The sequence below is a fragment of the Bacillus cereus group sp. MYBK222-1 genome, assembly GCF_051916425.1.
Taxonomy (GTDB): Bacteria; Bacillota; Bacilli; order Bacillales; family Bacillaceae_G; genus Bacillus_A; species Bacillus_A paranthracis.
The window spans coordinates 1,384,117-1,441,787 of sequence record NZ_JBQAGP010000001.1 but is presented as its reverse complement, the minus strand read 5'-3'; the positions used below and the strand labels follow the sequence as shown (position 1 = coordinate 1,441,787).

Sequence of the window (57,671 nt, the reverse complement as noted above, 5' to 3'; positions counted from 1 at the left end):
TTTTATATTTTGGTTCCATTTATATTACAAATTTGTATTTTATTTCAAATTTAATTGTGTCGTAAACTATAATTGAATATATTGTGAAAAAGAATAGGAAGCGGGAACAGCAATAGAAAAGGCTATCTTTTCAAATTTTGTAATGAAATCAAAGGAAGGATAAATATGTATAAACAAGTAGTAGAACTGTTAGAAGAAGCGGCTATATCGTATACACAATATACACATGAGCCAATATTAGATTATGAAACAGATAGAAAAATTAGAGAAAGGTTTAAATTAGAAGGTGTACCCAGTAAAAGTTTATTTTTAAAAGATAAATCAAATAACTATTACATATTTGTAACTGTTGAAGGAGAAAAATTAGATTCAAAACTTATGAAAGATTTGGTTGGAAAAAAGATTTCTATTTGTTCAGCCGAGGAGTTAATAGAAAAAACTTCTTGTGTTCCAGGGTGTGTATCTCCATTTGGCTATTCAGATGAAATCACACTTATTATAGATCGAAAAATTTATAACTATAATAAATTTTTGTTATCTCCCGGTATACCTGAGATAACAATTGAAATACCTACAAAAAGTATAAATAAAATCTTAAATATTGTTGAGAATAATATTTTAATATATGAGAAAAGATCATAAATATATTAGGGGGGATTTTAGTAATGCCAACTACAAAAATGTATTTATACGATCAAAAGAGAATAATTGAAGAACAAAATAAAGGGATTTTAGATGAGTGGAAAACTATATCTTTCAATAATTTTCACGATAGCATTTTAGATCAATCTAAACCATTTCCGTGTTATTTTGCAGTAGATTCTGAGAAACATGGTTGGTCTAGATATATATTTTCTGAATCGGCTTATGATGAAAATGAATTGTTCAAACTAAGAGATGGGATTTATGAATATATTAAAACATATCAACAAATTGCAAAGAGAACTACTTTAGTAATATTTTTTAAACCATCTAATAAACAATTACTGGCTGAAGAATACAAAAAACAATTTTGGAATGTATTACAATTTTTAATGAGAAATGATCCGGAGCCATGGAATGCAGAAATACCAATAGATCCTTATAACGCTAAATGGGAATTTTGTTTTGGTGGTGAACCTATATTTGTCGTTTGTAGGGCTCCAATATATTCTGAGAGAAAAAGTAGATATACAGGAACCGGCCTTGAAATTACGTTACAACCTCGAGGTACTCTAGATGATATTACAGGTGATACAAAACAAGGGAAACAAGTACGGAAAGTGATTAGAAAACGTTTGTTAGCATATGATGATATTCCAATGCATCCAGATATAGGGGATTACGGAATAAAAGAAACCTTTGAATGGAAACAATATATGTTACCAGAAACAAATGAAGAAAGTGTAATGAGATGTCCTATTACGGGGTTGAAGAAAAATGATTAGCATGATATTCAGTTATATATTATTAGGGATTTCATTGTCTGCACCAGTCGGTCCGATTAATGTTGCTCAAATAAATAAAGGAATAAAAAATGGTTTTTTGAGTGCATGGTTAGTAGGAGTTGGAGCAATGTCAGCAGATGTTGTAATGATGTTTTTAATTTACTTTGGTATTTCGACTTATTTAACAACTCCAGTTGCCCAGCTCTGCATTTGGATTTTTGGTTTTGTAACGATGATTTATTTAGGCTATGAAAGCATGAAAGAAGCTACTAAACAAGTTCAATATATTTCATCAGGTGAAAAAGAACATCCTTTAAAATCTTTTCTATCGGGGTTTGCTATCGCAATTTCTAATCCATTAAATATTATTTTTTGGATAGGGATATACGGATCAGTTCTAACTAGTGCTATGAATACTATTGGAAAAGAACAAGCTTTATGGTATAGTGCAGCCATTTTTGCTGGGATTATGCTTTGGGATATATTTATGGCTACATCTATTCATTTTGGTAGAAGATTTATTAATCATACAGTAATGAAATGGATTTCTATAGTAGCAGGAATTGTTTTAATTATGTTTGGAATATATTTTGGCTATGAGGCAGTAAGAGGGGTTGATAGACTATTATGAAATGATTGATAATTAGAGTCGATAGTTATTTTTTAGAACTTTATTCATAGCGAACCTTTTGGTTTTTGAATTTGTTAATTGATAAGTATAGGTTAATTCCTTATAGTAAAAGACTTATAGAATCATTCTATAAGTCTTTTTATTGCTGTATAGAAAAATATATAGGCACATTCTCTTCTCACAAAGAGAAATAAAATTCTTAACAAGAACGATAAAATAAATATATAAGCAGTAAAGCAAATTTCAATAAAAGTAGCTTGTTTGCATTTGAAAAATCTAGAATGTTTTTAATTGCTATGAATTACTTTCACAACTTTTGTGGGCACTCCTGCAACGACAATGTTTGCAGGTGCATCCTTTGTAACAACTGCCCCTGTAGCAATAACTGAATTGTTTCCAAGTGTCACACCAGGAAGTATGGTTGCACTAGACCCGATCCATACATTTTCACCAATTGTAACAGGGGAGGCGTATGTCGTGTTTCTTGTTTCTAAAGTTAGCCCGTGATTAAGTGTGGCAATTGTAGCATTCATACCGATTATACAATTGTCTCCTATTTGAATCCCATCTCTATCTTGAAAAGAACATCCATTGTTAAAAAATACGTTTTTGCCCTTACAAAATATTCATTATTCTTTCAAAGGTTCCAGTAAAACAACTTCACAGAAATGTTCATGTTCAAATGAGGAAGAAGTGAACAATAAAACGATTTATATTCCGAAAATTGTAATTTTTATGATTGTTAAATATAATAGTGATATATATTGAGTGGACTTAAATAGAAAATAGTTTAGTTAATTAATTATTTTTCGTCTTAACTAATATGGCATTGGAGTGAAATACATTGGGACAAAATCAGTTCAGATGGAGTAACGAGCAATTACGAGAACATGTTGAAATAATAGACGGTACAAGAAGTCCTCATAAATTATTAAAGAACGCAACATACTTAAATTCCTATATACGTGAATGGATGGAAGCAAATATTTGGATCTATGATGACAGAATTATATATGTAGGAGAAAAACTACCAGAGCAACTACATGAATGTGAAGTTATTGATTGTGATGGAAAGTATGTCGTTCCTAGTTACATAGAACCGCATGCACATCCATATCAATTATATAATCCAGAGACGTTAGCGAATCATGCGATGCAATTTGGGACAACAACTTTTATTAATGATAATTTAACTCTATTTTTCACATTAAAGCGTGAGGAATCATTTCATTTATTAGATAAATTTAAAAAGCTTCCAGCTAGTATGTATTGGTGGTGCCGTTTTGATGGACAAACTGAATTGCAAAATGGGCAATCTTTATTTAATAGTGAAGAAATAATAGAATGGCTACAGCATGAAGCAGTTCTTCAAGGAGGGGAGCTAACAGCATGGCCAAAATTATTACATGGCGATGATGAAATGCTAACTTGGGTGCAGGAAACAAAGCGATTACAGAAAAAAGTAGAAGGACATTTCCCAGGAGCATCTGAAGCAACGTTAGTAAAATTAAAACTGTTAGGTACAGACTGTGATCATGAAGCAATGACGGGGCAAGAAGTGTTAACTCGTCTTATGCAAGGTTACACTGTTTCTCTTCGAAACTCTTCCATCCGACCAGATTTAGAAGTTTTATTAAAAGAACTACTGGAATTAGGTGTGAAGCAATTTGATAGATTCTTTTTCACAACAGATGGTTCTCATCCGTCCTTTTATGAAAACGGAATGACGAATGTAATGATTACTACTGCTATAAAGCAAGGTGTTCCAGTAATAGATGCATATCATATGGCAAGTTATAATATTGCTCGTTATTATAATATGGAGCATATACATGGTTCGATTGGGACAGGGAGAATTGCAAATATCAATATTTTAGAAAGTAAAGAAAACCCAGTACCAGCGAGCGTTATTGCAAAGGGGAAATGGGTGAAGCGTGACGGTGTAAATACGCATGAAGCATTACATATAGACTGGGGTAAATGTAAAGTAACTCCATTATCATTAGATTGGTCCATAGAAAAAGAGGATATGATTTTCTCTAATAAAACGGGTATACACTTATTAAATAACGTTATTACAAAACCATATACTAGTAAAATCAACATAGAATGTAATGAATTGTCCACAGATCATGATGAATGTTTCCTTATGATGATTGCTCGTGATGGCAGTTGGCGAGTGAATACAGTTGTGAAAGGTTTTGCGAAAGAACTAGGTGGGCTTGCTAGCTCTTATTCTGGTACAGGTGACATCATTCTTATCGGAAAAAGAAAAGAAGATATGCTTATAGCTTTTCATAGAGTAAAAGAGCTTGGCGGGGGAATGGTAATAGCTGAGAAGAATGAAGTATTACATGAAATCGCATTACCATTGCTCGGAATTATGTCTAATTTAAAAATGAGTGAATTAATACAGGAAGAGAAACAGATGGTGAAATTACTACAAGAGCGTGGCTACGCGTATGATGATCCAGCATTTACAATTTTATTCTTTTCTGCGACGCACTTGCCTTTTATACGGGTAACGCCTATAGGGCTATATGATGTGAAAAGTGGAAAGGTAGTTGCTTCGCCGGTGAATTTGATAAAGTAATATTAGAAAGAACTCCTCCGCTACAGTAGTTATGTAAAGTGGGGGAGTTTTATATTTTAGATGTATTGTTATAAATAGGGTTACATATAAATAATCTCAAAAATAACCTTAAACGAGAACAAATAGATAAATTAGGAAAATATATTTTTAAAACATACTTGACGCATAGGAATTAATGGATTAATATGTGGATATTACTTATTTTACCACTCATTATTTTAATGCTAAAACAAATTGAATAGCTGATTGGATAACCAAAGGCACGTATACATTTCATAATTTTGAAATGTGTTCGTGCCTTTTTGTATTATTCATAGAGCAAGGAGCGGAGGAGATATGAATAAAACGATGCCAACATTAATCGAAGAAACAGATTGGTTGTTTCGTAAAATGGTCCGTAAGTTTGTAAAGGAACGTGACAAAATTAAGATTGAAGGTATTATGTTGCCGGGCATCTTAATATTAAACAAAATTATTCGAGATGGTGAGCAGCGTCTAACTGATTTAGCAGAAGAACTGGATTTTACATCAGGAGCGATTACGGCATTATGCGATAAGTTAGAAGAAAGAGGCTTGGCTATTCGGAAACGTCATCAGGAAGATAGACGAATCACTTTACTTGATATTACTGAAGATGGCCTGAAATTTATAAAGCGAAATAATAAAATAAGAACAAGTTTTATGTCTGTTTTATTCGATGGATTTTCAACAGAAGAATTACAAGTGCAGACCGAAGTTTTTAAACGCTTAGCCCATAATTTAGAACACCTTTCGGATACAATTATGAAACTAAGCAATGAGAATACAGAGGAATAACAAAGAATACTATTACTCTAGTTATTTGGGTCTGAAAATTCAAACTGTTAAAAGGTGACTTATTAATAATATGAATAGGAGTGGAAAGAATGGGACATCCAACAATTTATCCAACAGGGGCAACAGTATATAATCCCGGGAAAGCTTGGAGTGGTTATACAATTTATCAAGCTGCAGATCATGGTGCGTTATTAATTGATATGAATGGAAAGGAAGTACACTTATGGAAAGGACTGCGTGGATTTCCAAATAAGTTATTACCAGGCGGATATGTTTTTGGTCATACAGCACAAAGAGATCCTGAGTACGGTTTTCAAGATGAAGTAGATTTAGTTCAAGTAGATTGGGAAGGAAACATAGTCTGGAGATTTAACCGTCTGGAACACATTGAAGACCCAGGCCATGATCCGCAGTGGATGGCTAGAGCTCATCATGATTATCAGCGTGAGGGAAATCCCGTGGGTTACTATGCACCAGAATTAGAACCGAAAACAGATGGTGGAAATACGTTAATTTTAGCACACAAAAATGTACATAATCCGAATATATCCGATAAGCCGTTATTAGATGATGTCATTATTGAGGTAGATTGGGAAGGGAATATTATATGGGAGTGGGCTGTCAGTGATCATTTTGAAGAACTTGGATTTGATGAAAGTGCTAAAAATGTACTATTCTGTAATCCTAATATTAGATCCTTTGGTGGTAATTCGGATGGAGATTGGATGCATATAAATTCTATGTCTACAATTGGTCCGAATAAGTTTTATGACCAAGGAGATGAACGTTTTCATCCTGAAAATATTATTTGGGATGCTAGGGAGTCAAATATAATTGCCATTATTGACAAGAAGACAGGAAATATAGTTTGGAAACTCGGTCCTGATTATTCTAGCCCAGATGTTAAGCATTTAGGATGGATCATTGGACAACATCATGCACATATCATTCCGAAAGGATTGCCTGGAGAAGGGAATTTACTTGTATTTGATAATGGTGGTTGGGCAGGATACGGTCTTCCAAACCCTGCATCTCCATACGGTTCCAAAAATGCTGTTCGTGATCACTCGAGGATTCTAGAAATTAATCCAGTAACTTTAGAAATTGAGTGGCAATATACGCCAACTGAAGCTGGATATCAAGCTCCTTTAGATTCGTATCGATTTTACAGTCCATATATTAGTTCTGCCCAAAGGCTACCAAACGGAAATACATTGATTACAGAAGGAGCAGATGGTCGGATTTTTGAAGTTACTCGTGAGCATGAGCTTGTATGGGAATATATTTCACCTTATAAAAATAACAGAAACTCCAATATGGTTTACCGTGCGTATCGTGTACCGTATGAGTGGGTACCTCAACTAGAAAAACCAGAGGAGAAAGAAATTACTCCTCTTGATATAGCAGCATTTAGAGTCCCGAATGCTGCAGAAGCTGGTACGGAATCTGTTGTGACAGTCGAAGGAACAATATCTTACGGCACCGGAGATTTCTGTGTAGCGACATTGGAAGAAATAAATAAAATACGAGATTAACGTTAGTAATTTAAAGTGTGGGGAGAGTCATTTCCCCCACTTATTAAAATGAACTTGATAGGTTTGTTATATGACAAAACGTTTCCATTTCTTTATTTGTAATAATTTAACGTAATATTTCGGTTAAACAAATCTTACTTCAAGCTTGAACAAATTGTTATGGAGGAATGATAAATGGTGAAACTAAAGCCTTTATTTTTAAGTTTATCAATGGTTACTAGTTTAGCTGTAGCAGGATGCTCAAACTTTTCAAAAGAAAGTGCGGGAACGACAAAAAGTAATGGGAAAGAAACGGCCGCGGTGAAAATGGCTATAGATACAGCTGCTGGCGGATCTTTTCAGTTTAGAGCTGCCGAGAAACAAGGCTATTTTGAGAAAAATAGTATTAAAGCTCAACTATCGAATTTTGCTTATGGAATTGATACAGTTAATGCGGTATTAACGGAACAAGCTGATACAGGTCTTGCTGCTGATTATGCGCTTTTAAATTCGTTAGGAAAAGGAGATATGGTCGTAATTTCAACACTTACGCGAGGAAATGAAAAATCATCAAAAGACAATGAGCTTCTAGTTAGAGAGGGGATTAAAACAGAAAATGATTTAAAAGGTAAAAAGTTAGGCGTATCTAAAGGGACTGTAACGGAGTATGTTTGGGCGAAATATTTGGCAGCGAAACATATTAATGAAAAGGATATTACCTTCGTTCCATATAGTACACCAGACGAAGCTATTGTAGGAATGAAAAATGGTGATATAGATGCTGTTTGGAGTTCTGGTGCATTAAAGGATAAATTTAAAAATATAAAAGGTGTAACAAAATTAGGTGATTTAGAAAGTGCAGGCGTTACAATTGACAGCTATTTACTAGCAAAAAGATCATTCGTCGAGAAGAATCCAAAAGCTGTTGAAAACACACTTAAGGCTTTATCTGAAGGTATTAAATATGTAGATAACAATAAAAAAGAAACCGCTAAGCTTGCTTTTGAGCAATTGAAACTACCAGAGAAAGATGCGTTAAAAGATATTGAAAGACAAAACTATGTTCTTGGATTTACAGAGGAGGACGCAAAACATTTAGAAGATATGAAAGTATGGTTAGAAGAGAAAGGGAAACTGAAAGATAAATATGAATTGAAAGATAAAATTAATCTTGAAGCACTTAAAAAAGCTTTCCCTGAATCTGTTACTTATAAATAGAATAGGAGTGAAGTATGGTGAGTACAGTAAGTGAAAAAGAAGTATTGAAACCTCCTGTGGCCATTTCTATTTCTGGGTTATCTAAATCATTTAATAACGAACAATTTGTTTTAGAAGATGTAAATTTAACAATTGGGAATGGTGAATTTTTTATATTACTTGGCCCAAGCGGATGTGGAAAATCTACGTTATTAAGTATGGTTGCTGGATTTGTTGAAAAGACATCAGGGAAACTAATAGTCAATAATGAAGAGGTAATTAAGCCTGATAGAAATCGTGGCGTCGTATTTCAACAAGCAGACGCAGCGCTTTTTCCGTGGCTAACAATTAAAGAAAATATTGAATTTGGTTTAAAAATGAAAAAAATGATAAAGCAGACCCGAAATGATATATCCTCTCACTATATAAAACTTGTTGGACTAGATGGGCATGAAGGAAAATATCCAAGAGAACTTTCTGGAGGAATGAAACAAAGAGTTCAATTAGCACGTGTGTTAGCCAATGACTCGCAATTTTTATTAATGGATGAACCATTTGGAGCACTCGATGCAATGACTAGAAGAACAATGCAAATAGAGTTAATTCGAATTTGGAAAGAAACAAACAAAACGATTATTTTTGTCACTCATGATATTCAAGAAGCTCTATTACTTGGGCAAAGAATAGGGGTAATGTCTAAAGGACCTTCTTCAAAAATTGAAAAGATTTACGATATTCCACTACCGTATCCGAGAACATTTACAGATAAAGAATTTAATTACTATTATCAAATGATTCAATCACACTTTGATTGAAAGGAGGTCCAAATATGAGCGTGTTGAAAGATGAGATTGCAAGAAAAGAGACTATTTATGAAACAAATAATTTCAAGATTGGTTTACAAAAGAAGCTATTACAAAGTGGAATTATCGCTTGGATACTTATCCTTACGATATGGAGTGTTGTAGCGAAATTTTCTGATCCGCAATTTTTGCCAAGTCCGATAGCAGTTTTGTATGGAGCAATTGAACTGAGTCAAAATGGTTCCTTATTTATATATATAGGAGTTAGTTTTTTAAGAGTAATAGCTGGATGGATTTTAGGGAATCTTGTAGCCATTCCGGTGGGATTATTAATTGGCCGAATCCCATGGTTAAGAGCGCTATTTGATCCAGTTATCAATTTTATTCGCTTTATTCCACCTCTTGCCTTTATAACATTATTTATGCTTTGGTTTGGTATTGGAGAGCAATCTAAAATTTTTCTCATTATGTATGCAACTTTCTTTATTGTGACGATTAACACAATTACCGGTGTGCAAGCTGTTGAAGAAGATAAAATTCGCTCAGCGAGAAGTATGGGAGCATCAGAATGGCAAATTATGTTCCATGTCATCATACCAGCAGCACTTCCTTATATTTATACGGGTGCAAAGCTTGCAATGGGATCCTCATTTATGGCTATTGTTGGAGCTGAAATGGTTGCAGCTAATGAAGGAATTGGTTATATGATTTGGAATGCAAGGTTATATTTCAAAACAGATTGGATTTTTGTCGGTCTTGTTATTCTTGGATTGATGGGCTTCTTGATGGATCGGATATTTAATAAATTCGGAAGTGTAGTTCTGAAAAGATATAATGTGGTGAAAAAATAAAAAAGAGCCATTTAGCTGACTAAAAAAGGTTAGATAAATGGCTCTTTTTTATGAAAAAAGTCGATGCGTTCTTACTTCTTATTATTTTTCTATCTTGGTTTCAATCCTCTTCACCAAATCAGCTGACACGCTATGAAAATACTCTAACACTATCTTTCTAATATCATCAGATATAACTTTCAAATCACCAGCTAAGTTTTCTGCAAGATGTTCTTTTTCTATCGGTTTTAACTTCGTATAAAATTCACCAGCCTGCGTAAAGTCATCTTGTTTCGTTATTGAAGTTCTTTCAATTTTACCTTCAACGTATCTTCCGTCACCGCTCGTTATTTGATTAGCAGGTGTCCAATTTTGCTGTTGGTTAATCGTTAATTTCCGAAATTCGGGACCAATTCTTCTTCTTTGAGAATCACTATAAATGTTAGCTCGCCCTTGCAACATTTTATCATCTGATAATTCAGCACCGTCAAGTAAATTAGAAGGGGAGAAAGCGACTTTTTCTACTTGTTCCATATAATTTTCAGGGTTTTTATTTAATACCATTTTGCCGACTGGTATAAGAGGATACGCTTTTTCATCCCATATCTTTGTATCATCTAAAGGATCGTAAGAAAGATGCGCTTCATCTTTCGGGTCCATGAGCTGGACATATAAACCATATTCCACTGGTTTACCGTTTGCAATTGCATCATATAAATCTTTGCCGCTATAATCAGGGTTTTCGGCAGCCAGTTTATTTGCTTCCTCGCTAGTAATGAATTGTACACCTTCAAATGGGTACCAATGATACTTTACATACTTTCGATTGCCTTCTGCATTTCTCCAAACATATGTATTTACACTATGTCCTGGGATGTGGCGAAGGCTTTTGGCCGTACCATTATCAGAGTACAAACGGACAACGAAATGTATGGATTCAGGTGCTCTAGCGACAAAGCTCCAAAATCTATTAGGGTCTAATAAGTTATTTTTAGGTGAAGGTGACAACGCTTGAATGGTTTCAGGGAAACGCATCGGATCGCGTACAGAAAAGACAGGAATGTGATTACATAATAGATCGAAAATACCTTCTTTTGTATAAAATTTTGTAGAAAAACCGCGTACATTTCTAGAAGTATCAGGTGTTCCTTTCGTGCTAACAGCTAATGAAAATCGCACCATAACGGGAACTTTCTCATTAGCATTTTGTAGGAAATTTAGTTTAGTATGTTCGGGCATTGGATAGATTGTTTGAAAATAACCGAACGCACCAAATCCTTTTACATGAACAGGTCTTTCTAAAATTTTTTCGTGAATAAATTGTTGTAACGCCTCGTGAAGCACACTATCTTGCTCTAGAACAGGTCCACGTGAACCAACTGTTTGAGAGTGAAGGATTGCTTGTTCATTACGTTCTCCATTATCATTAAAGTCTTTCTTTAGTAAAGATTGTCTCTGTTTATCATAGTGTTCATTCATCAATATAGCCTCCAAATCTTTTTCGTCCATTTTTACTAAATATGATTTTATAGCCTTGATTATGTATAACACGCTAAGTTCAAACTAGTTACAGACCGCTAGATGAGAAAAACGCGTATGTAGTGGACCTGTTGAAATAGAAGAAATTATGGAAAAATGAATATCGGGAAGAACATTACTATTAAAATTTCAATCTTAAAAATGAATTTATACATGACTTTATAGAAAATGAACATAAATAAAACAGGGAAAATAACTAGGAGGAATGTAACATGTCGGATTGGTTTCAATTAGATAAAGAGTATATGATGTCAACGTACTGTCGTACAAAGCTTGCGATAGAAAGAGGAGCAGGGTGTAAACTGTATGATGTGGATGGTAAAGAGTATATAGACTTATTTTCTGGTGTCGGAGTAAATGTATTAGGATACAATCACCCGAAAATCGTACAAACAACAATGGATCAAGTTACGAAGTCGTTGCATTTACCGTTTCATTTTTTAAATCCAGTTGCGATTGAATATGCAAAGAAATTAGTTGATTGCTCTTTAAAAAACGGAAAGGTCTTTTTTACAAACTCAGGTACGGAAGCGACAGAAACGACGTTGAAATTAATTGATAAATATAGAGCTATTATGCATGAAGAACGTGAAGGAATTGTAGTGTTGAAGAATAGTTTCCACGGGCGTACGTTGGGGGCACTTCATTTTACAAGACAAGAAAGTGTATATCAAAATTTCCCGAAAACATCGATCCCAGTATATGAAGTTGAGCGCGAGAATATAGAGCAATTAGAAGAGACAATAATTCATGAAAATCCAATTGCAATTATGTTAGAACCTGTATTAGGAAGCGGGGGAATTTATCCATTATCGGGTGAATATTTACATGGTGTTCAAAATTTATGTGAGAAATATAATGTACTACTTATCGTTGATGAAGTTCAAAGTGGTATGGGGAGAACGGGAAAACTATTTGCTTATCAAAATTTCAATATTACACCACATATTATTCAAATTGGTAAAGGAGCAGGAGGTGGGATACCACTTGGCGGAATTATTGTAGGTGAAAAGTTATGTGATGTATTTGCGCCAGGAGATCACGGCACCACATTTGCTCATTCATCAATAGGAACGGCTTTAGGTTTAACTGTATTAAATACATTACTTGACGATGGTTTAATGCAAGAAGCATATGAAACGTCACTATATTTGAATGACAAACTGCAAGACATTCAGAAAGAAAATTCTTATTATATTCAGGAAGTGCGTCATGCGGGGATGATGTTTGGGATAAGTGTGAATGACACGAATGAAAATGTGAAGAAATTACAGATTGAGTTAATGAATAAAGGAATGTTGGTCGATGTAACACAAGGGAATATTATTCGATTACTTCCGCCGTATATTATTACGAAAGAGGAAATTGACGCATTCATTTATGAGTTTATTTCTTGTGTTCATAACATAGCTGCTACAGCAAGTATTTAAAAAAATATAAAAAAATATAAAAAGCTGAAGAAGTCGCTATTTTAGCGGCTTCTTCAGCTTTTTAAAATAGTAAATTACTTAACCTAGAGAGCATCTCATTGGACAAATAATTAATTATGTGAAACAATAATAACAGATAAGGAGACGTTAATTTTCCTTAAGTGCTTCGAATTAATTTTATTCAATAAGAGAAGGTGTGCTTAAAGAAGTTAAATTAAATAAGGAGCTGTTTTATTATATGCAACAAAATAATGATTTGAATTTTGAACCTCAAGACGTTAATATTGTCAATCCTAAACAAGCCAGGAAAGCAGTAGTTGCTACTGGTATAGGGAACGCAATGGAGTGGTTTGACTTCGGATTATACGCGTATTTAGCGGTAATTTTAAGTCAATTATTCTTCTCAGGTGTTGATAATAGTGGATTGCAACTTGTACTTACATTCGGTACATTTGCAGCGGCCTTCCTCGTTCGACCAATCGGAGGTGTATTCTTTGGTAGAATAGGAGATAAGTACGGCCGAAAAATCGTGTTAAGTACTACTATTATTTTAATGGCACTTTCTACATTATTCATCGCATTACTACCAACCTATGAACAAATTGGTGTATGGGCACCAATACTACTTTTAGTTGCCCGAATGATTCAAGGCTTCTCTACAGGCGGCGAATATTCAGGAGCAATGGTTTATATCGCAGAATCTTCTCCAGATAAAAAGCGTGGTATACTCGGTAGTGGTCTTGAAATTGGAACACTCTCAGGTTACATTGCTGCATCGGTAATTGTTACCATTTTGACGTTATTGTTAACAGATGAACAAATGCTCAGCTGGGGCTGGCGTATTCCTTTCTTAATAGCTGCACCAATTGGTTTGGTCGGTTTATACTTACGCCGTCATTTAGATGAATCTCCCATCTTTGAAGAGATGGAAAAAGCACAAGAGGAATCTGAAGACAATGAACAATTTTCATTTATGGATATTATGAAATATCACAAAAAAGACTTCTTATTAAGCACAGTAATTGTCGCCTTCTTTAATATTACAAATTATATGATTCTTTCGTATATTCCTTCTTATCTAACTCAAGTACTTAAAGTCGAAGAAACAACAGGCTTACTAATTATTTCTATTACGATGGCACTTATGATTCCACTAGCACTATATTTCGGTAAATTAAGTGATAAAATTGGTAATAAACGCGTCGTGCAAATTGGTTTACTTGGTTTAACTGTATTTGCAATTCCAGCATTTTTACTAATAGGTAACGGGCATATTGCAGCTATATTTGCAGGTATTTTCGTATTAGGTTTCTTCCTAAGTGTATATGAAGGAACATTACCTTCATTATTACCATCACTCTTTTTCACTGATGTACGTTATCGAGCACTTTCAATCTCATTTAATATTTCTGTATCGATATTTGGTGGTACAACACCACTTGTATGTTCATACTTAGTTCATGCAACCGGTAACCCGCTTGCACCGGCATTTTATTTAACAGGTGTAAGTATTATTGGATTAGTTGTATTTAGTGTACTATTCGTTACAACATCAGGACGTGCGCTAAAAGGTTCATATCCTACAGTAGAATCGAAAAAAGAAGCACACCAAATTGCTAAAGAAGATCCTGAAGAAACACTTTGGTGGCATGAAGAGTCATTAGAGATTGAAGCAGGGAAAAACGCCTCAATTTAAAAAGTAACGTAGAAGTATAAAAAGACTCCTATGAAAATAGGAGTCTTTTTGTTGTATTATTTTTTCCTTTTCTTTAAATCCTTCTGATACATGTAAAGCTTATGAATTTCATCCTTAAATTCCTGCAAAAGTACGATGTTTTCCTCATTTGAATAACGCACTGTATTATAAGCATTAATAATAATATGACTCTGAATATTTACATCTTTTTCACTATTTATTCTATCTAACCATGCCTCAATAGTTTCTCCTCGATTTCTATTTAAAGGGGGAGTTAACTTACTTTCAAGCTTAAAAATCTCTTTTCGAATTTCGTTATGTGGCGGTTTGTTTCGTTTCAAACGTTTTTGGCTCATTCCTTCTTTATCAGTGATGATAGTAGATTCAAAGACAGGTATATTTGGTAAACTGAATTGTTTTCGTTTTTTTATTATTTTCCAAACGACATAAATAGCAATGAGTGTACAAACTAATATGGTAATGCTATTTATAAGAGTTGGATCAAAAGAACGTGGCTCCAAATCATCCTTAATTTTAGGGTCTTTTAGATTTCCTTTATTCGACCAAAAATCATCTGTTTCTTTTAACACGGCTGCTGAAAATAATGGATTGATAGCGTATCCGAACCCTAATGCAACTGCTTCTATGATAAATGAAAAAACAAGCCGAATGAAAGGAAACACTTGAATAAGTACTATACTCATTACACCAATCGTAATAATAGAAGCGAAACGTAATAACTGTTGATTACGATTTGCTCCAGTTAACCAAAATGTAATCATAATGTGTATAACTAATAGTAATAGTTTCCCGAGTGGTGGAAAAGGCGCATAAAATATAGCTGAAACACCAAACCAAACAATACCACCTAACGATTTTTGAGCTGGGTATCCTGGTCCGACTACATGTACGATAAAGAAGAAAAGTGGTAACATAATTGTGCCAAATAGAGAGAAAGGGAGAAAGATAGAACAACCGATTATTTGAGTCATTAACAGTATGACAAATCCAGTCGTTTTTTTCTTCATTAATTTATGAATAAGAAATACGGCAATATAGCTCGTTGCTAAAAATATAGTAATAGCTATAAGTTCGTCCCTTTCTGTTAATAACGAAAGGAGGAGCAGCAGAATAAAGTCATTAACGTGATAGAGCCAAGTTTTCAAGCTTTTCCACCATCCCTTCGTTATTTATGAGAAACGTAGGTTGCGATAGAAGAGAGAGGTCATTCTTCTGCAAGCCAATGTAAATCATTGTAGACGATCGTTCTCCTTTTCTATTTGTATAATGGAGAAATCCTTGTTTCGGAATTAGTGTGCTATCGTCTGAAATACGTGCCAATTCCTCTAAAGCTTTTGCGTAATGTGTTTGTCCTTCATTTAATGGTAAGTGCAGAGGGCCACCTTCAGCTAATACACTAATAAATAATTCAAACGGTATTTGATGCTTCGTAGCATATTGACAAATGTATGTTGCAAATGAAATAAGGTCTTCTATATTATCTTTCCAACCAAACCCGCGATCAGCAGCTAATGAAAGACAAATTGTCCAACTATAATTTTTAACAGGTTCATATTGCTTTGCTTGTAATTCCTGCATTTTGGCAGATGCTTTCCAATGAATGGAACGGAAAGACTCACGTTCGTACCGTTTCACACCGATAATAGATGTTTCATCATTGTAAAAAGAAAAATTCGTTCGATAAGATCCATTTAAAAGTTGCTGAAGTTCTTGCAAACCTGCTACTTCTTTAGGTGATGGATACACAATAATTTCAGTTCTTAATTTATCAAATACAGGTAAATGTACAGATAATAAATGAAAAGGATCTTTCAAAACACATTCGAACTGTTCAATTTGAAACACGCCACGCTTCGTTGCAGTTAATGATAAATCCCATTTTTGCGCTGAATGAGCAGGTTGTGAAAATGGGAAAGAGAATAGTGTTTTTGATATTTGTTCAATTCCTTGATCTTTATTCGGTAGTAGGGACGGATCTAAATGAAAATAACAAACACCGTTAACGAGTGGTATGTTTGCTCCATTTTTTAAATGAATAAAAAACTGTCCAGATTCATTAGGAAATAAACGAGTTGTTTGTTTCTCGTTTAGCACTTGAAACTGTTTTTCTATATATGCGACATATTTATAAATGAAAATCGCAAATAAATAGTAGAAGAAAAAGAAAAACATAATGATTCGTTGCGGCATAAAAAATGTAAATAGTATCGCGCCTGGAACAGATAGTTGAATAATATGAAGTTGAAAAAATAAAGGTACAGTTACAACGCGCTGTCCATTCATGTTTGCTCAATCTCCACTGGTACGTCAATCTCTTTTAAAATCTTTTGCATCATTTCATTTTTTGTCGTACGTAATGCACCTTCCATTGATAAGACGATACGGTGATTCCAAACGGAAGGAACTAACAATTGTATATCTTCTGGTGTGCAATATTCTCTCCCACGTAAAAAGGCTAAAGCTTGAACAGCACGTACTAAAGCTAATGTGGCACGTGGACTTACACCGTTAGCGATATAATCATGATTTCTTGTAGCATGAGCAAGTTTAATAATGTAATGTTCTAACGGTTCTGATACGAAAATCTCTTTTACTCGTTTCTGTGCCTCTAAAATATCATCTAAAGTAATAACAGATGTGACACTTTCTAGTGGTGCATCGTTACGAAAACGTCGCATCATTTGTAGTTCATCTTCAGAATTCGGATAACCTATAGAAATTGTCATTAAAAAGCGATCAAGCTGTGCATCTGGAAGAGGGAACGTTCCTTGTGATTCAATTGGATTTTGCGTCGCAATAACAAAGAACGGTTTTGGAAGAGGAGTTGACTGCTTTTCAAGCGTCACTTGTCGTTCTTCCATCGCTTCTAATAAACTAGACTGTGTTCTCGGCATTGCACGGTTAATTTCATCTGCCAGTAGAATGTTTGCCACGACTGGTCCGAGTCTTAACTCGAATTCGCTCGTTTTCGGATTGAAATATTCAATACCTGTCACATCACTCGGAAGTACATCCGGTGTAAATTGAACGCGAGAAAAATTACCACCAATACTTTTTGAAAGTGTTTTCGCAAGTAACGTTTTCCCAGTACCAGGTACATCCTCAAGAAGTACATGACCGTCAGCAAGCAAGGAAACAATTAATAGATCTATAACATTTTCTTTACCTACAAAAACTGATCCTATATTTTCCTTCAATTTATTTATCATATGTATCATTCCTTTCAAAATATAAACGGATATTTCTATATTTTAACAAATTATTCAGAAAATTTATATGATTTTTCAATTCAAAGAAATAAATATTCAATTATTAAATTATACTCTTGCATATTTTGGAGTGTGAATATATAATATCGGTATACGATGTATCGCGAGTCGATATATCATGAGGCGATGTATCGGAGGTGGTTATAATGAATACGAAAGCGAGAAAATATATTCCGTTAACTGAGGCAACATATTACATACTGTTATCACTAGTGAAACCAATGCACGGTTATGGAATTATGCAAATGGTAGAAGAGATGACAAATGGAGAAGTAAAGCTCGGTCCTGGAACTTTATACGGGAATACGACGAAGTTATTAAAAGAGAAATTAATTGTTGAAGTTGCCTCAACAGATAGAAAGAAGTGCTATGAGTTAACGCCACTTGGTAAAGAAGTGTTAGAGCTAGAGTATAACAGGTTGCAACGATCTGTAAGGAATGGGAATAGTATATTAGGGGAGTGAATGGAAGATGGAGACAAAAAGGGTATTCAAATTTTTTATGGCATGGAATTTAGAAAAAGAAGAAGCTTTTTTACGAAAGATGCATCAGCAAGGTTGGGCATTACAAAAATATAATTTAATGTATACGTTTCAGAAAACGGAGCCAAAAGATGTAATGTACAAAGCTGATTTTAGATTGGTTTATAGAGATTCGAAAGAACAACAACAAGAATATTTCGAAATATACGAAATGTCAGGTTGGAAACGCGTAACAAGTTTCACAAGATGGAATTATTTTTGTAAAGAAGTAGAAGAAGTAAATGAATTGCCTGATATTTACTCAGAAAAGGAGACGAGGATACAAAAACTAAATGAATTATTGTTATTCCTTGTTATTATATCAGCAAGTTTATTACCATCAATGTATAATCTGTTTTTAAGCCCGATGGAATCAAGAGTGCCAATGTGGGCGAAAGTTATGACCGGTCTTACAGGTGGTATGTGGATGTACTTCTTTATAAGACTTTCTTGGAAAATCAAGAAATTAAAAAGTGAAATATTATAATAAAAAGTGGAGTTTAAAAGAAGTTGATTTTGTAAAGAGGTAATTAATATGGGAATCAACTTCTTTTGTTTCTATATAATCGTATTTTTGATCACTCTTTTTTATATAATAAAAATCTATATGAAGGCATAAAATTAACAATATCAAAGCCGCAATAATTTACCCTGAAAATAATAAATGAAGAAAAAAGATTCATATTGAGGATCAAAAAATAAAAGATGACTAAAAAGATGTGGGGTGTAACTAATAATAAGGAAGAAACACGTTTTTTATTAAAGTATAAAACGAAAAAATCCCTTATAGAAAAATCTATTTCTACAAGGGATAATCATGTTTTTATTAGAAAGACTGATTTTGAGCAGGTTTAATAAATTGTTCAGGATTTTCAACAAGCCCACATACAGCGCATTGGACTCTGTAAGTAGGTCCTTGATAGGCCATATGAAAAGCATTCATCGTTTCATTTGTATATTCTTCTTCTACTTGACCAGTTTGTGGATTTAATTTGACTGGTTTTACTTGTTGCTCAAGAATATTAAAGCGAGTGCGGTTCGTTTTACAACTTGGACATAGCATTGGTTCCATATGTATACACCTCCATTTGTAGCATTTCTTAAACTCATTAATTTTATGCAAGCGAAAAAACTTTCTCAATATAAATAGGTGTTTAATGTATTTAAAATTCAGAAAAAATAAAATATAATAAGAGTACGAACTGGTTATGTCCAAACCAAATCTCCTGTTTTATGCCAATAAGCTGGGAGGCCGAGAAATCGGCCTCATTTTTTTGTGCTCGTTACTATAGGAAACAAGGTTTTTATGAGACTTTTGTCGAAATTTTAGGGATGGATATAAAGGGGGATGTAAAATGAATTTAAAAATGAAGTACATCATTTTATATGTAGAAAAGTTTGAGGAATGTTTAAGGTTCTATAAAGATGTATTACAGTTACCGATAAAAGCAGAGCACGGTACATATATTGAATTTAATACGGGATCTACAATATTAGCAATGAATACGCGGCAAGACGTGAAAGAATTAACAGGATTACCACTTACAGAAGGCGAGTTACAATCTTCTCATTTTGAATTAGGATTCGTTGTTGAAAATGTAGAAAAAACAATTGAGCAATTTAGAGAACAAGGTATTACGATTTTAGTTGAACCAATTGTAAAGCCGTGGGGACAAACAATTGCATATATTGCTGATCCAGATGGGAATTATATTGAAATTTGCAGTTCATTAGAATAGAAGGAGAAAAAGAGATGGGGTTTCCGAAACTAGAAACAGAACGTTTACAATTAAGAGAATTAACGTTGTTAGATGCAGAAACGATGTTCCGTTATTTTTCAAAAGAGTCTGTTATACGTTATTTCGGAATGGATTCTTTTGAAAATATTGAGCAAGCGAAAACAACGATTCAAACGTTTAAAAATCGTTATGAAGAGGGAAGTGTATTTCGCTGGGGAATAGAGAAAAAGGGGACGGGCCAATTAATCGGAACGTGTGGTTTTCATTTAATTAACCATCATCATAAGCGAGCTGAAATTGGTTATGAATTAGACGATACATATTGGGGACAAGGATACGCCTCGGAAGCGTTACAGGCGATTTTAGCTTACGGGTTTGAAACGTTGCAACTTATAAGAATTGCTGCTGTTGTATATGTAGAGAATAAAGCTTCTCAAAAATTATTAAGTAAAGCAGGATTTCAAGAAGAAGGATTACTTCGAAAACATATGATTCAAAATGGAGTTGCGCATGATACGATTTTATATTCTTTATTAAAAGAAGAGTGGAAGAAATAATGAGTACGAGTGAATTGATAAATGTTATGAAGAAGCATAAAGAAAATAGGTTCATTTTAGGTATAGATGGTTTAAGTCGTTCAGGAAAAACAACATTTGTTGCAAATTTAAAGGAAAATATGAAACAGGAAAGCATTCCGTTTCATATTTTTCATATTGATGATCATATAGTGGAGCGTAATAAACGCTATGATACCGGATTTGAAGAATGGTATGAGTATTATTATTTGCAATGGGATATTGAGTGGCTTCGGCAAAAGTTTTTTCAAAAGTTACAAAATGAAACGAGACTGAAATTACCGTTCTATAATGATGAGGTAGACTCATGTGAAATGAAGAAAGTACAGATTCCCATAGTAGGCGTAATTGTAATTGAAGGTGTTTTTCTACAGCGAAAAGAATGGAGAGATTTCTTTCATTATATGGTGTACTTGGATTGTCCAAGAGAGACAAGATTTCTACGCGAGAGTAAGAAAACACAGAAAAACCTTTCAAAGTTTGAGAATAGGTATTGGAAAGCAGAGGATTATTACTTAGAAACGGAATTGCCGAAGGATTGGGCGGATTTAATCATCAAATGATTTGAAAATAGAAGGTGGGCATAATGAATATTTTATGGGATTTTGATGGTACGTTATTTGATACGTATCCAGTTTATACAAAACTTCTTTCTGAAATATTAGGTGATACAGTAGATAAACAAGAAATATACAAAAACTTAAAAACATCCTATTCTCATGCAATTCAGTATTATAATATTTCATGCGAACAGGAAGAACAGATTAAAATTTTGAAGGGGAAAATCACTCCAAAAGATATGAAACCTTTTGGAGGTGTTGAAGAGATTTTGAAATATGCGGATAAAAATGTGATTATGACTCATAAACATAGGGCGGGGGTTATGGAAATTTTAGAATATTACGGCTGGGACAAATACTTCGTCGACATGGTTACAATTGACGATGGATTCCCCCGAAAACCGAATTCGTTAGCTTATGATCATCTGCATAAAAAGCATAATATTGATTTAGCTATTGGAGACAGGGAGTTAGATTTAATACCTGCAAAAGAGTTAGGTATTTCAACATGTATGTTTCAAGGGAGTTGTGATGTAGCAGATTATTCTTTATCGTATTACTCGGAATTTTTTCAGGTAGTGATTGATAGAGAGTTTTTTTTAAAAATAAGTGATTATTAAAGACTGTATCTTTCCATTTGAAGATACAGTCTTAATTTTTTAGAGTATTGCATCTTTATTTTCTATACACTTCAATACGTTCGTTCTCCCATGTATTCAACAAGCTTTCTATATGTACCAATTGCCATGGATTAAAAAATGATTGTCCATTTTTATTAAAGAAATAGCCGCCGCCTAGATGAAAAGAGGCATGTAGTACTTTGTTCTTTTCATTTTTCCAAACAAGGATATCGCTAGGTTGTAAAGAATCGATAGAAGCTGATTTTAATCGATACTGTTTTATTTGTAAACCTTTTAGAAAGCTATTATCATGTACCCATTTCGTAATAATCCATTTTGCCTCAGATTTTTCACTACAAATACTCGCTAAAGTAGCTGCAAGACAATTTGCTCCGTTTACACTTGAAAAACTATTAAAATAGGGAGCGATATGGGGGAAACTATTTTCGAATTTTTTGATTTGCTCTTTACTTAATGAAGTTTGATAAACAAATTGTTTTGTTAATAAAAGTAAAAATTTATATTGAAACTCTTTATGTAAGTTATCCCATAGTGATTTTTGCATACTTATATAACGCTTCGAATCATATGTAAATGAATAAGGAGATACATGTTGTAATATGGCCGTTTTACTTGAAGGAGATGGTATATCCTCTAGTACACATTCAATCATATCCCATTCATAAATAGAGCCTCTATTAACTTCAAATTGAATTCGGAAAATACTTTCGCGTGTTTCTTTGTCCCATTGCATAATCAAACTAGGGTTTGCTACACAAACAAATTGAATGTCCTTATGAATATTCCATACTTGATAACTATTTCTGCTATTAATATTGTTAAAAATGGTATGGTTAGAAAATTCCTCTTTAGGCATTAGTAAAGTATTAGAAGTGAAATGCTTTACTACTGCTCCATACTTTTTAGGGAAAAAGAATAAATCATATTCAGGTAGAAATTGTTTAATCCATTTATTTAGTATATTTATTTCGATTTGTATACTATTCATTAAAAATCACCTCTAATCTATATTCTATACTAGTACTTTAAATGCCTTTTTAATATATAGAAAAAGCGATATTAATTATCATTGGATATGAAAATATAGGGAATATTATTCAGTATTTGTAAGTAGTCATGTTATTCTAATAATAGATTCCAATAAAGCGAGTGATTACATGAGTATTTTCATTTTAGAAGACGATGTTATACAAGCACAGCAAATGAAGCGGTTAGTTGAAGAGATTTGTGAGAAATATATGTTGCCTTTTGATTTTATTGAGGTGACTAGTAAAAGTGAAAATATTATTACTAATATTCCGAAGGCGAAGTATGTTCCAATCTATTTTTTAGATATAGAGATTAAAAGGGAAGAGCGTAAAGGGTTACAAGTAGCACAAGAGATACGAAAGTATGATACGCAAGGAATTATTGTGTTTGTAACGACGCATTCTGAATTTGCACCTATTTCATATCAATACATGGTATCAGCTTTAACTTTTATTGATAAAGGGTTGCCATACGAGGAGAGATATAAAGTTTTTGAACAATGTTTACTTCAATATGAAGCAAGAAATAAGCATATTATTCCGTCCGATGACTTTATCGTTGAAAATAGTAATGCCACTGTGCGGGTTCCTTTTCATGAAGTTGAATATGTTATGACTGATGAACCGCACCGGTTAGCATTAGTGACGTTAGATCGAATCGTTTATTTTTATGGAGCATTAAAGGAGATAGAAATAATAGATGAACGTTTATTTCGTTGCCATCAGTCATATATCGTGAATACGAAGCAAATGTCTTCTTACGATGCGAAACAAAAAATGATAGTTTTAAAAAGCGGGAAACGCATTCCAGTGTCACGGCGTTTAGTGAGTAAAGTACGTAACATGTTAAAGGGTGAGATGTAATGTATATTTATGATTTATTTGCAATACTGCTTACTAGTATGTGTCATACGTTTTTATATATACAATTAATCCGATACAACAGATTGTCAGTTAGAATGTTAATAGCTTTAAGTACGGTATTCATTATTTTACTTGCTATTGTTGTAACAGTAACGAGATATCCAGAATTGAATAGTACGATTGTGTTATTTTTAATAAGTTTAGGATTAATGCAAAATGAATTGAAATTTAAGCATAATTTATATTTTGCACTGGTGAGTATGGTGATTATAACGTTAGTGAAAATGTTGCTATTAGATTTAGGGATGAAAATCTTTATGTTAACGCCATTCAATTTATATTTATGGACAGGTAGTATTATTCATCTTATCGTATCAATCCTTACTTTTATCGGTATTTTAGTAGCGCGAAAAAGAATTCAAAAAATCGCTCAATATATAGTAAGTAGTCCGTTATACTATGTAACTTATATATTATTAATGATCGGGTTTATTATTGAACTAATTTTAACTCAGCCGTCAACTGAGTTTTTAGCAAAAATAAATCAACAATACAGTGAAGTAAGTTATAATTCAGCGATTATTATTTTTTTATTATTACTAATCATCGTACTAATAAGCTCACATTTATCGAAAGAAAAGTTACGAGAAGAGCATGAAAAACGTTTAGATAAAGAGTTATTAGATTATGTGGAAAAATTAGAGGATATGCATGATGAGCTTGCTAGTTTTCGTCATGATTATATGAATGTATTACTATCGTTAGAAGAAGGAATACGTACAAAAAATGTGAAAGAAATTGAGCAAGTGTACTACGATGTTATTGCTCCCACATTAAAAACAATAAATGATCATGAACTTGATATCGCAAAATTATCTCGCATACAAATTCCTGAAGTAAGAAGCGTATTAAGAGCAAAAGTTAGTACTGCTCAGCAGCAACAAATAAAAGTAATGCTTGATATACCAGAGAACATTGAAAGTGTTTCGATGACGATTATTTCATTTATTCGTATCATTTCAGTTTTAGTAGATAATGCAATTGAGGAAGCAGTATGTAGTGAGGAAAAGATATTACAAATCGCATTCTTTGAAATGGATTCACGACAATATTTTATCGTGCGTAATAGTTCAAAGGGGGAAGCGATTGATTTACAAAAAATTTATGAGAAAAACCATTCAAGTAAAGAAGGTGCTAGAGGGTACGGGCTATTTTCGTTAAAACGAATCATAAATAAAACAAATAATGCGACGTTAGAAACAACTTATGTAAGTTCTTATTTCACACAAACATTTATATTAAATGAGATAAAATGACCATCTATGATGAAAAGGAAACCGAATAAGAAATAACTACATACTTTCTTCACTCAATTTTATACACTTCAAGTAAGAGGTGAAGCGAGATGAATGGTCTTATTTTTACAACAATGATTAGCTTTGGTTTACCGCTTATAGCACTTTTATATGCTTTTTGGAAGAAACGCTATATTCCATATATGTTAGGTATATTGGCTTTTGTTGTATCACAAATATTGATTCGCATACCAATGCTAAATTATTTAAATGGAACTAGCACAGATTTTCAAATGTTTTCTGTTATGCAGCCTATACTATTTGCAGTTTTGCTTAGTATATCAGCTGGAATTTTTGAAGAGATAGCTCGTTTTATCGCAATGCGTTATTTTATGAAGCAACGAGATTGGCAGTCTGGTTTTTTATTTGGAGCAGGGCATGGTGGTATTGAGGCGGTGTTGATAGTCGGTATCCCAGTAATATCCCTATTATTATCACAAACAGTCATTCAAAATGGTGACAGTTATTATCTCGGTGGTATTGAACGCATCTTTGCGATGGTATTACATGTTGGGCTTTCTTTCATTGTATTGCAAGCTGTCGTCCAAAAGAAATTTCGTTATGTTGTATATGCAATTCTCATCCATGGGACTGTAAATGCATTAGCTGGCATTATATCGCTATATGTGCCAGGGAAAAGCGGGATTATTATGTCAGAAGTTTCAATAGCAATTTTTGCGTTACTCACTTTTAGTTATAGTTTCATTTTAAAAAGAAAGGGTGTATTAAAATGAGAAGAATGTTACTTATTATTATAAGTGCTATCGCGGCGTTCGCGCTCGCAGCATGTACCGGTAATAAAGTAGATGAAAGTACGTCAAAAAAGTTTATTCCAAAGGCGGAAGAAATTGTATCATTATTAAATGAGGCAAAGTATAAAGACGTGCGTGAAAAATTTGATAGTAAAATGAAAGCTGCATTGTCAGAAGAAAAGATGAAAGATCTTACACCTATAATAGAGAAAGCTGGTACATTTGAAAAAATTGAAAAACAATCGATTGAAGAAAAAGATGGCTTATATACTGTTATTCTTGTAGCAAAATATAGTAAAGAACAACGGACATTCATTATAACTTATAATGATAAAGAAGAAATAGCGGGTTTAGTTATTAAATAAAAAAGAGATACAGTGGAAGTTTCCGCTGTATCTCTTTTTTGTTTTAACCAAATTATGGTTATTTGTGCTAATATGAACTTATAGCTATATAGAAGGGGTGAGTTAGTATGAAAACTGAACTAGTTCCTAAAAAGAAGTACAGTATAATAAGCTACATATGTTTACTCATCGGTATTTTATGTTTTCTGTTCGTTTTTATAACGCCAACAAGGATAGCGAATGCAGGTAATATAGTAGGAGATTATATTACAGTTGCCCTGACAGTTGCAGGTATCATACTTTCTATCATTACAATGACGAAAAAAACAGAGAAGAAGGGGATTGCTATTCTTTCATTCATACTGTCCTCATCATTTTTTATATTTTGGATTATCGCAATTATCTTATTGTTTACTGGTCAAATTAGTTTTGCGCCGTAATGTGCAGTAAAAAGAGTCCTTCTCGTATGAAGGACTCTTTTTATTCGCTTTCTTCCGGTTGATATTCTAAAATATCTCCAGGTTGGCATTCTAATGCTTTACAAATGGCTTCTAAAGTTGAAAAACGGACTGCTTTTGCTTTTCCATTTTTCAAGATCGAAAGGTTAGCCATTGTAATTCCAACCTTCTCCGAAAGCTCTGTTACACTCATTTTTCTTTTCGCTAACATTACATCAATATTAATAATAATTGCCATATTATTCACCTCAGACCGTTAAATCATTTTCTGATTTTATATCTATCGCATCTTTTAATAGTCTTTGGAGTACGGCAGCAAAGACCGCGATTACCATTGAAGCAAAAATTATAATCATTCCAATAATAATAATGCCAGGGGCGTCATCTCTCTCTGCCACAAGATAGAAAAGTGGCATACCTAATACATATAATACACTAATGGCTAGTGCGCTGTACTTAATATTTTTTAAAGCTTTAACAGACAGCTCAGAGAATGCGTTGTTTTTATCAATATAGTTTAAAAGTTTGAATGTTTGATACAGCGCAAAATAATAAGGTATTGCTGTCGCGTATAAATTGATAAATACAAGATATTTAATATATGCCATTTCGGGATATAATTCAGCAGCGAAATTCCCTATGTTAGGGACTAAAAAAATGCACATAGCAAGAACAGGGATACCCATTAGAATCACAGCTGTCTTTAAGAAAAGTGTTGATCCTTGTTTCATAAAAAGCACCTCATTTATTTAATATCTTATTAATTTACCATGAAATTTATTGTTTAACAATAAATTTTTATTTATTTTAATTGGAGATTTGTTGTTAAGCAAGTTAATGATGGGAAATCTTCTTTATAAGATAGATGAACTATACCGAGATGTAATGAATAAGAAAGTTCCTATTGTTAGCTTTAGAAAAATTGGGAACTAATAAAACATATGTAGGCAGTCAGAATTTTGTATGTAAATGAATGTGAAACTAATGGAGGCGCAATCATGTTTGTATTGGGTTTAAAGATGAAGAAGTTACTGTTAGTAGGAACGATAACACTAAGTATGTTATGTACTGAAAGTATGATGGATGATCATACGGTGGAAGCGAAAGTGAAAAAAGTAGAACGACAACCGAAAAATGTAATCATGATGGTTATGGACGGAACAAGTTCTTCAGCAACTACATTAGCTCGCTTGTATAAAGGGAAACCACTTGCATTAGATGAAATTGTAACAGGAGGAGTTCGTACATATTCGGCGGAATCAGCTATAACAGACTCAGCACCAGCAGCTACAGCTTTAGCGACAGGGAATAAATCAAATTCAGGATATGTAGGCGTATTACCTACTATTGTAAGTTCACCTGGCTTAAAACCAATGAAAGAGGAGGACAAATTACGGCCAGTTGCCAATGTTTTAGAAGGTGCAAAACGTACGGGTCGTGCAACTGGAATTGTTGCTACAGCTGAAATTCAGCATGCTACTCCTGCTGGATTCTCCGCTCATCATGTGAATCGTAAAAATTTTGAAGTGCTCGCGGAGCAACAAGTGTATCAAAATATAGATGTCGTATTAGGCGGGGGAAAAGCAGCACTTCTACCTGAGATAGATAGTGGGATTCGAAAAGATGGTGAAGATTTAGTAAAAGTGATTCAAAACAAAGGGTACGACTTTGTTGAAACGAAAGAAGCATTATTAGGCTCTAAATCTAATAAAATTTGGGGCTCTTTCTCGCTTAATGCTTTAGCATTTGATATGGATCGTGAAGCAACAAATCCGGAGCAACCAACACTTTCGCAAATGACGGAAAAAGCCATTCAAACGTTATCAAAAGATAAAGATGGGTTCTTTTTATTTGTGGAAGGAAGTAAGCCAGATTGGGCTGCACATGTGAATGATCCAATTGGGATGATTAGTGATGTGTTAGCATTTGATCATGCAGTTGCAGAAGCATTAAGATTTGCAAAAAAAGATGGTAATACGATGCTAATCGCCGTAGCGGACCATGGTAATAGCGGTATTTCTATTGGCAATATGAATACGACAAAAGGTTATAATACTACGCCGGTCTCTGCATATATTGATCCATTGAAAAAAGCGAAAATGACACTTGAAGGGACTATCAATAATTTGAAATCTGATCTATCCAATGTAGAAGAGGTAGCTAAATTATACGGGTTGGACAATTTAACTTATGATGAAAAAGAAAGGTTAAAAGTGGTTAAAAAGAAAATAGACGTAGGTCCAATTTTCACTACATTATTGGCTAACCGTGCGAACATAGGCTTTACAACAGGAGGGCATACAGGTGAGGATGTATTTTTATATTCATACGGCCCTCAAAAGCCAGTTGGTTTGATTCAAAACACGGACGTTGCAAAGACAATAGCGAAAGCGATGGGCTTTAATTTAGAAGAAGTAACAAACAAATTATTTGTAGAGAGTGAATTAGCCTTTAAGCAGAATGGTGCAACTGTAACAATAGATAAAACTGATGTAGCGAATCCTGTACTCATAGTAAAACATAATAATGTAACAACTCAATTATTTGTTAACAAAAATATAATTCGTATTAAGAATAAAGATTATGAACTAGGAAGTGTTGTTGTAGAAAGCAATGGTAAGTTCTATGTACCAGAAGAAGCAATTCGTTTATTCATAAAGCATTCTCGTTAAAAAATGCCAATTCCTTAGCTACTACTTAGGAATTGGCATTTTTGTGTAGATGAGATTTCACTCGAAAAAAAGAGGAAAGAGAACCACAAATTCTAGAGTGAACTTCCTGTAAATTTACCTATTTTATGTTTTTCATCCTAGAAAAAATATTTCTCAACATTTTAGCACTTTAAAAAGATTGAATATTCGTATTATAACGAATATTATATTGCTATCGGCAAAAATCGATAATTTGCAGACACTGGGGAGGAAATACATTGAGAAAGAAAAAGAAATTAAAACCTTTAGCGGTATTAACAACAGCAGCCGTACTAAGTAGTACATTTGCTTTTGGAAGCCATGCAGCATATGCTGATGCGCCACCATCTCTACCAATTGATGAGCATTTAATACCAGAGGAGCGATTGGCAGAAGCACTGAAGCAAAGGGGAGTAATTGATGAATCTGCATCACAAGCTGAGACATCAAAGGCTGTCGAAAAATATGTTGAGAAAAAGAAAGGGGAAAACCCTGGAAAAGAAATCTTGACAGGAGATAATCTTACGCAAGAAGCTTCAGATTTTATGAAAAAAGTAAAAGATACAAAAATGCAGGAAAATGAACAGGCGCAGCAGCCCGAAGTAGGACCAGTAGCTGGGCAAAGTGCAGGATTGAACCCAGGAAAATTAAATGGAAAAGTACCAACTACACCAGCGAAGCAAGCTGAGTACAATGGGGCTGTTCGAAAAGATAAAGTACTTGTATTACTCGTAGAATTTAGCGATTTTAAGCATAATAATATTGATCAAGAACCGGGTTATATGTATTCTAAGGACTTTAATCGTGAACATTATCAAAAAATGTTATTTGGTGATGAGCCATTTACGTTATTTGATGGATCGAAGATTAATACATTTAAACAGTATTATGAAGAACAATCTGGCGGAAGCTACACAGTTGATGGAACTGTAACGGAATGGCTTACTGTTCCAGGAAAAGCGTCAGATTATGGTGCTGATGCGGGAACTGGTCATGACAATAAAGGTCCTTTAGGCCCAAAAGATTTTGTGAAAGAAGCATTGAAAGCAGCGGTAGCAAAAGGCATTAATTTAGCTGATTATGATCAATTTGATCAATACGACCAAGATGGTGATGGAAATAAAAATGAGCCAGATGGAATCATTGATCATTTAATGGTAGTACATGCAGGCGTGGGACAAGAAGCTGGCGGTGGTAAATTGAAAGATGATGCGATTTGGTCTCATCGCTCAAAACTAGGATCGAAGCCATATGCGATTGATGGTACAAAATCTTCTGTTTCGAACTGGGACGGAAAGATGGCTGCATACGATTATACAATCGAGCCTGAAGACGGAGCGGTTGGTGTGTTTGCACATGAGTATGGTCATGATTTAGGGTTGCCAGATGAATATGATACAAAGTATTCAGGACAAGGTGAACCAGTTGAATCATGGTCCCTAATGAGCGGCGGTAGCTGGGCTGGAAAAATTGCAGGTACAGAGCCAACAAGTTTCTCACCGCAAAATAAAGAGTTTTTCCAAAAAAATATGAAGGGGAACTGGGCGAATATTGTTGAGGTAGATTATGATAAACTTCGCACGGGAATCGGTACTGCAACGTATGTAGATCAAAGTGTGACAAAATCAAAACGACCAGGAATCATTCGTGTTAACTTGCCGGACAAAGATATAAAAAATATTGAGTCAGCATTTGGTAAGAAGTTTTATTACAGCACGAAAGGAAATGACATTCATACAACACTTGAGACACCAGTATTTGACTTAACGACTGCAACGGATGCCAAGTTCGATTATAAGGCATTTTACGAACTGGAAGCGAAGTATGATTTCCTTGACGTATATGCGATTGCAGAAGATGGAACGAAGACACGCATTGATCGAATGGGCGAAAAAGATGTAAAAGGCGGTATAGATACAACGGATGGTAAGTGGATTGATAAATCATATGATTTAAATCAATTCAAAGGAAAGAAAGTAAAACTGCAATTTGAGTATGTAACAGATATTGCAGTAGCATATAAAGGATTTGCGTTAGACAATGCAGCATTAACTGTAGATGGAAAAGTTGTTTTCTCTGATGACGCAGAAGGCCAGCCAGCAATGACATTAAAAGGATTTACTGTGTCTAACGGATTTGAACAGAAGAAACATAACTACTATATCGAGTGGCGTAATTACGCTGGGTCTGATACTGCATTACAATATGCACGTGGTCCAGTATTTAATACAGGAATGGTTGTATGGTATGCGGATCAAAGCTTTACAGATAACTGGGTAGGCGTTCATCCAGGTGAAGGGTTCCTTGGAGTAGTAGATTCTCATCCAGAGGCACTCGTAGGAACATTAAACGGACAACCTACTGTGAAGAGCAGTACACGTTATCAAATTGCCGATGCGGCATTCTCATTTGATCAAACGCCAGCATGGAAAGTAAATTCACCAACTCGCGGTATCTTTGACTATAAAGGATTACCAGGAGTTGCAAAATTTGATGATTCTAAGCAATACATCAACAGCGTTATTCCAGATGCGGGACGTAAGTTACCTAAACTAGGATTGAAGTTTGAAGTAGTAGGTCAAGCTGAAGACAAGTCTGCAGGTGCAGTTTGGATCCATCGATAAAATGAAATGAAATGAAGAGGAGCTGCCATAAGCCGGTGAAACTGACTTATGGCAGCTCTTTTCTGCTTGTAAAAAGTTCTCGGTTTTAATTGTAAAGATTGGAAATGTATTTGATAAATAAAATGCTCAATCTGTTCAATTATAGCGCTATTTTGAGCGTAAGTAATTTGTAAGTATTGAGTAAGAAAAAAGAGAATTTTATAGTATATAATAATATTTATTACATCTACTTTTAACACCTGATACTAATAGTATGCTATAATATGAATTAGCAACAAAAAGGAAAGGAATTAGTAAAATGACATTAGAAAATACTAAAAATTTAAAAAAACAAGTTGCTCCATATGAAAAATCAACAATTAAAAAAAGTGTGTGGCAACTTATTAACACAGTCGTGCCATTTGTTGTTTTATGGTATCTCGCTTATAAAAGTTTGTCTGTTTCTTATCTGTTAGCATTAGTTCCATCTTTGTTAGCTGCTGGTTTTATGACGCGAATTTTCATAATTTTTCATGATTGTACCCATTATTCATTCTTTAAAAGTCGACGTGCAAATAGAATAGTAGGTACATGTATGGGTGTGTTAACGTTATTCCCATTTGATCAATGGGGGCATGAGCATGCGATTCATCACGCTACAAGTGGTAATTTAGATAAGCGAGGTACAGGAGATATTTGGACGCTTACAGTCGATGAATATGTAGCTGCACCATTTAGACTTCGTTTAGCATATCGTTTATATCGCAATCCATTCGTTATGTTTGGATTAGGTCCGATTTATGTTTTCTTGCTTAAAAATAGATTTAACCGAAAAGGTGCAAGACAGAAAGAACGTATGAATACGTATTTGACGAATATTATTATCGTTGCTGTAGTAGCTATACTTTGCTGGGCAATAGGATGGCAATCGTTTCTATTAGTACATGGTACGATATTCTTAATTGCAGGTTCAGTAGGGATTTGGCTGTTTTACGTACAGCACACTTTTGAGGATTCTTATTTTGAAGAGGATAAAGATTGGGAATATGTAAAAGCGGCAGTAGAAGGAAGTTCATTTTATAAACTTCCAAAAATCTTGCAATTCTTAACTGGTAATATTGGATTTCATCATGTTCACCATTTAAGTCCAAGAGTACCTAATTATAAGCTAGAAGAGGCACACAATAATACGCTTCCGTTAAAAAATGTACCAACAATTACACTTGCTACAAGCTTACAATCACTACGTTTCCGTCTTTGGGATGAGAAAAGTAACAATTTTGTTAGCTTTAAAGAAGTCAAAAATATAATTAAAAATAATGTTTCTGTCCGGGTGAAATCGGAATTATAATTTCATCGGCTATAAAACTCCCCTTAATCATTTTCGATTTAAGGGGAGTTTTTGTTATATATAACGGATATTGAGGACGTGGAATACTCATATGTAGGTATAAATTCAAAGATATGATAATCATATTATGTAAACAAGATAAAACATCATTTTTTTTTATTATTGTGAAGGATATCATACATATATAATGGAAAGCAGAAGGTGGATGAGAGTAATGATGAGAACAGAAACAACGTAATAAAATAATTCTTTCAAAAGGAAGGGGAAATGAAAGATGTTAAAATTACAAGGAAAATACAATGAAGCGAAAGTATTTACGAATAACGTTGATGAGACTGCGACAGGGCAGATTATTGATCTTTGTAACCAAGAATTTGTAAAGGATAGTCAAATTCGTATTATGCCAGATACACATGCGGGAGCAGGGTGTACGATTGGGACAACAATGACAATACAAGATAAAATCGTTCCTAATCTTGTAGGGGTAGACATTGGTTGTGGTATGGAAGTTGTTGTAATTGATAAGAAAAAAGAAGAAATTAATTTCGATTGTTTAGATGAAACAATTCGTAAATTCGTTCCAAGTGGTTTTCGTATCCGAGATAAAGAACATCGATTCTCAAAAATGATTGATTTTGATGGTGTGAGAGCTCCATTTACATTACAACGCGCTCAAAAAAGTATTGGTACACTTGGGGGAGGAAATCATTTTGTCGAATTGAATGAGGACGATAAAGGGAATGTATATATTGTCATTCATAGTGGTTCTCGTAATTTAGGTAAACAAATAGCAGAGTATTACCAAAACTTCGCATATGAACAACTCATTGATGTTACATCAATGAAAGATGAGATTATTAAGAGATTAATGAAAGAGGGGAGAGAAAAAGAAATACAAGAAACTTTACGTGGAATAAAGAAGCCTAATATTCGAAAAGAATTAGCTTATTTAGAAGGACAGGGATTCAAAGATTATATGAATGACATGAATATTGCTCAAAAGTATGCTGCGTTAAATCGTAAAGCAATGATTGATGAAATTGTTACGAAAATGGATTGGAAAGTAACCGATCAATTTACTACAATACATAACTATATAGACATAGAAAATATGATTCTACGAAAAGGTGCTATTTCAGCTCAGAAAGATGAACGAGTCATTATTCCAATTAACATGAGAGATGGTTCAATTATTGCATTTGGTAAAGGTAATCCAGACTGGAATTTTTCTGGTCCGCATGGGGCAGGACGTATCATGAGTCGTAAGAAGGCTAAAGAATTATTGAGTCTAGAGGACTTCCATAATACGATGACAGAAGTTTGGACTACATCGGTAGCAGAGAGCACAATTGATGAGGCACCAATGGTATACAAGCCAATGAATGAAATTATCGAAAATACGAAAGAGACAATAGATATAAAGCATATTATTAAGCCATTATATAATTTTAAAGCGAATTAAAATGATAAAAGACCGCACATGAAGTGGAATCCATGTGCGATCTTTTAGATAAGCAGGGTATTACATCGTCTCGCTAATTTTAGTTTCACTATTAGTGTTAGTAGAAATTCTTTTCTTCACTTTAAAGTGATAGTACGTGTAGCAAAAGATGATAAATGGTACAGTGCAATAGATTCCTAGACGTTGTTCTGGGATAAAGATTAGACTGATTAATATAATGCCATACAATCCAAAACCAAGTATTGGTACAAGTGGATAAAGTGGCGTTTTGAACTTTAAGTCTTCTAATTTTCCGCCGTCTGCTACATAATGTTTACGGAAAAAGAATTGAGAGACACAAATTGACATCCAAACAATGATTGTTATAACTCCAGAAATGGAAATTAACCATAAGTAAACCGTTTCAGCAGCTACAACGCTTGTTAAAAGAGAAAAAGCAGAAATAGCAATTGTCATAATTAAAGCGTTTAGAGGTATTCCTCGTGATGATAATTTCTTTAAAAAGGCTGGAGCCATTTCATTTTTGGATAATGACCAAAGCATACGAGTTGCCGCGTATAGTCCTGAGTTTGCGACAGAAAGAACAGCAGTAAGAATAACAAAGTTCATAATATCAGCCGCATATGGAATACCGATATTATCAAAAACGGCAACGAACGGGCTTTTTGTTAATCCTGCTTCTTCCCAAGGAATTAAAGCAACAAGAACAAAGATTGCTAAGACGAAGAAAAACATCGTACGCCATATAATATTTCTAATAGAACGAGGTAAAGTTTTTGCTGGATCTTCACTTTCACCTGCAGCGATTCCAACAAGTTCTGTACCTTGGAAGGAATAATTGACTGTAACCATTGTTAATAGAATAGCTGCAAGTCCATTTGGAAATAAACCACCATGATTCACGAAATTTGATAATAGCGGAGCTGGTTCGTCGCCTTTTAAATCAATAAAACCGAACATAGCGGCGCCACCAAGAATAATAAAAGCGATAATGGCAGATACTTTTATACTTGAAAACCAAAATTCTGTTTCTGCATAACTACGAGCAGATAGTGCGTTAATCGTGAAGATTGTAACGCCAAATATTAAACACCAAACCCAAACAGGAATATCAGGAAACCAGCGCTGCATTGTAATGCCAGCAGTTGTAAATTCAAGGCCGGTCGTATTCGCCCAGCTTAACCAATACAACCATCCGATTGTAAAGCCAGTTGCAGGATTGATAAACTTAGTGGCATATTCCTGGAAAGACCCCGAAACAGGCATGGCTACAGCGAGTTCACCAAGACATAGCATAACGAAATACATTAATAATCCACCGGCCATAAAGGCAAGTACGGATCCACCAGGTCCAGCCTGACTTATAATAAAACCAGATCCGTTAAATAATCCCGTTCCAATCACGCCACCGAGTGCAATCATGAATAAGTGTCTACTTTTCATCGTACGTTTTAATTCATTGTTTGAATTATTTACTTGCGCCATTGTTTTCCTCACTTTCGTAGTTGATAGCATAAAGTTTGATGTTTTTCCGTATTGTGGAATATATTCCGTGATGTGAAATCTTGTTATAATTTTCAGATAATTAAAAAGAAAAGTCAATACTTTTTTGTTTACGCTTTCAAATTATTGTTCGCAACATATTTTTATTTTTAGAAAATTGAATAAATAGATTGATTTCATTTCGAATGTTTGTTAAATTGATAGGTAATTGAGCGTGCTAACATATTACAAGTGAAGTAGAGGTGAGTTATGGTACAGTCCATTGATCGAGCGATAAGTATTATAAAGTTATTAAATTCTACTAATGAAAAAGAGTATTGGGCCATTTCTGATATAGCGGACAGAACACATCTCCCAGTTAGTACAGTACATAGATTACTTAACTCTCTAATCGAGCATGGGCTAGTTACACAAATTTCAGAGACGAAACAGTACAAAATTGGACCAATGTGGATGGAAATAGGATTACGACAATTGGAGAAGGTAGACTACAGATCAGTCGCAAGAGAAGTAATGAAACGATTGGCCTATGAAGTGGAAGAAAGTGTTTATTTGAACATTCCAAATGGAACACATTCTATTATTATTGAAAGAATGGATAGCCCTTTAAAAATTCGAGTTATTGATAACTTAGGGGAACAGATTCCTCTTTCAATTGGTGCTGCAAATAAAACGATGCTTGCCAATATGAAACAGAATGAAATGGAATATATTGTTGAGCAACTACTTTCTGCTTTACCAGAACAAAAGCAAATTCTTCTTGATCAAATAAAGCAAATAAGAAACGAAGGATATGCTGTCAGTTATGGAGAAAAAACAGAAGGGACAGCTTCAGTAGCTGCACCTATTATCGGATTTAATCATAAAGTAGTAGGAGCATTAAGTGTTGGGTTAATTAGTCATCGCATTAATAATGATCGACTATCTTTTCTTATTAGTAAGGTAAAACAAGCAGCACATGAAATATCAATAAAAATCGGCAGTACATCAGAACTATAATTTTGATAACTGTCGTCATTTTTTATTCATATACTGGAATTCATTTTCATAATGCGGAAAAATAGGGGGATTTATATGTCAAAGTGGCAATCAAAAGAACAATTGATTCAATTATTAAGCAGTCTTGTTGAAATTCCTAGTATTACAGGTACAGAAGCTGAAGTGATATTGCCAGACTTCGTTGTGGAACAATTATCTGATTTACAGTACTTCAAAGAAAATCCGCACCATTTGCAAAAAAATCCGACTGGGGACGGACGATATTTTGTTACAGCACTAGTAAAGAAAAGCGATCGTACAAAAAATACCGTAATTTTAGTAAGTCACTTTGATGTTGTAGATGTACAAGATTATGGAGTGTGGAAAGAAGATGCATTCAATCCTAAAAAGTTAACGTCTATGTTTTATTCTCATAAAGATGAGCTTCCAGACCATGTACGTGAAGATATAGAACATGGAGATTGGCTGTTTGGTAGAGGAACAATGGATATGAAATGCGGCCTCACGTTACAAATGGCAATGATTGAGCAAGCTTGTGAAGGAAGATTTGATGGGAATGTTCTTTTATTGGCTGTACCAGATGAAGAAGTAAACTCTGTAGGGATGAGAGCTGCTGTCCCAAGATTACTAGATTTAGCAAGAGAACATGATTTAGAGTATAAAACGGTACTAAATTCAGAGCCTATGTTTTCAAGGCACCCTGGTGATCAAAAGAAATATATTTATACTGGTTCTATTGGTAAAGTGTTACCTGGTTTTCTTTGCTACGGAAAAGAGACACATGTAGGTGAACCTTTTGCAGGCTTAAATGGGAGTTATATGGCTTCATTAATAACAGCAGAATTAGAGTTGAATACAGACCTTTGTGATATTGTAGAAGGGGAAGCGAGTCCTCCGCCAACTAACTTACTTCAAAGGGACTTAAAGGAGGAGTATTCTGTACAAATTCCGCATCGCGCAGTCACATTATTTAATTTGTTTTTACTAGAAAAATCAATGACAGATGTCGTTTCATTGCTGCGTCAAAAAGTAACGAAAGTAGCAGAAAAAATAGAAGAGCAATATGAAAAGCAAGCATATCGTTTTTCTAAATATAATCCGTTTATACCGCCTAATATGAAGGTGAATGTATTAACGTATGAAGAGCTTATCACTTATGCAATTGAACAACATGGGCAAGAGAAAATAAATGAAATTCAATCTAGCATTATTAAAAATAGAGAAGGTAAAGATGATCGTGCGGTAACGATTGATTTAGTAGATAAACTAGCTATTTTATGTAAAGAAAAGGCGCCGATGATTGTGCTTTTCTTTGCTCCGCCATATTATCCAGCTGTAAGTTCACGCAACAACCAGTTAATTAAAGAGGTAGTTGGAGAGATGGAAAAGTATGCACACTTCAATCATAATATTTCATTTGAAAACCAAAACTATTTTGGAGGAATTTCAGATTTAAGCTACGTGGGCTTACAAAATCCATTACATTCAATGAGTTCACTTGTAGACAATATGCCATTATGGGATAAAGGTTACTCAATTCCACTTCAGGAACTAGAAGAATTTGATGTTCCAGTATTAAATATGGGACCGGTAGGAAAAGATGCACATCAATGGACAGAACGTCTAGATGTAAATTACGCATTTGAAACGCTATTAGATATGTTACCGATTTGCATTGAAAAATTACTTGTTTCTAATAAAATTACACAAGTATAGTAGGGAAGGGAAAAGGTAAATTATTTTAATATAATTAATAGCTAAAACGGCCAAACTCAAGTAAATTCGAGTTTGGCCGTTTATCATGTAGTGCATTTCTAATTAAATTCATAACTAATGTGATCTCTTTTATAGTTTTACTTTTTCGTTTGACCAGATAGTTCAACAGACTTTTGTGTACAACGTTGCATAGCTGAAATGATAGCTGTTCGTAAACCTTTTTCCTCTAATGTAGCTACAGCTTCTATCGTTGTTCCCCCAGGAGAACAAACCATATCTTTCAATTCACCAGGATGTATGCCTGTTTCTAGTACCATCTTTGCAGATCCTAATACAGCTTGAGCTGCGAATTTATATGCTTGATTTCTTGGCATACCATCTAGTACAGCAGCATCTGCCATCGCTTCTATTATCATATATACGTATGCTGGTGAAGAGCCACTTACAGATGTTACAACATCCATTAACTTTTCACTTACAATCTCTGATTGACCAAAACTATTGAAAATGTTTAGCACATCTTCTAAATCTTTTTCTGTCACCATTTCATTCGGACATAATGCTGACATTCCTTCTCCAACAAGAGCAGGAGTATTAGGCATTACTCGTACAACTTTTATTTTTTTATTAAAGGCATTTTCAGTACTTTCAATACTTTTACCAGCAGCGATCGTAACGATGATAGCATCGTTTTTTATTACTTCTTTAATTTCGTTAATTACTAATGAGTATAAGTCTGGTTTAATTGATAAAATTAAAATATCAGCATTTTTAGCGACTTCATTGTTGTCAGTAGTTATAGTTATTCCGTACTTTGTACTAGCATTTTCTAAATTCGTTGTGTTTAAATCTGAACACATGATTTTATTTGAAGACACTATCTTTTTGTTTAGCATCCCGCCAATTATAGCCATCCCCATATTTCCGCATCCGATGAATCCAATTTGTTTATCCATAATAACTCAATCTTGCTCCTTTTTTAATAAATTATATCATTTTGAAATTGTTATCTTAAAATAACAATAACATCTCCATGCAATATAAAGAAACATTCTAAGAGAATATTTTCCTTTTTGCAACACCAAAAGATAAAAAATCAATTATATTCGACATTCTGTAAATATATACACTATAATGTAAGGTATTATGTTTATGAATATGAGTTGTAGTTATATCAATTTGTATTTTCATTCAGTAGAGCAATCTTTTCATGCAAGTAACTTGCTCCTCTATTTATTTTTAAAAATACTTCTTGACACCAAATCGAACTATATCGCATAATATAAAAAAATTAAACCGAAAATCGTTGAAGGGAAATAGTACATATGTCTTCTTGCGAAAGAGAGTGGAATTCACCGGCTGAAAGATTCCTCGTATAGAATATATCGAACCTATCCCTGAGTCTTAAATGAAAGTTTAGGCGTTTGCCTGCGTTATAGGCACCAAGTGGATATATATGTATATCAATTAAGGTGGTACCGCGGAACAATGACCGTTTCGTCCTTTTTATTTTATGAAGGGCGAAGCGGTCATTTTTATTTTGCTCTTAAATAGGCTACGTGCAGCACTCATAAGAATAGAAATCGCTGCAAGCTGTATGAATAGAAATGTAATGTATAAAAAACTTTGATTTTAGACTTGGGGGATAAAAAAGTGAAGAAACAGCGAATAGTTGTAAAGATTGGGAGCAGTTCTTTGGCAGATAGTCATGGAGGCATTTCTAAAGAACAACTTTCAGATCATGTTGCCGCATTAGCTCGATTGAAAGAGGAAGGGCATGAAGTGTTGTTAATTACATCTGGGGCCGTTGCTGCAGGTTTTTCTGCTCTAGGATACCCTAGCAGACCTGTAACAATTAAAGGAAAACAGGCTGCTGCGGCTGTCGGACAAAGTTTGTTAATGCAGGCATACACGGAGGAATTCCGTAAATACGGTATCGTTACTGCGCAACTATTGCTGACGAGAAGTGATTTTTCTAGAAAAGAACAATATAGTAACGCTTACGCGACGTTAGGAGAGTTACTAAACCGTTCTGCTCTTCCAATCATTAATGAAAATGATTCCATCTCTTTAGAGGAGTTAACGTTCGGTGATAATGATATGCTGTCAGCTTTAGTAAGCGGACTTGTTTCGGCAGATATGCTTATGATTTTTACAGATGTGAACGGTTTATATGATAAAAATCCTCAAAAAAATGAGGATGCGAAAAAATATTATTTCCTTCCTGAAGTTACAGAAGAAATCGCTTCTCTTGCTGGAGATGCTGGCTCAAAACTTGGGACTGGTGGTATGAAATCAAAAATCGATGCTGCAAAGACAGCACTCTCTCTTGGAGTAAGTGTATTTATCGGAACAGGACGTGGACAAGAGAAATTTGTTGATGTTTTAAAGGGGAAAGGTGACGGGACGTATGTCGGAAATGCCCCTCAAAAAGAAATGAAGATGAACAAGCAATGGATCGCTTTGCATTCGGTTGTTAGCGGTCAAATTGAAATAGACGCTGGAGCAACTACAGCTATCATTCAGCATGGCAAGAGTCTTCTTCCTGCGGGTGTTACAAATGTGTCAGGATTTTTCAAAGTTGGCGATGTTGTAGAAGTCATGACGCAACAAGGGCGCGTAATTGGAAAAGGACAATGCACATATAGCGCAGAGGAATTAAGAGAGATAAAAGGTATGCAAAGCCAACATATTCAAGCAAGAGGCGAAAGGCATAGTTATGAAGTCATCCATAGAGATCATTGGGTTTCACTTTAAGAATATAGTTTTTTTAACCTTAAAAAGGAGGAAATAAAAATGAATGAAGTGTTGGCAAAGGGGAAAAGAGCAAAAGAGGTTGCTAGGGAGCTGGTACTAAAATCTACACATCAAAAAAACGAAGCACTTGCTGCAATTGCAAATCAATTAATAAATGAAACAGCTTATATTTTAGAGGAAAACAATCGGGATATAGAAGAAGGTAAGGCAAAAGGGTTTTCTGATTCTCTCCTTGATCGCCTTATGCTGAATGAACAGCGTATTGTTGATATGACAGAAGGGATTAAGCAGCTAATTGAATTACGTGATCCTGTAGGAGAATGTGTAAGTGCATGGGAAAGGCCAAATGGACTATCTATTCAGGAAATGCGTGTACCACTTGGTGTTGTTGGGATGATTTACGAGGCAAGACCGAATGTAACAGTGGATGCTGCTACTATTTGTTTGAAGACAGGAAACGCAGTCATATTACGTGGTAGTTCTTCTGCTATTCATTCTAATAAAGCCATTGTTGCCGTTATTCACAGAGCGCTCAAACAAACAAGCTTACCAGAAGAAAGTGTACAGCTTATAGAAGATACAACGCGAGATAGTGCGAAGCAGTTGTTTACAATGAATGATTATCTAGACGTTCTTATTCCAAGAGGTGGCAAACAATTAATCGATACTGTTGTGAGGGAAGCGTCTGTTCCAGTACTTGAAACAGGTGCGGGAAATTGTCATATTTTCATTGATGAAACAGCGGATAAACAAATGGCATTTGATATTATTATAAATGCAAAAACGCAGCGTCCATCTGTATGTAATGCAATTGAAACGATTGTACTTCATGAGAAGTGGGCAGAGCAATATGGTAGCGAGTTGTTTTCTTCTTTGAAGGCAAGAGGCGTGGAGCTACGTGGTGATCAAAAAGCATTGGCAATTGATTCATCAATTGTACTTGCTTCAGAAGAAGACTGGGGGACAGAATTTTTATCTCTCACGCTAGCAGTTAAATTAGTTTCTTCTATAGAAGAAGCGATTCACCACATAAATACGTATGGATCTATGCATTCTGAAGCAATTATTTCAGAAAACGAGGAAAACGTCAGCAAATTTTTCGTATCTGTTGATGCTGCTGCGCTGTATCACAATGCATCAACTCGTTTTACTGATGGATCTGAATTCGGATTCGGAGCTGAGATTGGCATCAGTACACAAAAGCTACACGTAAGGGGACCAATGGGACTTCCTGCATTAACTTCCACAAAATATATAATTCGTGGTAATGGACAAATTCGAAAATAAAAATAAAAGACACTTAATTCGTTTGGGTGTCTTTTATTTTAAAAATTATTTACCATACAAAAAGCCCAACAAGCATAGCGCTTAATAAGGAAACAGCCATTCCGCTCACAAGAAGCTTCCAAACATTTTTCCCGATGACTGATGATTTTTCGCCGCCAAATAATGAATTGTAAGTTCCATAAATCATACCTACTGTACTAAAGTTAGCAAAAGAAGCTAGAAATGTTGTGGCAACCGCAACTGTATGCGGTTGTAAAGACTTTAAGTTTGATTTTAAATCCATCATTGCAACAAATTCATTCGTCGTTATTTTGATCCCCATTAGTTCAGCTACATACATAGCATCACTGCCCGATAAACCGAGTAAAAAAGCGAAAGGACTAAAGATAATAGAGAAGATTTTTTGAATTGTTAAACCCGTTACAAAAAATCCTAAAATCCCATTTAAACATGCTGTTAAAGCTACATATCCAATTACCATAGCTAAAATAACGATAACCATATTCATCCCGACTAACATACTGTTGGAAATAGTAGAAAAGAAATCTTTTTTTTCATGTTTGGAAGGTGAATAAACAACATCTTCTTCTTTCGAAACTTCCACAGGATTTAATACATTGGCTAAAATTAATGCGTTAATACAGTTTAATGGGATTGCGCTGAAAATATATGTTGCTGGAACCATTGATAAATAAGCACCAAGAATGGATCCGCTGACGCTACTCATACTCATAATTCCAAAAGTCAGCAGACGATTTTCTTTTAAAACAGATAATTGATCCCGAACAACAGCAAGCGCTTCGGTGTTCCCTAAAAACATCATTTGAATCGAAAAGAAGCTTTCTAACTTGGGTAAACGAGAAATCTTTGAAATAATTGCACCTACTTTATCAATAATCCAAGTTAAGATTCCAAAGTAAGAAAGAATATCAAAGAACGTGATAACAAAAATGATAGGAAGTAATGCGCTAAAGAAGAAATCAATTGTTTGATTTTCCATAGCAGAAGGAAATGCAAATCGAATTCCTTCATTCGCACATGCCAGTAGCCAACTGAAAAATGAAGCAATTTTATTAATGATAATACTGCCTAGCTTTGTGCCTAACATAAACCACGTAATAAAAAGCTCCAATATGATGAGAATTACAATTGGTCTCCATTTTATATGTTTTTTATTAGGCGAACATAAGAAAACGATTAATATGACAACGAAAATCCCTAACATATTCAATATGAAATACATGTCAACAACTCCTTGAGGCTTATTATTTGTATATAAAAAAGCTCCTATTCTTCTTAATTTAGAATGAATGTATTTCAACTAAAATTTTGTTAATTCTAAAAATGTAGAAGGTAAAATTCGATAAACATAGAATTTAATATATAGCAAACAAGGAGGGATAAAAATGGAGGTCTATCACATAACGAGTAGAAAGAGGGAAACTTATAACGTTCAAGTGAAATATTCGATACTTTTCGAATGTGCTCTTGGCATTGCAGCAATTACTCATAAGCGGTTAATTGATACTCTTGAAAAGAGCCAAAATGAATGGGAAGAAATGAAGCAATCATTAACAGAAGAAATGAGAGAGCACTTACAGTTTGTAGAAAAACATAATACGTGGAAAGCGTTACTTCAGTTGTTGTATGAAGAGGATTTTCAGGACTTAGCACAGTTTCATGGTAAAATCGATTCGCTTTCAGAAGTAGATTTGAAATATATATGTTTACCGTTTTTAGGGGAGAAGTACCAAGAAAAAAGAACTTTAGCGGCAAGTGGAAACGTAACTGCAATACATGAACTAATGGAACTGACACAAGAACATCAGTTTTTCTCTACGTATATTCGTTTTATATGTGATGTTGATGTACAAGTGCTAAAATCCCATTTAATTGCTGTTATGACAGGATGGTACGACAGTGTTATTAAAAGAGAGGAAGAACAAATACTTTCTATATTCAAACGAGATTATGAAGCAAAGAATGAAATGAATAAAAAGATGAAACCGGAAGAGTTTGTCGAGTGGGCCACTGGTGGCGTGAACTATATGCCAGAGCCAAGTGTTCATTACGTACTTCTTATTCCGCAAATGACGTACAGACCGTGGAATATTGAGGCGGATGTTGAAGATACGAAAGTATTTCATTATCCAGTTGCAAACGAAAGTATCCATCCTGAAGATCCATATGAACCGAACTATTTTTTAGTTCAAAAACATAAAGCTCTTGGAGATGAAGCGAGGTTACGCATTGTAAAAATGTTGTTCGAAAAAGAACGAACATTGCAGGAAATTACAGAAAGATTGCAACTTGGTAAATCGACTGTACACCACCATTTGAAATTGTTACGTGCGGCGAAGTTAGTGGATATACATGACGGAAAATATGTATTAAGAAAGAAAGCAGTACAGTCTTTAGCGAAAGAATTAGATATGTTTTTGAATAGATAATTAACAACGAGAATGTACATAAAGGGAGGAATATAAAAGAAAAGTTGGTGTGTGAAATTGAAAAATATATTGAAAAATCGCTCGTTCTTTTTTATGTGGATTGGTAGTGCAATCTCAGAATTAGGAGGCGGTTTCGGAACGTTATGTAATTCAATTCTAGTATATGAGTTAACAGGATCGGAAATGGCTTTAAGTAGTATGTGGCTATTATATTTCATCCCATCACTCATACTGCAATTAATCAGTGGCCCATTTATTGATAAATGGAGTCGGAAGTGGATTATGATTTTTTCACAATGGATACGAGCGTCCGTATTCTTATTACCTTTGATAATGTTAGTTTCCGGTAGTTTAGAAGTTTGGCACATTTATGTTGTTCAAATTGTAGTGGGACTTATTACACCACTTTATACACCTGCAAGTCAAGCAATTACACCGAGCATTGTAGGGAAAGAACAACTTCAAGATGCAAATGCGTACATTGATGGAATGACTCGTCTTATGATGTTTCTTGCGCCAGTATTAGGTGGAGTAGTCATTCATTTGATTGGCACAGAACTTGCATTATCTTTCGTATGCATTTGTTTATTTGTTAGTGGCACTTTCTTACTTTATATAAAAGAAAATAGAACGTCGCAACCTATTCGGAAAACGTGGCTAGAACAGTTTCTTCACGGTTTTACATATTTTTTCACAAAACCAATCATTGTTTGGCTCGGTATATTTCTTACTTTCGTTCAATTTGGAGTAGGAGTAACAATGGTCACAAACCTTCCTTATATAAAAGATGAGCTATCAGCGGGATATGCGGAATTTGGTTATTTTATGGCCGGATTCCCACTTGGCTATGTAGTTGGATCTATACTAGTCGGAAAAGTAACATATAAAAGCCGGCGTATACTTATGCTTGGAGGATTGTTTATAGGGGGGCTCACATACATTTCGCTAGGGTTCAATCATAGTATTATCATTGCAATAATAATTGAAGTAATAGCAGGGATTTGTATTGCATTTTTCAATGTTCATAACACAACGATATGCCAACAGTCAGTTCCGAACAATATGATAGGACAAGTATTTTCAGTGCGATTATTTTTCATACGATCCGCTATGCCATTAGGTGTGCTAGTAGGGGGAATATTGAGTGAAATGTGGGGAGTAAGAGCGCTATACTTTATTATCGGTTCAATTATATGTGTCACTTCTTTAATCGGAATCTTACTCCCATATTTCAAATTTTTAGATGGGGCAGTTGAAGAGAAAACAGCATAATTCGAAAAATCTAAACTTTATAATTGAAAATAATTATCATAATCAACTATAATAGAAGTATAGTAGTATTCGTATTACAATGAAGGAGTGGGATATATGTTTATCGAAACGAAAACATTTACAGTAAAAGAAGGTACATCAAATATAGTTGTAGAACGTTTTACTGGAGAAGGTATTATTGAAAAGTTTGAAGGTTTTATTGATTTAAGTGTTCTTGTGAAAAAAGTAAGACGCGGCGACGAAGAAGTAGTCGTTATGATTCGCTGGGAATCTGAAGAAGCTTGGAAAAACTGGGAAACAAGTGAAGAACATTTAGCTGGACATAGAGCGAGCCGTGGTAAACCAAAGCCAGATCATATCATTAATGTGGATCACGCAGTTTATTATGTGAAATCATCGAAAGCGGCTTATCAACAGTCGTAATATATATGTAAAGGTAGAGGATATTTGTTTATTAATAAACAAATATCCTCTTTTTTTGATTTATAGTAAAATATGGATGTGATAAATGTTTATTTGATAAAAGTGGTGACTTAAAAAAACTAAAAGAAATAGCTATATCTGAATTTGAAAACTATCGTGTTTCTAGCGACAAAGTGAAAGGCATTTCTCATTGGTTACAGAGTTCGTTCATTAAAATTCAATCTGCTTTGAAAGCAAATGATGAGTTAAAGGCTTCATACATAGTTCAAACTTCAACTTGGACATTGTTAGAAGGAATATGGGCTATTAATAATAAGCCAGTACCGCCAGCGGGATCTGTGTTGAAGTATATTCAAACGTTACCGAATAAGCCAATTCATTTAGATGTGTTACTTAATAAACTATTTTTAGATGATACGAAGGACCGTATTAAAGCAGCAATTGAGTTAATTGAGTGGGTGCTTCATAAATAATATTGTTGGTAAATCGATATGTTGTGTTGAATCGTCGATATATCGAGAAAATCGTTGATATAAATTTCATATACTGTATAAGTAGCAACTAAAAGAGTGTAATCTAGTTAAATTTTTAAAATGAAGTTTCATAACAAGGTCTATTTTGCAAAGGAATTGCTTATGCATAAAATAACAATAATGTATCTTAATGCAAAAAAACTAGAGAATCTAGCAGGTTTCCCATATGGTACAGTACGAAACGATTATAAGTAGTACAGTGATATAAATAGGAGGTTACCGCTATGACATCTGTATTTAAAGATATGGCGTTCCAGCTGAAAACGGAACGACTCGACCTGAATATGTGGGAGGAATCCGATGCAGTCTGGCTTAGAGAACTAGTTGGTGAACGTGGAGTTGAAATGCCAACCGTTGAATCTGTTCGTAACGATCTTATTGAGAAGCGCAAGATAGCAGCTGAAAATGGTATTTCTCTTCTCACGATTCGTAGACGAGACGAAGGCGATTTCATCGGTTACTGTGGCTTAATTATCGGTCGTTCCACGCTTGAAGAGCCGGAGATTGCATACGAGTTGTTCCGTAGTGCTCATCGCATGGGTTATGCGACAGAGGCAGCATCAGCGGTATTGGAGGCTGCGATTGCTACGGGGCGCAAAAGACTATGGTCTACTGTAGGCGCTTGGAATACTGCGTCTTTTCGGGTGTTAGAGAAGTTAGGATTTACGCGACATCATAGTACGTTTGGCGAACGCGGTGAGATTGTTTGGAATGTGCGCGATCTATAGATTAAATTCAAAACAATGAAAAACGTAAAAGAAAGCCCATATGTTAGATTACTCAGTAATCTAGCATATGGGCTTTTCCTTTAAATGCAATAGTTTGTTTTAATTTTTTACATCCTCATATAATTGGAGTGCCTCTTTCACATTCAACCCATTTTTCACAATCCCATGTATCGCTTGAATCATCGCAGCTGGATGTTCGGATTGCCATATGTTGCGGCCCATATCTACGCCGATTGCACCTTCTTGCAGGGCGTTATACGTAATGTTTAATGCGTCTTCAATTGAATCTAGTTTTGGGCCGCCCGCGATGACGACTGGGGCAGGGCAAGTGCTTGTAATTTTTTCGAATCCTTCGCAGTAATACGTTTTAATAATGTCAGCACCCATTTCAACGCATACACGGGAAGCAAGTGCTAAAAAGCGAGCTTCACGTTTTTGCAGTTCTTTTGCAACTGCGGTAATGCCAAGTACTGGCAGACCATAATCGTGAGCTTCTGAAACTACATTTGCGAGATTTGTAACTGTTTGTGTTTCATAGTCTGATCCGACGAAAACAGATACGCCGACGCCAATTGCATTTTGTTTTACTGCTTCTTTTACAGGGGTAACAATTGTTTCATTCGCTAAGTCTTTACCGACGACAGTAGCTCCGCCTGATACACGCATAACCATCGGTGTGCTGCAGTTTTCAGGAATGCAGGAGTTAAGTACACCTCGCGTTAAAAAGAGGGAATCTGTGTAAGGAAGTAAGTTTTTAACTGTTTCAAGTGGTTGTTCAAGCCCGTGAATTGGTCCTAAAAAGTAGCCGTGATCTATCGCTAACATAACCGCTCTGCCATCAGGTAAAATTGTATTTAATCGATTTTTAAATCCCCAAGTCATTCAAAATCACTCCTTCGTTAATGTTGGATTTTCCGTTTGAACAGTATCTTTATTTGGTAAGTGTGGTGACTTTATAAAAACCGCTTTAAAAGGTTTGTCAGAATGGTTAATAAGATAGTGAGATTCATGAGGACGAACTTGCAGGACATCACCTTGTTTCATTGGAACTCTTTCGTTATTTACATAGAAATCTATTTCACCTTCTAATGCATAAAAGACCTCTTCGCACGTCGTATGATAATGGTTTTGAAACTCCTGTCCAGGCTGAATGACAACAAGGCCAAGATCAATATTCGGACCTTGTATTAAATATTTCGGCCCGTTATCACCGAAGCGATAGGAGAAGTCATTTTCATTCGCTTTTAGCATACAGTTCACTCCTTTATGTAATGTGTTACAGTGCACCAGGCGCAATCCACATATGTGAGGTGAGCCCGTTATCAGCTAAAGTGAGCTGACTGTCATATACAGTTTTCCAGGTTTCATAGAACTCTTTATATAGTTCGTGATTTTCAGTAACTGGTTCGAATGTTTGCTCCCACTGTACAAACTCTTCGGCAGTCTCTTCCATAGATGCATATATGCCAGCACCAACTCCTGCAGCAATTGCAGTTCCTAAAGCAGCTGCTTCTTTCACAACAGGTACTTTTACAGGAATACCAAGGACGTCTGATAGAATTTGTGGCCATAGTTTTCCTTTAGCGGCACCACCAGCAAAAACGACTTCAGAAGGGAATGTTCCTGTGAGATTTTCTATTAATTTTAAGTTTCCAAGTGTAACGAAGGCGGCATTTTCTTCAATAGCACGGAATAGCTCTTTTTTTCCACATTTGTCAGCGTCTAAACTTAAATTTAAAAAAGATGGTGCGGCATGACGCCAAGAAATGTAGTTCATAACGTTTGAAAAAGTAGGGATAATGCCATGTGAGCCGACAGGTACGTCTTTTGCTTGTTCTTCTAATAATTCATAAGCATCTACACCGAGTTTGTCAGCAAGTTTCTTTTCCTCTTGGCAAAAAGCGTCTCGAAACCAGCGCATAACGAGGCCTGGGAAAAAGGCAATCGTTTCGTATTGCCATAGGTTACGTACGACGTGACAATTTATACGAATCGCAGCTTGTGGATCTATTATTGGCTCAGTAACATTCACTTCTTGTTGCCAAAAACTACCTCCGCATATTAATGTTTGATTCGGTTTCACAACTCCAGTTCCGAGCGATGCCATTTGAGCATCTCCGCCCCCGGCTACGACAGGAATTCCTTCACGTAATCCAGTTAATGCTGCACACTCTTTTGTAACGTTGCCAATTACTGTACCAGCTTCATTTACTTTTGGTGAAAATGGCAAAGTTATACCACACTCTTTAGCTACATCGTTATCCCAATTTCTATTTTGTAAATCAAAGATTCCAGACGTACAACCGTTTGAAGGATCAATTTGCAGCACGCCGCTCAGTTTATATAAAATCCAATCGTTTAACATTGTAAAAGAGTGAATAGTATTATAGACGTCAGGTTCATGTTTTTTAATCCAAAGTAGGCGGGGTAAAGCACCTAATGAAAAAGTTTGACCAGACTTTGTATATAAATCTTTTTCAAGATGTGACCGAATTTCTTTTAGTTCACTAACCTCCGCAGATGCACGCCCATCAACATTTGCACAGGCCCATATTTCTTGCCCATCTTGATCATATAAAACAAATCCTTCCCGCATACTTGTAGCGCTAATAGCAAGAATAGAAGAGGCAGGGGTATTGCTTTTTTGAAGAACCTCTTTCGTGCATTCTTGTACTAGCTTCCAATTTTCTATTACATCAAAGTTCATAGAGCCTGGATAACGAGGGTCAGATTTGTGAATCCATTCTTTTTGACTTACTGCAGTTTGATTACCATGTAAATCAAAAAGAACTGCTCGAATGCTTCCTGTACCAGCATCGAAAGCTAATAAATGGGACATGAACAATCACCATCCTTTCGTAATAAGGAGAGGGCAGTCTCCTCATCGGTAATTAATGTATGAATAAACTTTCCTTTTAAGGCACCATAAATTGCATCTATCTTTTCTGTACCTCCAGCAACACCGACGACATGATTCATATTGCGCAAAATAGAGAGAGGCGTGCCAATTAGACGATTGTGATGCGAGAGCTCTAATAAATCGCCATTTGTATTATAAAACTGTCCTAAAATATCGCCTACGCCGTTTTGACTACGAATATATGTCATCTCACGTAGTGTTAATTTTTCTTCTTTTACAATCGTAGCGTCTTGAGATAATCCTCCAATACCGACAACAGCCGTATGAGCAAGTGAAGCGACATGAAGCATATCTTTTACACTCGGTTCTGATAGAATACTTTGTGCCATTTCGGTTGTAGACGCTAGAAACGGCGTAGGGATAATGTGAAGATCACCTTGCATGTAATGTAAATAGTTTTGTTTTCTCGGGAGATAGTGATTTACTCCGCCTGTTAACGTTACGATTGAGAGATTAATAGAACTTTCGAAATGAATGTTTTCTAGCATTTTGCTAATTGTTTCTCCCCAGCCAATACCGAGTAAATCTCCTTGCTGGAGCTGAGTTTCTAAATATTGTGCAGCAGCTTTTCCGAGAGAATCGTGATAATTGTTTACTGGGGTCGGGATAATAAAAGCATCTTTTAAGTAGAACTTTTTCATTAAGTCACGCTCAATACTTAAACAGTGCAAACCAGTCCCTTTTACGTGAAATGTAACGATACCTTCACTCCGCGCCTTATCTAATAACCGGACGACTTTATTTCTTGAAATATGAAGAAGTGAAGCGATTTCCTGTTGTGTTAATTGGTCCTTATAATAGTACCAAGCTACTTTCGTTAATAAATTCTCTTCAAAGTTCAGCTGAGTCATACTCTTCATCCCTTTCAACAATTGACCACAGCTTAAACATATGTACCATATATTTTGTTTATTCCAGTTGAAGCGATTAATAGTACGTAGAAAAAAGTGTTCTAGATATAAAAAAAGGAATATACAATGCTACAAAACAAGTAGAACAAATAATCATTTTCTCAAAAAATGTTCTGTATAAAGGCAGGTGACATCATGTGGAGAACGTACCTTTATTACAAGTAAAAAAAATGAGTAAGGCGTTTTTAAATCAACTTGTATTAAAAGAAGTGAACATTCAAGTAGAGCGCGGAGATATATACGCATTAGTTGGAGGGAATGGTGCTGGGAAATCAACATTAATGAAAATATTAACGGGGTTATATTCGTATGATGATGGAGAAATATATGTAAAAGGAACGAAGCAACAGTTTTCAAATCCGTCAGAAGCACATCGAAAAGGTATGTATTTAATACCGCAAGAACCGCTCATTTTTCCGCATATGACTATTGAAGAAAATATATGTATCGGGTTAAAAGAAAAGAAATTAAGAGTACAGATTGAGCAATTGATTAACAGTCTAGGGTGGGATATTGACCTTAATGAACTAGGAGGATCATTATCGATTGCGCAACAACAGTTAGTAGAAATTGTGAGAGGATTAATACGAGAAGCCGAGATTCTTATTCTAGATGAGCCAACATCGACATTAACAACTCACGAAATTAAGAGTCTTTTTGTGTTGATGAAAAGTTTACAAGAAAAAGGAATAGGGATGATTTATATTACGCATCGTTTTCCAGAAATCTTTGAAATTGCCAACAAAGTAGCAATATTACGAGATGGAATGATTGTAAGCCAAGGTGACGTATGTGACTATACATATGACATGCTGATGGAGGGGCTATTGCCAAAAGGGTATAAACAGAAAGAGAAAATAGAAGTAGTTCAAGAAACCACAAGGATGAAAAAAATATTAGAAGTGATTGATATAAATGGTCACGCATTCGAAAATATTTCATTCACTGTACATGCTGGTGAGATTGTAGGTATTGCTGGCATTGTTGGATCGGGCAGAACGGAATTAGCAGAAGCGATATTTGGGTTGAAAACTGTAAAAACAGGGTCTATTTTATTAGATGGGAAATCAATTGATACATGTTCTTTGCATAAAAGGCTAGACGAAGGACTAGTTTATGTGCCGGAGGATAGGGCGAGGAATGGCATTTTTTCAATTGCTTCTGTTAAAGAAAATATTGCAGCAGCAAGTTTACAGCAAAATAATCGCTTTTTTATAAATCAAGAAAAAGAAAGCGCTTTAGTTAATTCGTTTATAGAACAGTTCCGAATTGTTGTACAGGATATGAATGAAGAACTGGCATCTTTATCAGGAGGTAATCAGCAGAAGGTCGTGCTTGCAAAGTATCTCGCATGTAATCCTAAAGTTATTATTCTGGATGAGCCGACTCGTGGAATTGATGCGAAAGCAAGGCTTGAAGTGTATGAGACGATCGAAAAAATGAAAAGGGAAGGACTCGCAATTTTATTAATCTCTTCAGATGTTGAAGAAATTGTTCAATTAGTAAACCGTGTATATGTAATGAGAAATGGACGATTTGTTTCTCATATGGAAAAAGAACAACTGAGTGTGAATGAAGTTACACGCCTTGCATACGGAGGTGTAGCGGAATGAAACGCATGCTAAAAATGCACGAAACATCTATCATAACGTTACTACTAATTTATATAGCTATTGTAGGAATGATAAATCCTAGTTTTATCCAATTTAACTCGTTATCTTTAATGGTGAAATCAAGCGTTATTTTAGTCGTGTTAGCAATTGGCCAGTCGTTCGTCTTATTTACGAAAAATATAGATGTATCAGTTGGTTCAAGCATGGGGTTAAGTGCAGCAGTTTGCGGAATGTTGTTAACTGATGGATATCATGCATCTCTGTCCATACTTGCTGCTATTATACTTGGCGCTATTCTCGGTTTTATAAATGGAATTGGTGTTGCAAAGTTTCGGGTACCGGCCATTATTATGACATTAGGCATGTTAGGAATTATTAGGGGTGCCATGTTAATTTTTACAGGCGGGAAGTGGATTGAAGATATTCCAAACGATTTTAAGCAGCTGTCATCTATCGTCATTTTTGGTTTACCTATAACTGTATGGTTCGTTCTTATTATTTTACTACTACTATACTTCTTTTTAAGGAAAGTGCCATTTGGAAGATACTTTTATGCGGTAGGTGATAATGAAGATGGCGCGAGACTTATTGGTATACCTGTTAATAAAGTGAAAATATGTGCGTTTATGATTTCAGGCATAAGTGCTGCGCTCGCTGGTTGCATATTTGTTATGAATATCGGATTCGTTCCTAATCAAACAGGAACTGGGATAGAACTACAGGTTATCGCAGCTGCTGTACTAGGGGGGGTTCATTTAAAAGGAGGAACAGGTTCTATAGTTGGAGCTGCATTAGGAGCGATATTTTTAGAGGCGATAAGCAGTTCACTCGTCTTTTTAAAAATACCAGCATTTTGGAATAATGCTATTTCAGGTTTTTTATTATTACTTATCATCATATTAGATAGTGTTATGAAAAAGTGGAAAGCAGAAAGGAGGATGAATCTATGAAGTATGTATACAGATGGGAAGGTGTTCTAATTGTATTGCTTCTTATAGAATTCATTCTCTTTAGTTTAATCAATAGTGATTTCTTAAATATTAGTAATCTCCTTTTTAGTACAAATGATTTCCTATTTATCGCAATTGCGGCGATACCAATGACTTTCGTTATAGTAACAGGAGGAATTGATGTATCGGTCGGCTCAATAATGGGGCTCACTTCGATCTTGATTGGTGTACTTTGGATGAACGGAATACCTATTTTGTTTGCTGTCATAATCGCCCTAATAATTAGTTGTTTAGCAGGCGCTATAAACGGACTCATTATAAAAATGACAGATGTAGAACCACTCGTCGTTACACTCGGAACGATGTTTTTATACGGAGGAATTGCACTCGTCATTTCAGGAGGAGCAGGTGCTTCTGGGTACGAAGGAATAAGCGGTTTACCTGACGCATTTGTACAACTGGCAAGCGGTAGTTTTATAGGAATACCAAATTTATTATGGCTACTGATCGTATTAACAGTTTTATGTGCTGTATTATTTCACCGAACCATATATGGACGCCATGTAAAATTAACAGGTGCGAACGAAAATTCAGCAAAATACACCGGGATTAAAACGAAAAAAGTAGTCATAATCGCTTACATACTTTCCGGGTTAGGAGGTGGATTAGGGGGGACTTTCTTAACTGCCTATTTCGGTTCTGCACGTGCTGATATGGGAAGTGAAACAATTTTACCAATCATTACGGCAGTCGTATTAGGCGGGACACTTATTACAGGGGGAAAAGGAAGCATTATCGGTACTGTACTCGCGAGTATTTTCATTGGACTCATGCAGTATGGCTTGCAAATGACGGGTTTAACAAATGAACAATCCAACGTAGTAATTGGTATTATCCTTATTCTTTCAGTTATTATGAGACATTTCAAATTACATCAATTCACACTGGGGAAAAGAAAGAATTTGCATAAGGAGGAAATGTCATGAAGAGAAAACTAGGGATTGTATTCATTGTATGTATTTGTTTAATCGGTTTAATCGCCTGTTCTAGTCAAACCGCAGATAAGAAAAAAGCGGATGATGTGAAATTTGCATTTATCCCGAAATTAACAGGAGTTGGATTCTTTACATCAGGTGGTGAAGGAGCAAAAGAGATGGGAGATAAACTAGGCGTACAAGTGAAATATGATGGACCGTCTGAAGCAAGTGTATCTGGGCAAGTAAAATATATAAACAATTTCATTAACCAAAACTATGATGCACTTATGGTTTCTTCAACGTCAGTTGATGGTTTATCGCAATCACTGCAACGTGCTAAGAAAAAAGGGATGACGGTGTTAACATGGGATTCCGATGTGAATCCGAAAGATCGTTCCTTTTATATAAGCCAAGGAACACCAGACCAACTTGCTAATTTATTAATAGAAATGACTTCCAAGCAAATTGGAGATAAAGGGAAAGTAGCATTTTTTTATTCTAGCCCAACAGTAACAGATCAAAACCAATGGGTAACGAAAGCGAAAGAAATTATTAAAGAGAAATATCCGAACTGGGAAATTGTAACGACGCAGTACGGTGAAAATAATGCGCAAAAGTCTCTGTCAGTAGGGGAGAATATTTTAAAAACGTACCCTGATATTAATGCGGTCATTTGTCCAGATGCAACGGCACTTCCGGCAATGGCACAAGCAGCTGAAAATTTAAAAATGGATAAAAAGGTTGTCGTAACTGGCTTCTCTACACCAAACGTTATGCGTGATTACGTAAAACGAGGAACTGTACAACAATTCGGATTATGGGACGTAAAACAACAAGGTGCACTCGCAACGTATGTAGCAAATGAAATTGTTGTAAAAGGGAAGAAGTTAAAAGTAGGGGATAGCTTCGAAGTAAAAGGAATTGGAAAAGTGAAAGTAGAGCCAAACTCCATTCAAGGATATGATTATGAGGCAGAAGGAAACGGAATTATCGTATTGCCAGAGCGAGTTGTATTTACAAAGGATAATATTGAAAAATATAATTTCTAGTAACGAAAAAACGTCCGAATGTATCGGACGTTTTTATTTCTTCATTAATTATGAACTGTTTCTTTTTCATTTAATCCAAGGGTACGACCTGTAGAAGTGTGAAGGTCTTGGAATAATCTTGGATTTTCTGTTAATGAAATGCCGTAAGAAGGAATCATTTCTTTTATTTTTCCTTCCCATTCTACCATTCGACTTGGGAAACATTTTTCTAATACTTCAAGCATAACATGAACGGCAGTAGAAGCACCCGGTGAAGCACCTAGTAATGCTGCGATTGATCCATCAGCCGCACTAACAACTTCTGTACCGAATTGAAGTGTTCCTTTACCGCCAGCATCAGTATCTTTAATTACTTGTACACGCTGACCAGCAACTACAATATCCCAATCTTCACTTTTCGCGTTCGGAATGAATTCGCGTAATTCTTCCATACGTTTTTCGTGTGATAACATAACTTGCTGAATTAAGTATTTTGTTAGTCCCATTTCTTTTACACCAGCAGCTAACATCGTTAAGACGTTATTTGGTTTTACAGAACCAATTAAGTCAAGGTTTGAACCAGTTTTTAAGAACTTAGGAGAGAACCCTGCGAATGGTCCGAACAGTAAAGCTTTTTTGTTGTCTATATATCTCGTATCTAGATGAGGTACAGACATTGGCGGAGCGCCAACTTTAGCTTTACCGTATACTTTCGCATGATGTTGCTCTACAACTTTTTGGTTTTTACATACCATAAATAGTCCACTTACCGGGAATCCACCAATATGTTTTGATTCAGGGATACCAGTCTTTTGAAGTAGGGGTAGGCTACCGCCACCGCCGCCGATAAAGACGAATTTAGCAGTGTGATGCTCAATTTTACCACTATTCATAT

55 protein-coding genes, 1 pseudogene and 1 other annotated feature (1 of these 57 running past the window's edge) are annotated in these 57,671 nt (G+C 34.9%); of the genes and pseudogenes, 39 read left to right on the top strand and 17 right to left on the bottom strand.

Translation table 11 applies throughout. The annotated features are described in order from the left end of the window. The first annotated feature begins 165 nt into the window (after nucleotides 1–165). From ACTFR9_RS07455 to ACTFR9_RS07445, 3 genes are read left to right on the top strand one after another with little or no spacing between them, the layout of a single operon-like run. A complete protein-coding gene (locus ACTFR9_RS07455) occupies nucleotides 166–642 on the top strand; it encodes a YbaK/EbsC family protein (protein WP_000278064.1) in 477 nt (158 codons plus the stop codon). A gap of 23 nt (nucleotides 643–665) precedes the next feature. Then, nucleotides 666–1,427 carry a YqcI/YcgG family protein gene (locus ACTFR9_RS07450; protein WP_001143350.1) on the top strand — a complete coding sequence of 254 codons (762 nt, stop codon included), beginning with the start codon at nucleotides 666–668 and terminating at the stop codon, nucleotides 1,425–1,427. After that, nucleotides 1,420–2,058: a LysE family translocator gene (locus ACTFR9_RS07445; protein WP_000624906.1), complete on the top strand. Its 639-nt coding sequence runs from the start codon at nucleotides 1,420–1,422 to the stop codon at nucleotides 2,056–2,058. The genes ACTFR9_RS07450 and ACTFR9_RS07445 overlap by 8 nt, the downstream gene beginning before the upstream one ends. 287 nt (nucleotides 2,059–2,345) lie before the next feature. Here the strand turns inward: ACTFR9_RS07445 and ACTFR9_RS07440 are convergent, their stop codons facing one another. Next, nucleotides 2,346–2,684, bottom strand: a complete 339-nt coding sequence (locus tag ACTFR9_RS07440; protein ID WP_113732942.1) for a DapH/DapD/GlmU-related protein — start codon at nucleotides 2,682–2,684, stop codon at nucleotides 2,346–2,348. A gap of 218 nt (nucleotides 2,685–2,902) precedes the next feature. Here ACTFR9_RS07440 and ACTFR9_RS07435 point away from each other — a divergent pair, with 218 nt between their 5' ends. The 6 genes from ACTFR9_RS07435 to ACTFR9_RS07410 all read left to right on the top strand — a co-directional run bounded on the left by ACTFR9_RS07435 (nucleotide 2,903) and on the right by ACTFR9_RS07410 (nucleotide 9,832). Beyond that, nucleotides 2,903–4,651, top strand: coding sequence for an adenine deaminase C-terminal domain-containing protein (locus ACTFR9_RS07435; protein ID WP_000531397.1), 1,749 nt, complete (start codon nucleotides 2,903–2,905; stop codon nucleotides 4,649–4,651). A gap of 336 nt (nucleotides 4,652–4,987) precedes the next feature. Next, on the top strand, nucleotides 4,988–5,467 hold the full coding sequence (locus ACTFR9_RS07430; protein WP_001044428.1) for a MarR family winged helix-turn-helix transcriptional regulator: 480 nt from the start codon (nucleotides 4,988–4,990) through the stop codon (nucleotides 5,465–5,467). 89 nt (nucleotides 5,468–5,556) lie between these two features. Further along, nucleotides 5,557–7,002 (top strand): aryl-sulfate sulfotransferase, encoded by a 1,446-nt coding sequence (locus tag ACTFR9_RS07425; protein WP_046199287.1) that lies wholly within the window; start codon nucleotides 5,557–5,559, stop codon nucleotides 7,000–7,002. A gap of 174 nt (nucleotides 7,003–7,176) precedes the next feature. Then, nucleotides 7,177–8,199, top strand: a complete 1,023-nt coding sequence (locus ACTFR9_RS07420; RefSeq protein ID WP_000239838.1) for an ABC transporter substrate-binding protein — start codon at nucleotides 7,177–7,179, stop codon at nucleotides 8,197–8,199. A 14-nt stretch (nucleotides 8,200–8,213) separates the two neighbouring features. Further along, nucleotides 8,214–8,993 (top strand): ABC transporter ATP-binding protein, encoded by a 780-nt coding sequence (locus tag ACTFR9_RS07415; RefSeq protein WP_000255347.1) that lies wholly within the window; start codon nucleotides 8,214–8,216, stop codon nucleotides 8,991–8,993. Nucleotides 8,994–9,007: 14 nt separating this feature from the next. Then, on the top strand, nucleotides 9,008–9,832 hold the full coding sequence (locus tag ACTFR9_RS07410; RefSeq protein WP_000114663.1) for an ABC transporter permease: 825 nt from the start codon (nucleotides 9,008–9,010) through the stop codon (nucleotides 9,830–9,832). Between the two features lie 81 nt (nucleotides 9,833–9,913). On the opposite strand, the gene ACTFR9_RS07405 is transcribed toward ACTFR9_RS07410, so the two are convergent. Beyond that, a complete protein-coding gene (locus tag ACTFR9_RS07405; RefSeq protein ID WP_229136680.1) occupies nucleotides 9,914–11,290 on the bottom strand; it encodes a catalase in 1,377 nt (458 codons plus the stop codon). 272 nt (nucleotides 11,291–11,562) lie between these two features. Here ACTFR9_RS07405 and ACTFR9_RS07400 point away from each other — a divergent pair, with 272 nt between their 5' ends. Next, complete coding sequence (locus tag ACTFR9_RS07400; RefSeq protein ID WP_001286490.1) at nucleotides 11,563–12,780, top strand: aspartate aminotransferase family protein; 1,218 nt, start codon at nucleotides 11,563–11,565, stop codon at nucleotides 12,778–12,780. A 238-nt stretch (nucleotides 12,781–13,018) separates the two neighbouring features. Next, the gene (locus tag ACTFR9_RS07395) at nucleotides 13,019–14,476 is read left to right on the top strand and encodes an MFS transporter (protein WP_001186942.1); all 1,458 of its coding nucleotides are present in this window, start codon (nucleotides 13,019–13,021) and stop codon (nucleotides 14,474–14,476) included. 56 nt (nucleotides 14,477–14,532) lie between these two features. Here ACTFR9_RS07395 and ACTFR9_RS07390 read toward each other — a convergent pair whose 3' ends face one another. The 3 genes from ACTFR9_RS07390 to ACTFR9_RS07380 are packed head-to-tail and all read right to left on the bottom strand — an operon-like array spanning nucleotide 14,533 to nucleotide 17,706. Next, the gene (locus tag ACTFR9_RS07390) at nucleotides 14,533–15,642 is read right to left on the bottom strand and encodes a DUF4018 domain-containing protein (protein ID WP_000860520.1); all 1,110 of its coding nucleotides are present in this window, start codon (nucleotides 15,640–15,642) and stop codon (nucleotides 14,533–14,535) included. Beyond that, a complete protein-coding gene (locus ACTFR9_RS07385) occupies nucleotides 15,617–16,780 on the bottom strand; it encodes a DUF58 domain-containing protein (RefSeq protein WP_001014373.1) in 1,164 nt (387 codons plus the stop codon). The genes ACTFR9_RS07390 and ACTFR9_RS07385 overlap by 26 nt, the downstream gene beginning before the upstream one ends. Further along, nucleotides 16,777–17,706 (bottom strand): AAA family ATPase, encoded by a 930-nt coding sequence (locus tag ACTFR9_RS07380; protein ID WP_000608773.1) that lies wholly within the window; start codon nucleotides 17,704–17,706, stop codon nucleotides 16,777–16,779. Before ACTFR9_RS07380 ends, ACTFR9_RS07385 begins: the two co-directional genes overlap by 4 nt. Nucleotides 17,707–17,912: 206 nt before the next feature. Here ACTFR9_RS07380 and ACTFR9_RS07375 point away from each other — a divergent pair, with 206 nt between their 5' ends. Continuing rightward, nucleotides 17,913–18,230, top strand: a complete 318-nt coding sequence (locus ACTFR9_RS07375; protein WP_001092642.1) for a PadR family transcriptional regulator — start codon at nucleotides 17,913–17,915, stop codon at nucleotides 18,228–18,230. A gap of 7 nt (nucleotides 18,231–18,237) precedes the next feature. Next, nucleotides 18,238–18,774 (top strand): DUF2812 domain-containing protein, encoded by a 537-nt coding sequence (locus tag ACTFR9_RS07370; RefSeq protein ID WP_000448674.1) that lies wholly within the window; start codon nucleotides 18,238–18,240, stop codon nucleotides 18,772–18,774. A gap of 339 nt (nucleotides 18,775–19,113) precedes the next feature. On the opposite strand, the gene ACTFR9_RS07365 is transcribed toward ACTFR9_RS07370, so the two are convergent. Then, nucleotides 19,114–19,359, bottom strand: a complete 246-nt coding sequence (locus ACTFR9_RS07365) for a hypothetical protein (RefSeq protein WP_000433609.1) — start codon at nucleotides 19,357–19,359, stop codon at nucleotides 19,114–19,116. A gap of 283 nt (nucleotides 19,360–19,642) precedes the next feature. Between ACTFR9_RS07365 and ACTFR9_RS07360 the strand changes: the two genes are divergently transcribed. Genes ACTFR9_RS07360 through ACTFR9_RS07345 form a run of 4 tightly spaced genes read left to right on the top strand, consistent with a single transcriptional unit; the run spans nucleotide 19,643 to nucleotide 21,781 of the window. Next, complete coding sequence (locus ACTFR9_RS07360) at nucleotides 19,643–20,026, top strand: VOC family protein (protein WP_001049862.1); 384 nt, start codon at nucleotides 19,643–19,645, stop codon at nucleotides 20,024–20,026. A 14-nt stretch (nucleotides 20,027–20,040) separates the two neighbouring features. Continuing rightward, nucleotides 20,041–20,583 carry a GNAT family N-acetyltransferase gene (locus ACTFR9_RS07355; protein WP_000506667.1) on the top strand — a complete coding sequence of 181 codons (543 nt, stop codon included), beginning with the start codon at nucleotides 20,041–20,043 and terminating at the stop codon, nucleotides 20,581–20,583. After that, nucleotides 20,583–21,164, top strand: coding sequence for a kinase (locus ACTFR9_RS07350; protein ID WP_000107741.1), 582 nt, complete (start codon nucleotides 20,583–20,585; stop codon nucleotides 21,162–21,164). Before ACTFR9_RS07355 ends, ACTFR9_RS07350 begins: the two co-directional genes overlap by 1 nt. 23 nt (nucleotides 21,165–21,187) lie before the next feature. After that, entirely contained in the window at nucleotides 21,188–21,781 is a 594-nt protein-coding gene (locus tag ACTFR9_RS07345; protein WP_001024261.1) for an HAD-IA family hydrolase, read from the top strand. A gap of 55 nt (nucleotides 21,782–21,836) precedes the next feature. On the opposite strand, the gene ACTFR9_RS07340 is transcribed toward ACTFR9_RS07345, so the two are convergent. Further along, a complete protein-coding gene (locus ACTFR9_RS07340; protein WP_001084811.1) occupies nucleotides 21,837–22,790 on the bottom strand; it encodes a hypothetical protein in 954 nt (317 codons plus the stop codon). A 169-nt stretch (nucleotides 22,791–22,959) separates the two neighbouring features. Here ACTFR9_RS07340 and ACTFR9_RS07335 point away from each other — a divergent pair, with 169 nt between their 5' ends. The 5 genes from ACTFR9_RS07335 (at nucleotide 22,960) to ACTFR9_RS07315 (ending at nucleotide 26,585) form a co-directional block, all read left to right on the top strand. Further along, the gene (locus tag ACTFR9_RS07335) at nucleotides 22,960–23,694 is read left to right on the top strand and encodes a LytR/AlgR family response regulator transcription factor (RefSeq protein WP_000021631.1); all 735 of its coding nucleotides are present in this window, start codon (nucleotides 22,960–22,962) and stop codon (nucleotides 23,692–23,694) included. Further along, a complete protein-coding gene (locus ACTFR9_RS07330; RefSeq protein ID WP_000276086.1) occupies nucleotides 23,694–25,010 on the top strand; it encodes a GHKL domain-containing protein in 1,317 nt (438 codons plus the stop codon). Before ACTFR9_RS07335 ends, ACTFR9_RS07330 begins: the two co-directional genes overlap by 1 nt. Before the next feature lie 89 nt (nucleotides 25,011–25,099). Next, nucleotides 25,100–25,783 (top strand): YhfC family intramembrane metalloprotease, encoded by a 684-nt coding sequence (locus ACTFR9_RS07325; RefSeq protein WP_001013700.1) that lies wholly within the window; start codon nucleotides 25,100–25,102, stop codon nucleotides 25,781–25,783. Further along, nucleotides 25,780–26,166 (top strand): DUF3887 domain-containing protein, encoded by a 387-nt coding sequence (locus tag ACTFR9_RS07320; RefSeq protein ID WP_001253792.1) that lies wholly within the window; start codon nucleotides 25,780–25,782, stop codon nucleotides 26,164–26,166. Before ACTFR9_RS07325 ends, ACTFR9_RS07320 begins: the two co-directional genes overlap by 4 nt. Nucleotides 26,167–26,273: 107 nt before the next feature. Further along, the gene (locus ACTFR9_RS07315; RefSeq protein ID WP_000845971.1) at nucleotides 26,274–26,585 is read left to right on the top strand and encodes a hypothetical protein; all 312 of its coding nucleotides are present in this window, start codon (nucleotides 26,274–26,276) and stop codon (nucleotides 26,583–26,585) included. A 40-nt stretch (nucleotides 26,586–26,625) separates the two neighbouring features. Here ACTFR9_RS07315 and ACTFR9_RS07310 read toward each other — a convergent pair whose 3' ends face one another. Together ACTFR9_RS07310 and ACTFR9_RS07305 are read right to left on the bottom strand one after the other, a co-directional pair. Continuing rightward, the gene (locus ACTFR9_RS07310; RefSeq protein WP_000974621.1) at nucleotides 26,626–26,841 is read right to left on the bottom strand and encodes a helix-turn-helix domain-containing protein; all 216 of its coding nucleotides are present in this window, start codon (nucleotides 26,839–26,841) and stop codon (nucleotides 26,626–26,628) included. A gap of 10 nt (nucleotides 26,842–26,851) precedes the next feature. After that, nucleotides 26,852–27,334: a DUF2975 domain-containing protein gene (locus ACTFR9_RS07305; protein ID WP_000809105.1), complete on the bottom strand. Its 483-nt coding sequence runs from the start codon at nucleotides 27,332–27,334 to the stop codon at nucleotides 26,852–26,854. A 267-nt stretch (nucleotides 27,335–27,601) separates the two neighbouring features. Here ACTFR9_RS07305 and ACTFR9_RS07300 point away from each other — a divergent pair, with 267 nt between their 5' ends. From ACTFR9_RS07300 to ACTFR9_RS07285, 4 genes are all read left to right on the top strand, one after another. Continuing rightward, a complete protein-coding gene (locus tag ACTFR9_RS07300) occupies nucleotides 27,602–29,275 on the top strand; it encodes an alkaline phosphatase (RefSeq protein ID WP_000497801.1) in 1,674 nt (557 codons plus the stop codon). Between the two features lie 257 nt (nucleotides 29,276–29,532). Beyond that, nucleotides 29,533–31,917 (top strand): immune inhibitor A domain-containing protein, encoded by a 2,385-nt coding sequence (locus ACTFR9_RS07295; protein ID WP_073535842.1) that lies wholly within the window; start codon nucleotides 29,533–29,535, stop codon nucleotides 31,915–31,917. A 298-nt stretch (nucleotides 31,918–32,215) separates the two neighbouring features. Further along, complete coding sequence (locus ACTFR9_RS07290) at nucleotides 32,216–33,247, top strand: fatty acid desaturase (protein ID WP_000171517.1); 1,032 nt, start codon at nucleotides 32,216–32,218, stop codon at nucleotides 33,245–33,247. 274 nt (nucleotides 33,248–33,521) lie between these two features. Continuing rightward, nucleotides 33,522–34,709, top strand: a complete 1,188-nt coding sequence (locus ACTFR9_RS07285) for an RtcB family protein (RefSeq protein ID WP_000916218.1) — start codon at nucleotides 33,522–33,524, stop codon at nucleotides 34,707–34,709. 60 nt (nucleotides 34,710–34,769) lie between these two features. Here ACTFR9_RS07285 and ACTFR9_RS07280 read toward each other — a convergent pair whose 3' ends face one another. Further along, nucleotides 34,770–36,194 carry an amino acid permease gene (locus ACTFR9_RS07280; RefSeq protein ID WP_000079958.1) on the bottom strand — a complete coding sequence of 475 codons (1,425 nt, stop codon included), beginning with the start codon at nucleotides 36,192–36,194 and terminating at the stop codon, nucleotides 34,770–34,772. Between the two features lie 267 nt (nucleotides 36,195–36,461). On the opposite strand from ACTFR9_RS07280, the gene ACTFR9_RS07275 reads away from it, so the two are divergent. Together ACTFR9_RS07275 and ACTFR9_RS07270 are read left to right on the top strand one after the other, a co-directional pair. After that, entirely contained in the window at nucleotides 36,462–37,211 is a 750-nt protein-coding gene (locus ACTFR9_RS07275; RefSeq protein WP_000250773.1) for an IclR family transcriptional regulator, read from the top strand. A 75-nt stretch (nucleotides 37,212–37,286) separates the two neighbouring features. Continuing rightward, nucleotides 37,287–38,927 carry a M20/M25/M40 family metallo-hydrolase gene (locus ACTFR9_RS07270; RefSeq protein WP_000049552.1) on the top strand — a complete coding sequence of 547 codons (1,641 nt, stop codon included), beginning with the start codon at nucleotides 37,287–37,289 and terminating at the stop codon, nucleotides 38,925–38,927. 137 nt (nucleotides 38,928–39,064) lie between these two features. Here the strand turns inward: ACTFR9_RS07270 and proC are convergent, their stop codons facing one another. Then, nucleotides 39,065–39,883 carry a pyrroline-5-carboxylate reductase gene (gene proC / locus ACTFR9_RS07265; RefSeq protein ID WP_000360709.1) on the bottom strand — a complete coding sequence of 273 codons (819 nt, stop codon included), beginning with the start codon at nucleotides 39,881–39,883 and terminating at the stop codon, nucleotides 39,065–39,067. A gap of 341 nt (nucleotides 39,884–40,224) precedes the next feature. Next, nucleotides 40,225–40,435, top strand: a binding site (T-box leader). Nucleotides 40,436–40,580: 145 nt separating this feature from the next. Here proC and proB point away from each other — a divergent pair. Continuing rightward, on the top strand, nucleotides 40,581–41,684 hold the full coding sequence (gene proB / locus ACTFR9_RS07260) for a glutamate 5-kinase (RefSeq protein WP_000744725.1): 1,104 nt from the start codon (nucleotides 40,581–40,583) through the stop codon (nucleotides 41,682–41,684). A 39-nt stretch (nucleotides 41,685–41,723) separates the two neighbouring features. Continuing rightward, the gene (gene proA, locus ACTFR9_RS07255; RefSeq protein ID WP_074542216.1) at nucleotides 41,724–42,971 is read left to right on the top strand and encodes a gamma-glutamyl phosphate reductase; all 1,248 of its coding nucleotides are present in this window, start codon (nucleotides 41,724–41,726) and stop codon (nucleotides 42,969–42,971) included. A gap of 49 nt (nucleotides 42,972–43,020) precedes the next feature. Here proA and ACTFR9_RS07250 read toward each other — a convergent pair whose 3' ends face one another. After that, nucleotides 43,021–44,214, bottom strand: a complete 1,194-nt coding sequence (locus ACTFR9_RS07250) for a NupC/NupG family nucleoside CNT transporter (RefSeq protein WP_000273598.1) — start codon at nucleotides 44,212–44,214, stop codon at nucleotides 43,021–43,023. 163 nt (nucleotides 44,215–44,377) lie between these two features. On the opposite strand from ACTFR9_RS07250, the gene ACTFR9_RS07245 reads away from it, so the two are divergent. The 5 genes and pseudogenes from ACTFR9_RS07245 (at nucleotide 44,378) to ACTFR9_RS07225 (ending at nucleotide 48,377) form a co-directional block, all read left to right on the top strand. Further along, nucleotides 44,378–45,421, top strand: coding sequence for an ArsR/SmtB family transcription factor (locus ACTFR9_RS07245; RefSeq protein ID WP_229136681.1), 1,044 nt, complete (start codon nucleotides 44,378–44,380; stop codon nucleotides 45,419–45,421). A gap of 51 nt (nucleotides 45,422–45,472) precedes the next feature. Beyond that, the gene (locus ACTFR9_RS07240; RefSeq protein WP_076855853.1) at nucleotides 45,473–46,693 is read left to right on the top strand and encodes an MFS transporter; all 1,221 of its coding nucleotides are present in this window, start codon (nucleotides 45,473–45,475) and stop codon (nucleotides 46,691–46,693) included. 96 nt (nucleotides 46,694–46,789) lie between these two features. Next, complete coding sequence (gene hmoA / locus ACTFR9_RS07235; protein ID WP_000469503.1) at nucleotides 46,790–47,116, top strand: heme-degrading monooxygenase HmoA; 327 nt, start codon at nucleotides 46,790–46,792, stop codon at nucleotides 47,114–47,116. Between the two features lie 89 nt (nucleotides 47,117–47,205). Next, nucleotides 47,206–47,589 (top strand): annotated as a pseudogene (locus ACTFR9_RS07230) (DNA polymerase subunit beta); the annotation flags it as partial. Between the two features lie 284 nt (nucleotides 47,590–47,873). After that, nucleotides 47,874–48,377 carry a GNAT family N-acetyltransferase gene (locus ACTFR9_RS07225; protein ID WP_000204931.1) on the top strand — a complete coding sequence of 168 codons (504 nt, stop codon included), beginning with the start codon at nucleotides 47,874–47,876 and terminating at the stop codon, nucleotides 48,375–48,377. A 99-nt stretch (nucleotides 48,378–48,476) separates the two neighbouring features. Here the strand turns inward: ACTFR9_RS07225 and lsrF are convergent, their stop codons facing one another. Genes lsrF through ACTFR9_RS07205 form a run of 4 tightly spaced genes read right to left on the bottom strand, consistent with a single transcriptional unit; the run spans nucleotide 48,477 to nucleotide 52,148 of the window. After that, nucleotides 48,477–49,259 carry a 3-hydroxy-5-phosphonooxypentane-2,4-dione thiolase gene (gene lsrF / locus ACTFR9_RS07220; protein WP_000219760.1) on the bottom strand — a complete coding sequence of 261 codons (783 nt, stop codon included), beginning with the start codon at nucleotides 49,257–49,259 and terminating at the stop codon, nucleotides 48,477–48,479. Nucleotides 49,260–49,265: 6 nt separating this feature from the next. Beyond that, nucleotides 49,266–49,628, bottom strand: a complete 363-nt coding sequence (locus tag ACTFR9_RS07215) for a cupin domain-containing protein (protein WP_000909989.1) — start codon at nucleotides 49,626–49,628, stop codon at nucleotides 49,266–49,268. A 25-nt stretch (nucleotides 49,629–49,653) separates the two neighbouring features. Then, complete coding sequence (lsrK, locus tag ACTFR9_RS07210; protein WP_000018823.1) at nucleotides 49,654–51,216, bottom strand: autoinducer-2 kinase; 1,563 nt, start codon at nucleotides 51,214–51,216, stop codon at nucleotides 49,654–49,656. Then, a complete protein-coding gene (locus ACTFR9_RS07205; RefSeq protein ID WP_144532597.1) occupies nucleotides 51,201–52,148 on the bottom strand; it encodes a sugar-binding transcriptional regulator in 948 nt (315 codons plus the stop codon). The genes lsrK and ACTFR9_RS07205 overlap by 16 nt, the downstream gene beginning before the upstream one ends. A gap of 197 nt (nucleotides 52,149–52,345) precedes the next feature. On the opposite strand from ACTFR9_RS07205, the gene ACTFR9_RS07200 reads away from it, so the two are divergent. From ACTFR9_RS07200 to lsrB, 4 genes are read left to right on the top strand one after another with little or no spacing between them, the layout of a single operon-like run. Beyond that, nucleotides 52,346–53,821 (top strand): sugar ABC transporter ATP-binding protein, encoded by a 1,476-nt coding sequence (locus ACTFR9_RS07200; RefSeq protein ID WP_229136682.1) that lies wholly within the window; start codon nucleotides 52,346–52,348, stop codon nucleotides 53,819–53,821. Beyond that, nucleotides 53,818–54,771, top strand: a complete 954-nt coding sequence (locus ACTFR9_RS07195; protein ID WP_229136683.1) for an ABC transporter permease subunit — start codon at nucleotides 53,818–53,820, stop codon at nucleotides 54,769–54,771. Before ACTFR9_RS07200 ends, ACTFR9_RS07195 begins: the two co-directional genes overlap by 4 nt. Next, the gene (locus ACTFR9_RS07190; protein ID WP_157734589.1) at nucleotides 54,768–55,757 is read left to right on the top strand and encodes an ABC transporter permease; all 990 of its coding nucleotides are present in this window, start codon (nucleotides 54,768–54,770) and stop codon (nucleotides 55,755–55,757) included. The genes ACTFR9_RS07195 and ACTFR9_RS07190 overlap by 4 nt, the downstream gene beginning before the upstream one ends. Further along, on the top strand, nucleotides 55,754–56,797 hold the full coding sequence (gene lsrB / locus ACTFR9_RS07185; protein WP_048557976.1) for an autoinducer 2 ABC transporter substrate-binding protein LsrB: 1,044 nt from the start codon (nucleotides 55,754–55,756) through the stop codon (nucleotides 56,795–56,797). Before ACTFR9_RS07190 ends, lsrB begins: the two co-directional genes overlap by 4 nt. Before the next feature lie 44 nt (nucleotides 56,798–56,841). On the opposite strand, the gene ACTFR9_RS07180 is transcribed toward lsrB, so the two are convergent. Further along, nucleotides 56,842–57,671 carry the 3' portion of a malate:quinone oxidoreductase gene (locus ACTFR9_RS07180; protein WP_000069168.1) on the bottom strand. The gene runs 673 nt beyond the window's last position, so only the last 830 of its 1,503 coding nucleotides appear in the window; its start codon lies beyond the right edge, outside the window; it ends in the stop codon at nucleotides 56,842–56,844.

Bases quoted from the DNA above. Each gene is read 5' to 3' on its own strand.
- ACTFR9_RS07455 (WP_000278064.1), top strand. From the start codon at position 166: ATGTATAAACAAGTAGTAGAACTGTTAGAAGAAGCGGCTATATCGTAT.
- ACTFR9_RS07450 (WP_001143350.1), top strand. From the start codon at position 666: ATGCCAACTACAAAAATGTATTTATACGATCAAAAGAGAATAATTGAA.
- ACTFR9_RS07445 (WP_000624906.1), top strand. From the start codon at position 1,420: ATGATTAGCATGATATTCAGTTATATATTATTAGGGATTTCATTGTCT.
- ACTFR9_RS07430 (WP_001044428.1), top strand. From the start codon at position 4,988: ATGAATAAAACGATGCCAACATTAATCGAAGAAACAGATTGGTTGTTT.
- ACTFR9_RS07425 (WP_046199287.1), top strand. From the start codon at position 5,557: ATGGGACATCCAACAATTTATCCAACAGGGGCAACAGTATATAATCCC.
- ACTFR9_RS07420 (WP_000239838.1), top strand. From the start codon at position 7,177: ATGGTGAAACTAAAGCCTTTATTTTTAAGTTTATCAATGGTTACTAGT.
- ACTFR9_RS07415 (WP_000255347.1), top strand. From the start codon at position 8,214: ATGGTGAGTACAGTAAGTGAAAAAGAAGTATTGAAACCTCCTGTGGCC.
- ACTFR9_RS07410 (WP_000114663.1), top strand. From the start codon at position 9,008: ATGAGCGTGTTGAAAGATGAGATTGCAAGAAAAGAGACTATTTATGAA.
- ACTFR9_RS07405 (WP_229136680.1), bottom strand. From the start codon at position 11,290: ATGAATGAACACTATGATAAACAGAGACAATCTTTACTAAAGAAAGAC.
- ACTFR9_RS07400 (WP_001286490.1), top strand. From the start codon at position 11,563: ATGTCGGATTGGTTTCAATTAGATAAAGAGTATATGATGTCAACGTAC.
- ACTFR9_RS07395 (WP_001186942.1), top strand. From the start codon at position 13,019: ATGCAACAAAATAATGATTTGAATTTTGAACCTCAAGACGTTAATATT.
- ACTFR9_RS07385 (WP_001014373.1), bottom strand. From the start codon at position 16,780: ATGAATGGACAGCGCGTTGTAACTGTACCTTTATTTTTTCAACTTCAT.
- ACTFR9_RS07380 (WP_000608773.1), bottom strand. From the start codon at position 17,706: ATGATAAATAAATTGAAGGAAAATATAGGATCAGTTTTTGTAGGTAAA.
- ACTFR9_RS07375 (WP_001092642.1), top strand. From the start codon at position 17,913: ATGAATACGAAAGCGAGAAAATATATTCCGTTAACTGAGGCAACATAT.
- ACTFR9_RS07370 (WP_000448674.1), top strand. From the start codon at position 18,238: ATGGAGACAAAAAGGGTATTCAAATTTTTTATGGCATGGAATTTAGAA.
- ACTFR9_RS07365 (WP_000433609.1), bottom strand. From the start codon at position 19,359: ATGGAACCAATGCTATGTCCAAGTTGTAAAACGAACCGCACTCGCTTT.
- ACTFR9_RS07360 (WP_001049862.1), top strand. From the start codon at position 19,643: ATGAATTTAAAAATGAAGTACATCATTTTATATGTAGAAAAGTTTGAG.
- ACTFR9_RS07355 (WP_000506667.1), top strand. From the start codon at position 20,041: ATGGGGTTTCCGAAACTAGAAACAGAACGTTTACAATTAAGAGAATTA.
- ACTFR9_RS07350 (WP_000107741.1), top strand. From the start codon at position 20,583: ATGAGTACGAGTGAATTGATAAATGTTATGAAGAAGCATAAAGAAAAT.
- ACTFR9_RS07345 (WP_001024261.1), top strand. From the start codon at position 21,188: ATGAATATTTTATGGGATTTTGATGGTACGTTATTTGATACGTATCCA.
- ACTFR9_RS07340 (WP_001084811.1), bottom strand. From the start codon at position 22,790: ATGAATAGTATACAAATCGAAATAAATATACTAAATAAATGGATTAAA.
- ACTFR9_RS07335 (WP_000021631.1), top strand. From the start codon at position 22,960: ATGAGTATTTTCATTTTAGAAGACGATGTTATACAAGCACAGCAAATG.
- ACTFR9_RS07330 (WP_000276086.1), top strand. From the start codon at position 23,694: ATGTATATTTATGATTTATTTGCAATACTGCTTACTAGTATGTGTCAT.
- ACTFR9_RS07325 (WP_001013700.1), top strand. From the start codon at position 25,100: ATGAATGGTCTTATTTTTACAACAATGATTAGCTTTGGTTTACCGCTT.
- ACTFR9_RS07320 (WP_001253792.1), top strand. From the start codon at position 25,780: ATGAGAAGAATGTTACTTATTATTATAAGTGCTATCGCGGCGTTCGCG.
- ACTFR9_RS07315 (WP_000845971.1), top strand. From the start codon at position 26,274: ATGAAAACTGAACTAGTTCCTAAAAAGAAGTACAGTATAATAAGCTAC.
- ACTFR9_RS07310 (WP_000974621.1), bottom strand. From the start codon at position 26,841: ATGGCAATTATTATTAATATTGATGTAATGTTAGCGAAAAGAAAAATG.
- ACTFR9_RS07305 (WP_000809105.1), bottom strand. From the start codon at position 27,334: ATGAAACAAGGATCAACACTTTTCTTAAAGACAGCTGTGATTCTAATG.
- ACTFR9_RS07300 (WP_000497801.1), top strand. From the start codon at position 27,602: ATGTTTGTATTGGGTTTAAAGATGAAGAAGTTACTGTTAGTAGGAACG.
- ACTFR9_RS07290 (WP_000171517.1), top strand. From the start codon at position 32,216: ATGACATTAGAAAATACTAAAAATTTAAAAAAACAAGTTGCTCCATAT.
- ACTFR9_RS07285 (WP_000916218.1), top strand. From the start codon at position 33,522: ATGTTAAAATTACAAGGAAAATACAATGAAGCGAAAGTATTTACGAAT.
- ACTFR9_RS07280 (WP_000079958.1), bottom strand. From the start codon at position 36,194: ATGGCGCAAGTAAATAATTCAAACAATGAATTAAAACGTACGATGAAA.
- ACTFR9_RS07275 (WP_000250773.1), top strand. From the start codon at position 36,462: ATGGTACAGTCCATTGATCGAGCGATAAGTATTATAAAGTTATTAAAT.
- ACTFR9_RS07270 (WP_000049552.1), top strand. From the start codon at position 37,287: ATGTCAAAGTGGCAATCAAAAGAACAATTGATTCAATTATTAAGCAGT.
- proC (WP_000360709.1), bottom strand. From the start codon at position 39,883: ATGGATAAACAAATTGGATTCATCGGATGCGGAAATATGGGGATGGCT.
- proA (WP_074542216.1), top strand. From the start codon at position 41,724: ATGAATGAAGTGTTGGCAAAGGGGAAAAGAGCAAAAGAGGTTGCTAGG.
- ACTFR9_RS07250 (WP_000273598.1), bottom strand. From the start codon at position 44,214: ATGTATTTCATATTGAATATGTTAGGGATTTTCGTTGTCATATTAATC.
- ACTFR9_RS07245 (WP_229136681.1), top strand. From the start codon at position 44,378: ATGGAGGTCTATCACATAACGAGTAGAAAGAGGGAAACTTATAACGTT.
- hmoA (WP_000469503.1), top strand. From the start codon at position 46,790: ATGTTTATCGAAACGAAAACATTTACAGTAAAAGAAGGTACATCAAAT.
- ACTFR9_RS07225 (WP_000204931.1), top strand. From the start codon at position 47,874: ATGACATCTGTATTTAAAGATATGGCGTTCCAGCTGAAAACGGAACGA.
- lsrF (WP_000219760.1), bottom strand. From the start codon at position 49,259: ATGACTTGGGGATTTAAAAATCGATTAAATACAATTTTACCTGATGGC.
- ACTFR9_RS07215 (WP_000909989.1), bottom strand. From the start codon at position 49,628: ATGCTAAAAGCGAATGAAAATGACTTCTCCTATCGCTTCGGTGATAAC.
- lsrK (WP_000018823.1), bottom strand. From the start codon at position 51,216: ATGTCCCATTTATTAGCTTTCGATGCTGGTACAGGAAGCATTCGAGCA.
- ACTFR9_RS07205 (WP_144532597.1), bottom strand. From the start codon at position 52,148: ATGACTCAGCTGAACTTTGAAGAGAATTTATTAACGAAAGTAGCTTGG.
- ACTFR9_RS07195 (WP_229136683.1), top strand. From the start codon at position 53,818: ATGAAACGCATGCTAAAAATGCACGAAACATCTATCATAACGTTACTA.
- ACTFR9_RS07190 (WP_157734589.1), top strand. From the start codon at position 54,768: ATGAAGTATGTATACAGATGGGAAGGTGTTCTAATTGTATTGCTTCTT.
- lsrB (WP_048557976.1), top strand. From the start codon at position 55,754: ATGAAGAGAAAACTAGGGATTGTATTCATTGTATGTATTTGTTTAATC.